This window comes from Pacificimonas flava, from assembly GCF_000342165.1.
GTDB classification, from domain to species: domain Bacteria; phylum Pseudomonadota; class Alphaproteobacteria; order Sphingomonadales; family Sphingomonadaceae; genus Pacificimonas; species Pacificimonas flava.
In genome coordinates this window covers 1-57,671 of the sequence record NZ_AMRV01000012.1, presented here as the reverse complement: position 1 = coordinate 57,671, position 57,671 = coordinate 1, and the positions used below count along the sequence as shown (strand labels likewise).

The window sequence follows — 57,671 nt, the reverse complement described above, 5'->3', positions numbered from 1 at the left end:
TCTTGTTTGCCCTGATCCGGCGCGGCTCGAAGACCTTCTCGCCGAAGGCAAGAAGGTCAGTGTGCAACCGCTGCCTGACCTGGGCGTTGGCGGGCGGGATGTGGAGTTGCACCGCGACCGCAGCCATACCGATCTGAAAGAAGAGCACGCCCGCGCGGGGCTGGAGAAGAACGAGGTATTTGTCGAGCTGGACAAGGCAAAGCTCGATGCCTAATCAAGCTCTACCGCCAAGCGCGCGCCGACCTCAACGAAGGCGGTTCGAACACGCTCTTCCTCGCTTTCGGGTTTCTCGAATGGAAAAAGAAGGAAACCGACCAGCGCAGTTACCGCGCGCCGCTGATCTTGCAGCCAGTGCGGCTCGAACGGCGAAACGCCCGATCGGGCATGAAGCTGGTCGCGCACGAGGACGAGCCACGCTTCAACATGACGCTGCTGGAACTGCTCAAGCAAGACTTCGGGCTAATCATCGGTGGACTCGACGGGGAACTGCCCAAGGACGAGAGTGGCACCGACGTGGCTGGCATATGGACGCAAATCAGGCGCGCTATCACCAATTCACCCGGCTTCGAAGTGCGCGAGCAGGTGACGCTGGGCATCTTCTCCTTTTCCAAATATCTCATGTGGAAGGATCTCGTCGACCGGCGCGAGTTGCTGAAAGAGAACCGCGTCGTTCGCCACCTTATCGAACGCGGCACCGAACCGTTTGAAAGTAAGGGTCCTTTGCCCGAACCTCGCAGCTTCGATCAGGATGTCGATCCGGTAGACCTGTACGCGCCATTGCCATCCGACAGTTCGCAGCTTGCAGCGATTGTCGCGTCAGGACAGGGGCACGACTTCGTGCTGGATGGCCCTCCTGGCACCGGCAAGTCGCAGACCATCGCCAACATGATCGCGCAGAACCTCGCATTGGGTCGCCGCGTGCTGTTTGTATCGGAAAAGCGCGCCGCTCTCGATGTGGTCTACCGGCGGCTGGAGCAAACCGGGTTGGGTGATTTCTGCCTCGAACTGCACTCCCACAAAAGCGCGAAGATCGAAGTCCTGCGCCAGTTGGAACGGGCCTGGAATGCACGAGGAGCGCTCTCGCAGCAGGAGTGGATCGACAAGACGAGCGAATTGAAGGCTCTGCGCGACGAGCTGAACGGCTTCGCCGCGGCGCTTCATCATCGCCATCCCTGCGGGCTAACCGTGCACGATGCGGTCTGGCGGGTTGTGCGCGACGACGACGGTGCATTGCCGGACTTCACCTGGCCCGAACGCACCGAGCACAGCGATGCAGAGATGAAGGCCATGCGCGAGGTAGTCCGCAGCCTCGAGTTGACCTTTGCCGGTCTCCGCACGCTGCCCGACCTGCTGATGACCCATGTCGAGGCGAGCAACTGGTCGAACGCATGGCAATCGCGCCTGCTGGCGGCGACGCGCAATTTGCGGGACGCATCGGAGAAGCTGGAGCGGGCGGCAAAAACTGCCGCGCGGGCAAGCGGATTAGGTGCAGATGTGCACGGTCCGGCAGATGCGAACAGGGTTCTCACGCTATGTCGGGCCATCTGTGAGACTGCTGGCCTCGACCTCGCCTTTGCCTTCCGGCCCGGGCAGACCGAAATCATCTCGGCACTGCGCCAACAGGCCGCCGCCGTTCGCGAATGGCGCGCCCGCCGCGCCCAGCTCTCAACTGAGTACTCCTCGCCGGCAGAAATCGAGAATGTGGCGGGGGCGCTAGCCAGAGAATGGGAAGAGGCGCAGGAGAAGTTCGTCCTGCTTCGCTTCTTTGCGATGCGTGGCTGCAAGCAGCGCATGGCTGAGCTGGGACGCGCCGCAGGTGAAATCGATCCATCTATCGACCTGCCGATTTTTGCCGAGATGGCACCGCTGCACGCGCGAGTGCGCGAGCTTGATGAAGCGATTGAGGGCGTTCCCGCGTCCAAGGGTCTCGATACCGATCCGGACCGACTGGAACGGCTAGCCGAAGCAGGAGAACGCATCCGCACCGTCGCCCGATCGCAGGCGCGTGATCCGGAAGAGTTCGATAGCCTGGTCGGTATTCTCCGCACTGCAGTCGTGGATGCAAACGAGATGGCGGCGCATGATGGCCCGGTAGGGGTAGCGTCACAGGCGCTGTCCGACTCGGTGGATGGTTTTCAGGAGGCGCAAGAGGCGTTCCTTGAAGCAAGCGCCGCCAACGTGCTGCCGGGCCAGTTCCAGCTTATCTCGCAATTGTGCGACGAGATCGAGGCTCACGGCGTGCAGTTGAACGCGCTGTGCCAGTGGAACGGTGCGAGAGACCAAGCAACGGCACTGGGCCTCTCCCCCATGGCCGCACGGGTGTGTAACGGTCTTCCCCAAGGCGAGGCGGTGCCCCTGTTCGAAGCCGCTTACGCAAAATGGTTCGCGCCCTGGGCGATCGATGCAGAGCCGCGTCTCGCTGGCTTCCATGCGCTCACGCACGAGAACAAGATCCAGCATTTTAGCGCAGAGGGGACCAATAAGTGGTCCTTCCCATGAGGAGGGGTTTTCTAGGGGTAGGCGAGCCTACCCCTAGAAAATTTCGGACATCTGCCATCGTCCCTTAGCGAAACTTACCCGATTTTTGACGGCACGCGACAACCGCGAGCCTACAGCCCGGCCCGTGTTGCCGTCTTCAAAGGAGACGGAATATGGGAAAATTTCTAATCGCTCTGGCTTGGTTGTTCTTCATCCAAGATCCAATCACCACCACGGCGAACCAGGTTGGCGCTAGCGGGCTGCCTTTCTTTAGCGAGATCCAAGCAGGAGCCTTCAATCTCGATCGTGTCCCCACTGACCTTATGCAGGAAGGTGGTGTGGGCTCCAGGCCCGAGCCTGTTCTGGACAAGCCGGGCTCGCCTCCCGTCAACTTTCACTCGGATGTTGCTGGCAGGCCCAGTTCCCACATTGCGAACGGTGATGGTGGTCCAGCCGGCATTCTTGACGCTCGCAGAGAAACTGAGACCCGGCATGAAACCATAGGCCATCATTCTCACAGCACGTCCAGCGGACAGGCTAGCCGTGCCAGCGAATACGACCCCAACGGACCCGAGAAATACGCCGAAGGCAGTCAGGAATCCTACGAGGGCATTCAATCGATAGGTCTCGGCAGCGATCATGTTGCCGAAGCGGACCGCCGCCGCGTTGGACCATTGCGCACAGAGATCGGATTCCTCGATAGTATACCCTACTTCGTAGCAATCGCGGCCATGTTGATTGGCACGTTCGAGGCTATTTTCGCCTTCGCTCTGCAGCAACCGATCTTCACGCGCAGGTGGTATTACGACGCCGTCCTTGGACAAGTCATAGCGGTCGCCGGGCTTATATGCCTGGTCAACATTTTCTACGCTGAGGACCCATGGAGACCGGACCATCCAGCTGAAGTTGTTCTCGGCCAAGCGAAGGCCCATGCCAGCTAACACCAGAAACAGTGCCGCGCATAACACGAAGACCGCTAGTCCGATGGCATTTTCGCGGAGGGTCGGAATAAGGTCGGAAGGAAGGAATCTCTTGAGCACGCGATCGCCATGCCAACAGAGGATGAGATTCGCGTTAACCCAAACGTCGGCGCTATGGGATGAAGGAAGGTAATCCACGCGGCTGCTGGAGTTCCGACCAGGGCTTGGGCCTGATATCCGGCTTCCTCGGGGCGAACGGCTTCCGCACCTTCCATTGTTTCCTGCCAGACTCCCGGCGCTGAGCAGGTAGGGCGTCGCGGCCGAACAGCGCGATGATGTCCTTCTGGCTCATGCCTTCGGTCTCATCATCGGCAAGGTTCTCTTCCTCGATCAGCAGCGTCGCTTCAAGGTTGGGTTCTTCCGAAGTGATTTCCAGATGGCGTTGCCAGTATCCCTTCATGGTGCGGGAGACCGGATTTCCGAGCAGACCGGTCAGGATCGACTGGAACCGCTCCCTCTGGGTGTCCCTGCGCTTGTCCTCGCGCCACACGGCGTCACAGGCGTAGCCCCAGAGGTAATCGCCGGCGATATGATGGTGCGTTCCCATCTCCATACGGTCCACGCGCGAAAAGTAGCTCTCCGCCTGGTTCGTGCAGATGCCCTTGTCGTAATAGCGCTGGGAATGGTTGACCTGGTCAATATCAAAAGCCGCCGCTAGCGCATCCCAATGGCTGCCGTCGTCCGCATAGACCTTGGCGAACCGATCGACGCTGTCCACGATGAATGGCCGTGAGTCGGCCTCGTGCGGCACCACGGTGCATACGCTCAGCCCAACCCGGTCCTTCGTGCTGCGTTCGCGGGCCACGACCACCGACATCTCCTTGCCGGTGATGTTCCCGAGCTTACGCCGGTCGATGCGCTCCGCCTTCTCGTTCACTTGGTGATAGTAGCCGCCATAGGTCGAGCCATCGATCTCGACGATGCCCGAAAGCTGGCGCCCCAGCTGGTTCTTGATCTGCGCCTCACGCATCTTGTGGGCAAGAACCCATGCGCTCTTGATCGTCATCTCGCCGTCAGCTGCCAGCTGGATCGACGAGATACCCTTGGCGCCCGAGATGAACAACCTGATGGCCATCAGGATCGTCACGAAATCTTTCTTCCGGCTGTGGAGCAGGGTCCCGCTGGTGACGGAGAACTTCTTCCTGCACGGATTGCTCTTGCACCGAAACTGGCGCTTGTCCCCGGGTCGGGAATGATCGCCCAGCGTCCATGCCTCTGAATCGCATTCAGGGCACTTGGGCACCCCGTCTTTCCATCGGGCCTGCAGAAAGATTTCATAGGCTTCCGCGTCACTCAGGCACGCGATCTTCCTGACCGGAAGGTCGCGATAGCGTGCCGAGAGGAGGAAGTGTTGAGCCAAATATCACCGTATGAGGATGTTCGCATCATCATATATGGTGTTGTCATGCCGTTGTCGAGTCTAGACGTCATCAGATTCGATGTTCTGGAAAATGGAAAATGATGACGTCCACTTGGCATTCGTGCCGATCCAATCCTACAAGGCAGCTTGCACGGAAAGGATCGACGCGATGCCCATCGAAGAGAAAGCCTGGGAAGAGATGGTCAAGAACATACTGCGCGCCGAGATGATGCGCCGAGGGGTATCCTATGCCGGTCTTGCTGATCGGCTCGGCGAATACGGCATCGAAGACAACGAGCTCAACCTGCGCAACAAGGTGAGCCGCGGTCGCTTCACAGCCGTCTTCTTCATGCAGTGCATGCAAGCCCTGGGCGTCGAAATCCTGCAGATCCCGCACGCCGTCGAAGAGGCCGGAAAGCGCGGCGGAGCTCAGGCTCTCGCGAAGAGCAGGCCTGAAAAAGCCAATTGATGACGGGAAACCTGACCTTCGAAATCATGACCGCGTCGGCCACCGCCTGCGCAGCAGGAAAATGTTGCCTGCTGGTGGGAGAGTGCGACCGTCGTGATCACGCTTTGCATACAGTGTCAGCAAGCGAAGGCTGCGAAGTCACCAACGTCAGCCGTCTCTTGGCCGACATCATGCTCGCAGGCGGCACCCCGACACCCCGCGCGTTCTCGAATGCTCTGCCTGGCGATGGTACGACACTGCTTTCACACATCGAATTGCTGTTCCTGCCGTCCTTACAGCTGGACCCGGTCGACTTTCTCGCGCGATTGGCGCGAACACGACCCGTCTGTGCCTCGTGGCCCGGCACCTATGCGTCGGGCCGACTCCGTTATGCCGGTGCCGAGCACCCCGAATGTTTCGATAGTGACGACCAGAAGGCGATCATCGTCGACCTGAACCAAAGGAAAGATGCATGAAATATCGTGAGCTCATCGAATTCGAGCCCATCGAATCCGTGATCCAGCTGCTCGATGCGAACGAGACCGACGAGGCGATCAAGCTCGTGTCCAGTTACGTCATTTCGGACGCGATGGCCGCCCGGATGGCCGACGTAATCATTCCCCAGCTGAGCTTCGATCCGGCCGTCGACCACAAGGGGGTCCTGATCGTCGGCAACTACGGCAGCGGCAAGTCGCACCTGATGTCGGTGCTCTCCGCGTTGGCGGAGAGCGAGGAGGCGGTAGCGCATCTACGCCACCAGGGAGTCCGCGATGCAGCGGCGAGCGTCGCCGGAAAGTTCGAAGTCCTGCGGATCGAGATCTCCAGCCGAATGACGCTGCGAAACATCATCGCGAAGGAGCTTGAAGATTTCCTCCAGGCGAGGGGTATCGACTTCACGTTCCCGGCCGAGGACGAGGTGACGCAGAACAAGAAGGCGCTCACCGACATGATGGACGTGTTTGACAGCGAGTTCCCCGGCAAGGGGCTGCTGATCGTTGTCGACGAGATGCTGGACTATCTGCGCTCGCGGAAGGACACCGAGCTCGTCCACGATCTTTCCTTCCTGCGCGAGATAGGCGAGATCACGAAGAACACTCGCTTCCGCTTCGTCGGGGGCGTCCAGGAGGCGATCTTCGACAGCGCGCGGTTCGCCTCCACCGCCGACAGCCTCCGCCGCGTCAAGGATCGCTTCAGCCAGGTCCTGATCGACCGGCAAGACATCGGCTTCGTGGTGTCCGAGCGCCTGCTGCGGAAGGACGAGAACCAGCGTGAGCAGATCAGCAAGCACCTCGAGCCTTTCGCCAAGTTCTACGGTACGATGGGCGACAAGCTGGACCAATACGTGCGGCTGTTCCCCGTCCATCCCGACTTCCTCAAGGTCTTCGAAGCGATTGACTTCGCCGAGAACCGGAACGCGCTGTCCGTGCTGTCGGAGGAGATCCGCAAGATCCTCGACGACGACGTGCCGAGCGACAGCGCCGGTCTCATCACCTACGACAGCTTCTGGGGAACGGTGCGCACCAATCCGGTCTTCCGCGCGCAGCCGGGGATCCGCGACGTGGTGCGCATCTCCGAATTGCTTCAGGAAAAGGTGGAATCCGCATTTCCGAAGGGCAAGAGCTACGCGTTGCCGACCGCCCATCGCATCATCGACGGTCTGGCCGTCCAGCGGCTCACAACACCTGAGATCGGTACGGAGATGGGGCCGACGCCTGCCGAGTTGCGCGACCAGTTGGCATTGATGAACCCGCTCGCCGCGGAATTCGAGACCGACGAACCCTCGGCCGATCTGCTCACCTTCATCGACGCCACAATCAACGACATCATGAAGGCGGTGAACGGACAGTTCATCACCCGATCTGCTTCCAGCGACCAAGTGTTCCTCGATGTCTCCAAGGACGTCGACTACGATGCCGAGATCCGCAAGCGTGGCGAGAGCCTCGATGACGAAGATCTCGACAACGCCTATTTCCAGGCCGTCGCCCACCTGATGGAACGACTGGACGACACCGAGCATGTCCCGGGTCACAAGATCTGGCAGCACGATCTCGAGTGGGTGGAGCACAAGGCGACCCGTAGCGGCTACCTGTTCTTCGGGACTCCCGTGGATCGGCCCACCGCATATCCCGCCCGCGACTTCTACCTCTACTTCGTGCAGCCGTTCGATCCGCCCAAGTTCAAGGACGAAGAGAAGGCGGACGAGGTGTTCTTGCGTCTCGCCGACAAGGATTCGGAAATCGCGGAAATCCTCCGCCGCTTTGCCGCGTCGACCGCCCTGGCGTCCATCAACACGGGTTCTGCCAAAGGCGTATACTCCGCCAAGGCCGAAGAAGCGCTCAAGGCAATGCGCAAGTGGTTGCGCGACAAGCAGACCAGCGCCATTTCGGCGACCTACAAGGGTAAGGCGCGCACGCTGGGAGAGCTGGCCAAGACGTTCTCGGTCCGTGACCGCGCTCATCTGAAGGGCGAGGACACCGTCAACTTCCGCGAGTTCGTCAACGTGACCGCCGGCTTCCTGCTCGCACCCCACTTCGAGGACGAGTATCCGCAGTATCCGGTGTTCGGTTCGATCGTCACGGACACGAACCGCCGGGGTCTGTGCACCACCGCCATCAAATCCCTCGCTGGGCCATCGCGGCCGAAGGACGCCGTCATGGTCCTGGATGCCCTGAAGCTCCTCGATGGCGACAAGCTGGACCCGCAGCAGTCGCCATACGCGAAGAAGATCATGGAACTGCTGGGTGGCAAGGATCACAATCAGGTCCTGAACCGAAATGATGTCATGGAGGGGACATCCATGGCCGAAGTGTTCGAGCGCGAGACTTTCGCGCTTGAGCCCGACCTCGTCGCCGTGGTTCTCGGTGCCCTCGTCTACACGGGTGACATCGTCGTCGCGGTCTCGGGGCGTAAGATCGATTCCTCAAACCTATTCGCGGAGACGGGGTCCCTCGTCGAGGATCTCGCCAACTTCAAGCACATCGAAGCCCCCAAGGACGTGAATGTCGGCGTGCTCAGGAGCGTTTTCGAACTCTTCGGCATCGCGCCCGGCCAGGCCCAAGCCGCAGCCAAGGGCGACGAAGGTGCGGTGCGCGACCTGCAGGCGGCCGTCAGCGCGAAGATACAAAACGCCCTGAGACTGTCGACCGGGCTGGAAAGTTCGCTCAGCTTCTGGGACGCGAGTGTCCTTTCGCAGGAGCAGATCGCCGACGCTCGAACAAAGATCGAAGGGGTGCGCAAGTTCGCCGAGACGCTGACCAGCTTCGATACGCCGGCCAAGCTTCGCAACCTGCGGCTCACGACCAAGGACGTCGACGACCAGAAGGAGGGGTTCTCCAGCGTCCAGCGGACATCACAGCTGGTCGAGCAGATCTCCTCCATCAGCCAGGATGCCGCCTACTTGGCGCAGGCCATTCTGGTCCTCGACGATGGCGATCCATGGGTCCAGAAGGCACAGGAACTGCGTGGTGAAGCCATGGGTAAGCTGTCGAGCACGCACGACACCAAGACCCTGATGAACCTGCGCCATCGCGTGGTCGAACTGAAGAAAGATTATGTCGACCACTACCTTTCGCTCCATGCGAAGGCGCGTCTCGGAACTAACGAGGCGAAGCAGAAAGGTGCGTTGATCACGAGCGATCGTCTACGGCAGGCGGAGCAGCTGGCCACCATCCCGATCATACCGTCGAACGAACTCGACAACTTCCGGGATGCGCTGGGCAACCTCAAGAGTTGCGAAGGGCTGGTGCGCAGCGAACTCAACAGTACCGCGCGTTGCCCCCATTGCCAGTTCTCTCCGCGCAACGAGCAACTATCGCTCACGCCGGCGAAGTCGCGACTGTCCGAGCTTGACGAACGACTCGACCAGATCCTCTCATCGTGGGTCGAGCAAATTCGCGACGAACTGGACGGCGATGGCCAGGAAAAGCTGCAGCTTCTCGGCGATGACGCGAAGGTTGCCGTGGACGAGTTCCTGTCGGCTAAGGACCTGCCGAGTCCGGTGCCCGACAATATGTTGCAAGGGCTCAGGGATGCGCTGTCGGATCTGGTGAAGATCGAAGTCACCTCGGCGGACCTGCGGTCGGCATTGACCGCAAAGGGCGCTCCGGTGTCGCTCGGCGACATGCGTCAGCGCTTCGACGAGATGCTCGCATCGCTCGTCAAGGGCAAGGACGTCGAGAAAGTCCGCTTCGTGGTTCTGGAGGAAGGTGAGTGATGGCGACACAATCACGAATGGATCTCGCCAAGGCGAAATCGGAAAAGGTGACCTGCCTGGGCCACGAGTTCGAAAACGACGAAGCGCGACGAGAGCACTTCACTCAGCGTCTGAGGGAGCATCTGGCGGACCCGTCATTCCGATCGACGCCTGGTTTCCCTCAAGGTAGCGACGAAGACATCATCAAGATGTCCGATCCGCCATACTACACAGCATGCCCGAATCCGTTCATCGCGGAGATCGTGGCGGAGCATGGAAAACCATACGACGGTTCTGTCGATATGGTCGAACCATTCGCGGCAGATGTCAGCGAAGGCAAGAACCACCCCATCTACAACCTCCATAGCTATCACACGAAAGTGCCTCACAAGGCCATAATGCGGTATATCCTGCATTATACGAAGCCAGGGGAACTCGTGTTCGATGGCTTCTGCGGAACAGGTATGACTGGCGTTGCTGCACAGCTCTGTGGCGATACCACGGCAGTAAGGGAGCTCGGTTACAAGGTCAGCACCGATGGCGAAGTCCTTCGCCCAGACGGGGAAGGCGGTTGGGAGGTGTTCTCTCAGCTCGGCGCCCGAAGAGCCATATTGAACGATCTTTCCCCATATGCTGCGTTCATAGCCTCCCAATACAATTCGTTCGATCCCGACGATTATCAAGAGAATGAGATAATCGATCGCTTTTCGCAATTTATCGAAGAGATGCACCCGTCCTATTTGACCGCAGGTCCAAACGGAATGAGCGACCCTACCACATTCAGCTATGTGATATGGTCTGAAGTATTTTCATGTCCAAGCTGCCAGTTCGAAGATTCGCTCTTCGGATTTTCAGTAAGCGATGGCGATATGAAGGATAAATTCGACTGCCCCAACTGTAAATCCACCCTAAAAAAGGGCGATCTCGAGAGGGTTTGGGAAACAGTCCTTGACCTTGATGGCACGACTACGCTCAAGGAGGCAAAAACCAAGCCGGTCGAAATCGTCGCCAGCCTAAATGGCAAGACGAAACGCTATCCTGCCACGCAGTACGACCTCGATGCATCGCAGCCTAAGAGAAACAGCGTGGAAATTCCCGATGCGGAATTCCCGCACGGGCGCCAGACCCGAAAAGTGCGTAATGGATCTGGAATTAGCAAGGTCCACCAGATGTTCACCCCGCGTGCTTTAACATTCGTTGGAGATGCTTGGTCAGCATGTCTCAGTGAAAGCGGGACGAGAGCAGGACGCAAGGCTCTCTTTCTGCTGTCGAGCGCAATCACGCTTCTATCGCGTCGCGAGCGCTATCGCGATGGCACCGGGAAAGGTGCTCAGTCTGGCACCCTCTATGTCCCCTCCCTTCAAGTGGAAAAGTTTCCTGAAGACGTTCTCGATCGAAAGCAGCGCCAATTCTCGCGAGCCCTTTTCAATAGCAGCGAAGAGCTTTCGACTGTCAACGTAGGATCGCACACGAACCTTGCGACGATTCCCGATAATTGCATGGATTACATATTCACCGACCCTCCGTTCGGTGAATCCCTTCAATATGGAGAGCTGAACTTTTTCCACGAAGCTTGGTTCAGGGTTGGAACGAGCATACCCGACGATTGTGTAATGAATTATGTCCATGAAAAAGATCTAGATTTTTATGGAGAGACTATTCGCAAAAGCTTCAACGAAGCCTATCGCATTCTAAAGCCAGGCAGGTGGATAACCGTCGAGTTTAGTAATACTCAGGCTAGCGTATGGAATGCCATTCAAGTTGCAATGCAGCAGTCTGGCTTTATCATTGCCAATGTTGCCGCTCTGGACAAAAAGCAGCGCAGCTTCAATTCTGTGACCACTACGACATCTGTTAAGCAGGACTTGGTCATATCAGCCTACAAGCCTAACGGTGGCTTGGAAGACCGATTCCTACAGGGACAATCAGTCGATGATACCGTGTGGGATTTTGCGCGAACCCACCTTAAGAAGTTGCCAGTCTCCAAGATCAGAAACGGTGTGGTCGAGAATGTGCCAGAGCGCGATGCGCGGCGCATCTTCGATCGGATGGTCGCATGGTTCGTGCGGCACAACACGCCTGTCCCGCTGTCGAGTGCCGAATTCCAAGCTGGACTGGCGGAACGCTTCCCCGAACGTGACGAAATGTTCTTCCTTCCGAGCCAAGTCGACGAGTACGACAAGAAACGTCTGCAGGCAGGAAGCCCGCCGCAGCGCGAATTGTTCGTCGACGACGAGCGGACGGCGATCGACTGGGTCGCGGAACACCTCAAGAGTAAGCCGTCGACCTACCAAGAGCTCCATCCCGAATTCACCCAGCGCATCGGGGCCGGCTGGCGCAAGCACGAGGAGAAGCCCGAACTTTCGCAGATCCTCGAAGAGAACTTCCTCAACTACGATGGAACGGGACCTGTCCCAGCCCAGATCCATCGTTATCTCTCTTCGAACTGGAAGGAGCTGCGCAACCTCGAAAAGGACGCGCCGGCACTCGTCGCCAAGGCAAGGAACCGTTGGTATGTGCCCGACCCCAACAAGCAGGCCGACGTCGAGAAGAGGAGGGAAAAGGCTCTCCTCAAGGAATTCGAGACGTATAGGGCGCACCGTGGACGCAAGCTGAAGGAAGTCAGGCTCGAGGTCCTGCGTGCCGGGTTCAAGGCGGCATGGACCGAACGCGACTACCAGACCATCGTCGACGTGGCGAACAAGATCCCCGAGGACGCCTGGCAGGAGGACGAACGCCTTCTGATGTATCACAGCATGGCCGAGACACGGCTCGAGGCCGCAGGCTGAGAGGGTGAAGGACTGGGTCGATCACGTCGCAGGGGGCTTCCAGGCGGAGTTCGCCAAGCTGTGGGCGGTCAGCGACCCCGACGACGTACTCTTCGGCGATACGGTGTCGCGCACCTTGGTGGAGCGCGGCATCGATGTCGTCGAATATGCCGAACCGATAGCCTTCCGTCTGCTCTACGAAAGGGACCTGCGGGAAAATACGGAAGCGGCTCCGACCATCATACACGTCCGGGGGGATGCCCGACAGGAACTCCCATGGGACGTGTTGCAGTCCTCCCGTCACGTCGATCTCCGGTTGGCCGAGATCTTCGACCAGTTCGATCCGACTATCTTGAGGGCCATAGGCGGCGCCAGACTGCCTGACCTGTGGCGCGTGGCACAGCGTCAGGTCGTCCCCGCCCGGATGGGTTCCGGGGCAACTGCCGACTTCATCCTCGCGAGCATTTTCAGGATCACGCCAGCCCTGCTCGACAAGAGCGAGGACTTCTGGGTGACCGCTCTCGCCCTGTTTTACGCCGACGTTGAATTGCCTGCCATCCTCGCCGGTCGGGTGGTCGAACTTGCCGAACTGCCGGAGGGCATGACGGATCAGGATGCATTCAATATGCTGACCGACCGATCCGCGCTCCTGGATCGCCTCCAGGTCGATTGGCGGCAGTTCGCAATCGCGCTCGTCAATTCCGATCGCCCAGCGGGGGCGTTGGTGCCATTCGGCGCTCCGCGGATCAGGGTGATGTTCGACAGCTTGGTGCTGGACGGTGCCATCAAGCCCATCGATGTCCCCGAGATTCCAAAGAAGCTGCCATCATGGGCCAAGATCGGCCTGCAGCACGATATGGCGGCCAAGGCTGATCTGATATGCAAGCAGATTGATCGCCTGAAGCAGGACATCCCCCAAGCCGACGCCAACTACAGGGACTGGCTGCGATACGGCGAGCGTCTCGCAGAATTGACATACGAGGTGAGGAATTACCCTAAGGAAATCCATCACGAGACGGTGGTGTCGGCACTCGAGGACCTGCGGCGGCAGATCGACCCCGTGTTCTTCGATTGGCTCGGCACGAACTTCGACAGCCTCTCGTTGAACAGCTGCTCCTCCCATCCTTCGCTCGTCCATCAGGTCGCGCCGCACATGGCGATGGCGCGCACGGACGTCGATCAGCGACAGGCTTTGCTCGTCGTCGACGGGCTGGCGCTCGAGCAGTGGCATCAGCTCGAACAGGACCTGCGTGACCGGCAGCTCATCGGCTCGATCGATGCGCGCTCCTGCTTCGCATGGATCCCGACCGTCACCAGCGTCTCGCGACAGTCAATCTTCGCAGGGAACCCGCCCAAGGCATTCGCAAACTCGATCAGCGGAACCAATGCGGAGAAGTCGCTGTGGGGAAGGTTCTGGGCAGCCAACGACATCCCCGACGCCAAGGTTGTCTATATGAAAGGACTGGGCGGCGAGGGTTCGACGAGCGAACTCGAACATCTGCTCGACAGATATGAGCCGCTCGTTGCCGGCCTGGTCATCGACACCGTCGACGAGCTCATGCACGGCGAGATCTTCGGCAAGAAGAGCTTGACCGAACGGATCGCCCATTGGCTGGAAATGGGCCAATGGGCCAATACCATCGAAATCCTGCTGACCCGCGGGTTCGACATCTACGTCACGGCGGATCATGGAAATGTCGAAGCAGTCGGCGTCGGTCGTCCCGCCGAAGGAGTCAGGGCGGAGAGCCGTGGCGAACGGATGCGCATCTATGACAGTCCGCAGCTGCTTAACGACGGCCTCGCAAAAATCCCAGGGGCTCGAGTGCTCGCGCCACGGGCGCTACCCGACAACTATCACCCCTTGTTCGCGGACTACGGGCAGGGGTTTTTCCCTGCAGGGCATTCACAGGTCGTGCACGGTGGGACCGACATCGAAGAGGTGATCGTCCCGTTCGTGAAAATCACGAGAAAGGAAAAGAAGTGAACGTCAAGCCCCCGATGATCGGCATCGACCGTTATATCGATGCCGAATGGATGCGCCTCGCATCCGCAGTCGTGCGCGGCGAAGTCGCAAGGGACGTGATACAGGAACGGCTCGAGATCGACGTTCCTTCACCTACGGTGCGGAGCAAGACCAACGGCATACTCAATCGTATGTGGTTCCCCCAATATCGCGATCGTCATGCGATCGTGGATGGCTGTGCGGTCGAAACGGGAAAGGATCCGTCCAGCGAGCCAGCCATGTTTCTCGCTGTCGGCATCATGGCCTACCCGTATATCCGTCAGGTCGCCGAACACCTCGGAAGGCTCATCCGGATCCAAGGCTCCTGCAAGCCGGGAGAAGTGCACAGACGCATGTTCGAGCTCCATGGCAAGCGCACGACCATCGATCAGGCGACAAGCTATGCCTTCAAGACGCTCGGCTCCTGGGGCATCATCACACGGGAAGAAGACGATCGCTTCAAATCGCTGGCCAATCCCCTCGACCAAGCCAGCCAGTTCCTGCTCAACAGGGCTTCCAACATTTCGCGCAACAGCGTGACTGCGATGACCGACAATGATCCGCTGAGGGTGTTCTTCCGGTAGCGGACCGGATTCAGGCCAACGCATCGGACAGCCACCGAATGGACGTCCAGCCAAGCGAGACGTATGCACCAAGGACCATCGCGCCTGCCGCGAGCGCCTCGAACCAGAACCAAGGCCCTGTCGACTCGTCCGGTTCATTATCCCAGTCACGCATTGCCGCTCCAGTCTGGCTCAACAACTATTGCCGGAGGCTTCTCAAACTCGATGCCAAGCAAACCCGCGTCATCGAAGCCCACGGCACCCGGACCGGCTATGGTGATGCGCGAGCCGTTCTGATGCGTTCCCGTCACGACGATCTGCATGTCGACACCACTCCAGTAGTCGGGTGGCGCCGCTCCCGAAGTCCGGATGGTGCAGCCATAGCATAGACGCGAAGGCGTCGGGCGCCCCTTCTCGTCGTCGGTCAGAACTTCGAAGCGGCCTTCCTGCACCGTCAGGGTAAGATCGTGCCTCACCAGGACCTGCCCGCTAGGCTGAATACCGGTCAGCTGGGCATCCGCGACCTCAAAGCTCGTTACATGCGCTGCCCACGGGTCGTCACTCATGCGCCGCCAGGAACCACATGGGCCACGAACGCGCCGGTCCCTTCGTCGAATTCATCCAGCTTCCACCAGACTCCCTCCTGCGGATGACAGGACGCGATGTCCCGAGGGTCCGCTTCCTTATCGACTGCACGGGCGATGACAGCACGGAACCGGCCATCAAGGTGATCGCGGCAATGTGCGAGGTGACGGATCCGTTCTCCATGGCCCGGGCGCGTCCTCCATTCGGCGTCGAGCTCGGAATCGTCATGATAGACCAGCTTGCCATCCCGGCCCTTGACCGCATCCTGCCACAGCACGAGGGCGACCACGGATCCGTCCTCCGAGATCGCCGACCAACTCCACCTTGTGTTAGTCAGCCTAGTCCCGAAATGCTCGAAAGCCTCGGTCTTCGTCCATCTGCGCGGCATCGTTATCTCCAAAAAATGCGTCACGTATTCAGTGTGTTTGGGAAGCCCGACAGTCCATCCTAAAATGAGAAAATCAATCACTCGGAGTGGACTGGTGCTCATAATCACGCTTGTTATCGCCCTAATTCTTGCGTGGCCTACTTTCGGACTTTCTATCGTAGGGTGGATAATTTTCGCCTTATTCAGCACACGGTCGCAGGCCGCTAATTTAGCGAGTGTCGACGGACGTATCGACTATCTCAAGAACAGGTATTTCGCTGGCGAAAATCAACATCTGCTTATGCTCAAGCTTGCTCAGGATGAAGATGAGGGTGACCCATTGACGGTACTGGATTCCAGCGAGTTGGGAATGTTAGGAAATATCTTCCTGCGCCACCTTGCCAACAACCCCGACCTCTTCGAACAGTTCGAGTTCATTATCCAGCGGTACGAGAAGCTGAAATCATTTCCTACAATTCCGCAATACGGCTCTGCAGTCCATGCGATTGATTATGAGCTCGAGCAGTCGAATGATGTCGGCGGAGCGCTTGCTATGCTTGTGTATTCTTCCCTACTCGTTTTATGCCAAAACAACCCGCATCACACCATTCTCAGCAAGATGGATAAGCGAGATTTTCAAGACCATATTGGTGTAGTCCGCATGATGATCGATAATGACAGAGATATGGGTGTTTCGCTATTTTAAGTTGTTAAAAGGGACCACACCAGCAGCCCCTTTTCGCCCTTATCCGACTTCACCAGCCTTCGATCTCGCATGTTCCTCAAGGCAGCTCCGACGCGCTTCTGGATCGTCTTCACCAGCTTCTTGTCGGACTGGTTCAGCTCGCGCTCTTCCATCAAGCGTAGCGTGATAGTCAGGCCATCCAGCGGCACCGACGATTTCCTCAGCATCGTCAAGATAGACCGGGTCACCTGCCCCTTGAACGCATGATGGCGTGGAGGCATCGGCTTCGTCTTGATTTCGTCCAGCTCTGCATCGGGATCGAAAAGAAGGATAGTGCAATCGACGTGGTCGAGGTCGATCAGGGCCTGGCGAAGTTGGTCCTGGAGTGCATCAACACGACCGGCGATCTCGCCTCGCTTGCTCTTCAAGGCCGATACGGCGTTGGGACTCTGCATGCTCCCATTGAAGCATCAATCTAGCAGAGAATCACGGGGTTCATTGGTCCCCTCTGCGCTAAAATGCTGACAAGATCCGCGCCTTCGGCGAGATGACCGAAGAGGTGCAGAAGCTCACCGCTGCGATCATCCGTGCGAGGCTATGCACCCATTTGCCCGATCCGGCGCAGGTCGCCCGTGCTTCGGGCTACGGCGTACTTAAGCACGAACTCGCCAAGCAGCGCGCGCACAAGCCGGTCCGTCGCCTGGCGGAAGAGATGGGGAAGGATTTCAGTGCGCTGGCACCGTGCATGCTGATGAGCCCGCTCTCGATCGCACAATACTTGCCGCCCGATCAGGACCTTTTCGATATCGTTATATTCGACGAGGCGAGCCAGATCACACCGTGGGATGCCGTCGGCTCCATCGGGCGCGGACGGCAATTGGTGCTCGCGGGCGACCAGAAGCAGATGCCGCCCACGAATTTCTTCAGTCGTGGTTCGGCGACTGTGGACGAGGATGCGATGGTCGATCTGGAGAGCATTCTCGATGAGTGCGTTTCCGCCTCAATCCCGCGCCGTAGCCTGGATTGGCATTATCGCAGCCGCCACGACTCCCTGATCGCGTTCTCCAACTCGCGCTATTATGACGGCAAACTGGTCACCTTTCCCGCGCCGGAAACGCGCGAGACGGCAGTAGAATGGCATCGCGTCGATGGCGTTTATGCCAAGGGCACGGAGCAGACCAACGCGATCGAGGCCAAAGCCATTGTCGCCGAGGCACGCCGGCGGCTAGCGGGCCAGGTGCCAAGTGAAACCTCTCTCGGCATCGTCACGCTCAACAGCAAGCAACAGGAGCTGATAGAGGATTTGCTAGAGCAGGCGCGCAAGGGTGATAGCGCCTTCGACGCGCATTTTTCTGACGATCTGGAAGAGCCTGTTTTCGTCAAGAATCTCGAAACCGTGCAGGGGGACGAGCGCGACACGATCATCCTCGGCATCACGTTCGGACCTGTCGAGGCAGGGGCACGCAAGATGTCAATGAACTTTGGGCCATTGAACAAGGACGGCGGTTGGCGCCGCCTCAATGTCGCCATCACTCGCGCGCGGAAGGCGATGCTGCTGTTCACCTCATTCGATGCCGGCATGATCGACCTGTCGAAAACCGCGTCGCAGGCAGTGCGTGACCTCAAGCACTATATCGAATTCGCTGACCGTGGCCCCCGTGCTCTGGCCGAAACGCACTCGGACAGCGTAGGTGTGACCGAGTCCCCGTTCGAGGATGCGGTCAAGGCGTTGCTGGAGCAGCGCGGCTGGTCTGTCCGGCCACAGATCGGCGTGTCCGGCTACCGAATCGATCTTGGCGTGGTAGACCCCGACAATTCGGGCGATTTTCTCGCCGGAATCGAATGCGATGGCGCCATGTATCACAGCGCGCAGACCGCCCGCGATCGCGACAAGGTGCGCCAAGCTGTGCTCGAAGGACTGGGCTGGACGATCATCCGCATCTGGTCGACCGACTTCTGGATCGACGCGAAAGGCGCTATGGAGAGAGTAGATGCGCGGCTCAACCAACTGTTGGAGGAGGCCCGCGAACGACGAGCATCAGCCGACGCTGAGGAGGAAAGCGATGCGCCGGCGGGTGACGACGAGGAGGATTTTGGTGGGGACATCAGCGCGCAGGCAAAGGATTCCTCTGCGCAAGATTTCGCAGATGACCCCGAAGACGAGGAACTGCCCCAGCCTTCGATGGAGCCTGCCCCTGAGGTCGAGCCGGTGCTCTTCAAGGCCCGCCCGCCCGATGCGCCTCGGGCGCGCGGTGTGCTCTACCGCAATACCGATTTCTCTGCAGTCGCGGACCGCATTGATGCGGACCAGTTCTATGACCCGGCCTATTACGACATCTTGTCCGAGATGGTTCGTATTGCCGTCGAAACCGAGTCACCCATTCGTGACGATCAGCTGGCCACCGTCGTAGCTCGCGCCCATGGTTTCGCTCGCACGGGCCGCCTAATCCGCGAGCGCGTCAACGAGATGGTCGAACATTCCTTCGTAACGATTCAGGACCAAGAGGGACACGCTTTCGTCTGGCGGGATGAGAGCCATCCCGAGCGTCTGTCCGAATATCGAGTACCGCGGAACGACGCCGCCGAACGTTCAATAGACCAGATCTCCTTGCAAGAACTCATGCTCGCAGCAGAGGCGGTCGAAGATGCAGAAGATCGCGCGGTAGCCGTGGCACGCACGTTCGCTATTTCGCGCCTGCGCCGCGATGCTAGGCGCCGCGTCGAGATGGCGCTTGAGGAACTCGCAAGGCGGTGACATCATCGTTAAATTCGACTGTTTCCTATACGTTAGTGCGATGCAAACGTCATTTGCTTTACATCGAAGACGGAGGCACTTCATGGACGAGCAGACATTAAACCGGTTGAACACCGACAGATTGCAATCCCGGCAGGTCGACGAGCTGGTCGGCTTAGCCCGAGGTCTCATTGCCGACGGTTCGATAAATCAGGCTGAAGTCGAGTTTCTCGAGAAATGGTTGGTGGCAAATCTCTCGGTCAGTCAGCAGCCACTCATCGCGACGCTCTACGATCGTGTCGGCACCATTTTATCTGATGGTGTCGCCGATCCAGAGGAATGCGACGATCTATTCGCTGCGCTGAGCGCGTTCACTGCGGGCGATGCCGTTTTGGGCGAAGCACCCAAGTCCGCGTCGCTCCCCCTTTGTCAGCCCGCGCCGCCAGTCAGATTTGAAGGAATGGCGTTTTGTTTCACTGGCACCTTCAGCTTCGGACAACGGAAGCATTGTGAGGAAGCGGTAGCATCAAGGGGCGGAACGGGTGGCAGCCTTACGAAGGCGACCAACTATCTGGTGATCGGCGCCTACGCCACGGAGTCGTGGAAGCATTCTTCATTCGGCAACAAAATCATCAAAGCGGCCGAGATGCGAAGCACCGGCATACCGATTTCGATCATCGCTGAAGAACACTGGGCAAGTCGTCTCTGACATTCGCCGATCTGCTGGTTCAGCAATGTCGCCGACCAGGTTAGAGCCACGGCCCCTAGAAATGACAAAGCCGGGGGTCCTTGCGGATGGTCGCTTCTGCAACAGCTGGCACGGCTATGCTGCAGCCGCCGTGTGATCCGAAAGTCTCACCACGTTTAGGCCACTGTCAAGATTGGCCCGCGCGAGTTCAACCAGATGCTGATGGTGGGTGAAAAAAAGCACCTGCGTTTTCCGGCTCAGTTCAGCAAGCAATGTAAATCCCGCTGCAGCGCGCTCGTCATCGAAGTTGATGAACAGATCGTCGGCGACGAAAGGAAGCGCGTCAGCGCGTTCCAAATAATCCTCTATCGCCGCAATGCGCAGCGCCAGATAGAGTTGATCGGCCGTTCCGGTGCTCATGCGGGAAACCGGCACGGCGGTGTCGCCGCCCCGGACGCCGGTCAGGTGCGCCGCGTCCTGTTCATCAAATGCCACCTGCAGGCCGGCAAACGAGCCACCGGTCATGATCTTGAACAGCTCGCCCGCGCGTTTGAGCAACGGCGTCTGTTTCTCGCGCCGGTAGCGGTCGATCGCCCACTGGAGAAGCACGGCCGAGGTCCGCACGCGCACATATCGCGCCGCAATCTCCTCCATATCGGCAAGAGCCTCCTGCCTGCTTGCAGCGGCCTGGGCCGCCTCATCGCCCCCGCCTATCGCCTGGAACGCGTCGCGTGCCTGCGATCGCACTTCGGCCGCCTGAGTCTGCTGATCCTGCAGATCATCGAACTCGGCTTGCAGCGAAGCCTCGCGCGCCGCGATCTCATCCATCGAGACGCCCTCGCATTCTTCCGCTAGTTCCTCGATCGACTTTCCATCGCCATCCTCCAGCAGTTTTTCGACGAGGTCCTGCAATTCGCGCTCATGCGCCCGTTTTCGGTCCGACTGCCCGATTGCTTTATTCAGCGCCTCGACGGTTTCGACACCGGCCGCCCTTTCAAGATGGGAGATTGAAGCGGCCAGTTCACGGCGCTCATCATCCAGATCATCGATCTGCGAGGTGAACCTCTCGATATCTGAAATCTTCTTGCTGCGCAGGTCGCGCTTGCGCTCAGCTGCATCGAGCCTGGCTTCCAGGGCGAGAATCGCATCTTCGGCTGCCTGACCTGAGAGGTCGCCAGCCACATCTTGAAGCAGTTTCGCGACGACCTGCTCGAAATCGGCAACATCCCGAGTGATCTTTTCGATGCGATCGTACCGAAGCGAACTGATCTTGTCCGCTGCTCCCCGCATATTGTCGATGATGTCAAGCTGCGTGCCGACGGCTTCCGCGGCGGTATTTTCAGCCAAGCCAAGCTCCTTGAGCGCCGCCATCCAGCTTTCCTGCCATTTTTCGAGCGCATCTTCGGCGTTCTTCAGATCACGTCCGCGCTTTCCGGCAAGCTTGGTGGCGGCGGCAAGCTCGTCTTCGACTTGCGATTTTTTCTGCGCCGCCGCCTCCTGCGCCCGCTGCGCCTGATCTGCACGCTGGAGAATAAGGCTGAGGCTTTCCTCCTTCAGATCGTTTGCGTCTATTCCAAGCGCGGTCAATTCGGCGAGCAGTCTTTCCCTTGCTTCGCCGACCCGGCTGCGCAGGTCGTCCAGATCGTCTTTCTGCTGCTCGCGATGCTGAATGGCCTCCAGCACGTCTTCGCAGGCAGGCAACCATTCCAGCATTGCCTCGGCCGACAGCGGCTCAAACGGGGCAGCCTTCCACATCAACCTCCACTCTGCGCCAAGCGCCTCGCCTTCTTCGACGAGCGCGGATTCGTTCGCCTGCGCCTGTTGAAGCAGGATTTCCTGCTCGCCGATCTTGCGCCTGATTTCCGCAAGCCGGCCGGCCGCTTCCGCGTGCTCAAAGCGCCGGTCGGCAAGATCATCGGCTCTGCCGAGGGCTGGCTCAAAAGCGCCGGGCAGGTCGTCCAGCTCGTCGGCAAAGGTTTTCTCCTGATCATCAGGAACCGGTCCGCCCTCGATGTGCCTGAGCTTCACCAGATGCCAAAGTGAGTCCCGGCGGCTACGCGCGTGCTGCAATTCTTCAGGAGTGACAAGCTGCTCGTCCCTCACGGTCCGATCAAACGCGGCAGTTGCGCGCTCCATTTCCTGCCGGGTCGATGACACCGACTGCTGCGCGTCACGCAAGCGCCGCTTCTGATCCTGTTCGCGGTCCCGGTAGACCTGAACATCGGCGCGCGCCGGAACGGCTAGCGCAGCCAGCGCGTCCTCATCGGCTCCGCCCGGTTTGAGGGCGTTGAGACGCCGTTCCACGAGCGCCGCCGCTTCCCGGAATGTCTTTTCTGCTGCCCGCGCCCCGCCTGCGAGATCGCCCTGTTCGCGCACCGTTTTGAGGACCAGGGCAAGCTTCGAGGTATCCGCCGGATCGGCAGCTTCATCCAGCCGGCCTTTCGCCTCGTCCGCCGCTTCCTGCGCTTCCCTCAGCAATTGCGCGTGGCTGATGAGCCCGGCGTCAATCTCGCCTCTTTTCGCGAGCAGCGAACGCACCACGCCGACACCGGTACGGGACGGAATGCGATCGATCAGCGCCGCGGATTCCGTCTCCGTCCACCCGAGCTCTTTTGCGTCGGCGCGCAGCTTTTCCTCGGCGGCAGTCAACTCCGCCTGCCGCTTGGGCAGGTCCGCCTTTTCTCCGCGAATTTCAATGCGCCGCTCGTGCAGCTGGCGAACGTCTTCGCCCCGCTGCACAAGGGTTTCGTCAAATGCCAAGCCGTCCAGCTCTTGAGCCGCGCGATCCAACTGCTCCCGAAGCGTTGCACGTCGGGCTTCCGACTTACTGTCGCTGCTCTGGGCATTTGCAACGGTCTGTGCCGCATCTTCGGGGAGCAATACGACGTGGCTCAGGTCCGAGAGCATGCAGTCAAGCTCCTGCTTCCGGCGCACGTCGCGAAAGACACGGCGAATGCGACTCAGGCGGTTGCGTTCGGCCGTAGCGTCCCTGATCTTTTCACCGATCGCAGCGCAGGCTTCCTCGGTATCATCGAAAGCCCTTTTGAGCTCTCGCCATTTGGTCGCTGTCAAAGTTTGATCACGCAGAGCCTTCTGGGCCTCGCTCAGCTTATCGTCGGCGATATAGAATTTGCGGTGTTTCGCCCGGCGCGCGCTCCATAGATCGTCTGCTTCGGCGGAAAGCTCCTTCAGCCTCTCCCGCAGCCCCGCTATGCCGGCGCCTGCGGAAAAGAGCATCTGCCCGACATCATCCTTGGCCTCGAGAATTTCGCGCCCCCCCGTTTCGAGGCGGATATGATCGAGGCTGAACATGCGCTCGAAGAACGGGCGGTCTCCGCCGGCGAGATAAGGGGCGAGGACACCATCGCCGCCGGGAAGCGGTGAACCTTCCGGCCCAAGCAGCGTATCCTTATTCCCTTTGCGGCGAACTACCTCTAGCGAACCATGTCCGTTTTCAAGCACGCCGCCGACCCTCATGCTCGCGTAGTCGTGCAGGAAATTATAGGGTGAGCGGGAGTCTATGCCGAACAGCAGGTCTTCGATTGCAGTAAGCGCGGTCGACTTGCCGGCTTCATTCGGTCCAAATATGATATGGAAGTCCGACTCTCCGGCTGGCAGGTTAAAAGACCTGTCGCTGAAATGCCCGTAACGGATCAGATCAAGCCGCCCCAGCCGCATAGCCTAAGCCTCACCTGCGATCAGGCGTGCCGAGAGGTAGGGCGCAACGTCTCTAATGAGAGTATCGTAATCCCCGGCGATTGCCGATTTCAGGACATCGTCCTCAATTTCTGTCCTGACCTCGTGCGGTAGCCGCCGGACCAGCTCGCCAATATCGCCCTCGATCTGCGCAAGAAGATCGGCATCGCTTTTCGCGTCCTGAAGCATGCGCTGCAGTTCGCCGATCGCGTCTTCCCGCTGCGCCAGCGCCTCGGGGTTAAGCGTAGCCTCTGTTGCCATTGTAACTTTCTCGACCCAGGCGACCTCGTCACCAAGACCAAGCGCACTCGCGCGCGCGTCGGCTAGCAGTTGCTCCCCGGATGAAACTAGCTGGGCATGAACTTCGGTGCGTCCTTCGAGTACGATGCGGCACGCGAGCAGTCTCCCCTCCGATCCGTTCGCGACAGCAGTTTCGAGTGCGTCCCGCACCCGGTCGATGACCTCTCCCATGGCGGATGCGCCGGCCAGCGACACCGGCAGCACGGCCCACCGAACCACGTCGCACGGCATGGCTTCGAACTCCACTACTTCCCTGTCGCTCACCGTCACCAGACACGCGCCCTTAGCGCCGGTTTCCCTCACATGACGACCCTGTAGGTTACCCGGAAAGACCACGTGCGGCCGCTCATGCAGCACTGTCGCTTGGTGCACGTGACCCAGCGCCCAATAGTCGTATCCTTTATTCACGAGATCATTGAGGGAGCACGGGGCGTAGTTCTCATGCCCGCCCAAGCCACACGCGGTATGCAGCACGCCGATATTGAAAGCGCCGTTCACCGGCCCCGGATAGTGGGGCACGAGATTGTCCGTGACATCGCGCTGCCGAAAGCTGTGGCCATGAAGCGCGACGCCGAGCTCGCCCAGCCGGAACGTCTCTGGGGCATGCGTGCCGAAGACGTGGACGTTGCCCGGAAGGTCAAGACGCTTCGTGATCTGACTTTCGGCGTCGTGGTTGCCGTGCAGCAGGTACACAGGGATGTTCGCCGCATTGAGCCGGCCCATTTGCGCAGCAAAGAACAGACCCGTTTTGTAGTCGCGCCAGTCGCCGTCATACAAATCGCCGGCTATTATCAGAAAGCTGACCTTCTCCTCGATCGCGACACTGACAAGCCGATCGAAGGCTTCCCTTGTCGCGCAGCGCACGCGCTCGGCCGCTATGCCATCTTGGCCCGTCAGACCCTTGAGAGGACTGTCGAGATGAATGTCGGCGGCATGCAGAAAACGGAATGAAGCCATTACTTCCTCTATTCGGCCATTGTCATTTGCTAACACCTTTGGCTCCGCAGGAGCAATTGGCTTCCAATCCAGCAGTTCGACGCACCACCGGAGGCCCCGAACGACCGCATGATCTGGCAGGCCATTCGACGACATACATATGTGCGCTGGCGGCGAACATTTCGCCGCGAAAGAGGTAATCACCGTGCGATTTGGGCCGCGGCAAGCAGTGTTCGAATGACCCCATGAGGGCGGGAGGTTACCATCCCCCATCTCTGAACGAACGGCAGCTTTCAGGCGCAGTCAACGAGTTCTCGAATGACCGATATGAGGGCGCCTTGCAGACCGACCGCTTTGCGCCCCAATTTCGGTCATTAGCATGGTTCGCCTCGCGACTTGAAAGCTGCCGTTTGCTCAACACGCCACTGTGGCGACACTGCTCGGGCTCGCAAAATGGCCCTGCCCCTGCCAATGGACCTCCACAAGCGCTCGATGCGTATGGCTTTGTCATGCCGTTCCAAAGTCATTCTGTATTCGCTAAGCGCGCATCGTATGACCCGAGCCGACTTCCAGCGCCTGATCGACGACAAGACTAAGCCGATAGGGTCATTGGGAAGGTTCGAGAGCCTTGCAGTTCAGGCTGCTGCGATCCTTGGCGACATGACTCCGTCGAATGCTTCGGCATCGTTGACCATTTTCGCAGCTGATCATGGGATAGCCGCACAGCGTGTGTCCGCGTTCCCGCAGGAGGTTACCGGCCAAATGGTCGCCAACTTCCTTGCAGGCGGAGCCGCGGCTAATGTCATCGCGGCGCAGTTCGACATACCGATGACCGTCGTTGACTGCGGAATCGCGCATCCGCCGCGCCGACGCGATGCGCTTGTCGATCTGTCGTTAGGAGGGGGAACGGCCGACAGTTCGACAGGGCCTGCGATGTCGCCCGAGACGGCAAGGAAGGCGATTGCGCAAGGGCGACAGTTCGCAAGCGGTATTGAAAGCAAGATCGTCTGTTTCGGCGAGATGGGCATCGCGAACACTTCCGCTGCAGCCCTGCTTGCGCACAAGCTGAGCGGCATTTCCGTGGCCGAACTCGTAGGGCGAGGGACGGGCCTCGACGATACCGCTCTCTCCCACAAGCAAGAGGTTCTCGAACACGCAGCTGCGCGAACGGGAGCGCTTGCGCCGATTGAAGCGCTGGCCGAGGTTGGCGGCTTCGAGATCGGCACGATGGCGGGTGCGATGGTTGGCGCCGGGACATCGAATAAACTTGTGGTGGTCGATGGCTTTATCGCGACCGCTGCCGCCGCGCTTGCGCGGGCGATCGAGCCAGACTGTGAACGGACCTTTGTCTATGCGCATCGCTCGGCAGAACACGGCCATCGGACGCTGCTCGACTGGCTAGAAGCCGAACCACTGCTCGACCTCGACATGCGGCTGGGCGAAGGGACCGGCGCGTTGTTGGCCGTGCCGATTATTCACGCCGCGCTCTCGCTTTTCGGCATGGCAAGCTTTTCTCAGGCAGGGGTGTCCGGCGCTCCCCCGATTTCATGAAGCGTCCATTCGCCGCCGCTTTGGCCGCGTGGGTGTTCCTAACGCGACTTCCTTTGCCCGCGGCGCAGCTCGACGAGAGCGATTTCGAGGCCGCGCCCGGCTTCTATCCGCTGGTCGGCGTGTTGATCGGCGTAATCGGCGCTGCCGCTTTCGCGCTCGGCTGGGCGATCGGCGGGGCCTTCATCGCAGCGATCTTCGGCACTGCGGCTACCTTGCTGGCAACCGGTGCATTTCACGAGGATGGCCTAGCGGACCTGTTTGATGGGCAAGGCGCGACAACGTCTGAGCGGATGATGGAGATCATGCGCGACAGCCGGCTCGGCACATTCGGAGCCGCAGCGCTGTTCATAGTTCTGCTGCTCAAGATCGCGGCACTGGCGCAACTCCCTTTCATGGTCGCACTCGCCGCCCTGCCCGTGGCGCACGGAGCCTCGCGCCTGTCGGCAGTGATCGTGATCGCGACAAGTCGTTACGCACGTGCCGAGGGGATCGCCAAGCCGGTTGCGAAGGGGATCGGAGCAGCGCCGCTGGTGGTGGCAACGCTCACGGGAATTGCTGCGGTCGCAATCGGTGCGACCATTCTTGGGCCCGGCGCAGCGCTATGCGGCTTGGCCGGCCTTGCTATCGGCCATATCTCGACGCGACTGCTCTTCGAGCGCAAGCTTGGCGGCTATACTGGCGATTGCCTCGGCGCGGTGCAGCAGATCAGCGAAGTCGGCTTCTATCTTGGCACCCTCGCATGGCTCTGATCCTGCTCCGCCATATGAAGCCACAGATCGAAGCGGGCGTTTGCTACGGTCAGTCGGACGTGCCCGCCAAAGCCGTTGACCAGAAAGACCTTCATGCACTGGTGGCCGCATTGCCCAGCCGCTTTGCACGGATCGACAGCAGCCCACTGATCCGATGCACTGCGGTGGCGGAGCAGTTGTCCGCGCATTTCGACCTTCCCGTCCACGCCGACCCGAGACTGATGGAGATCGATTTCGGGAACTGGGAAATGCAGGTGTGGGACGATATTCCTCGTCACGAGATCGATGAGTGGGCAGAAGATATCGAAGGCGCTCGCCCGCACGGAGGGGAGAGTGTCGCGCAAATGGCTGAGCGGGTTCGCACATATCTGCTCGATTCCGCGAGGATCGAGGGACATATCCTTGCCATCACGCATCTCGGCGTCGTCCGTTGCGTCGCCGCGGCCCTCGGCCGACCTAACCCATTTGAACTCGAACTCGGCTTCGGCCAGTTCCTCACCGTTGAACCAAGAGGGGGCGTATGAGCGAGACCGACAGCGATACACACAAGGAGAAGATGAAGGAGCTGCAGGCCGCGCAAGCGAAGCGGCGCCGGGAGCTCAAGGATCCAGAACGCGGCCTCGTGCTGGTCCACACCGGCGATGGGAAGGGCAAGTCGAGCTCGGCCTTCGGGGTCATCGCCCGCGCGCTGGGCTGGGGACAGAAGGTTGCCGTGGTGCAATTCATCAAGGGCAAGTGGAAGACGGGCGAGAAGAAGTTTTTCTCGCGCTTCCCGGATTTGGTGGACTGGCACGTCATGGGCGACGGTTTCACATGGGATACGCAGGACAGGGATCGCGATATCGAAGCCGCGGAAACGGCATTGGCCAAGGCCGGTGAGTTGATCGCGAGCGGCGACTACGCCTTGGTCGTGCTCGACGAAATCAATATCGCGTTGCGCTACGAATACCTGACGCCCGCGGCAGTGATCGAGGCGCTGGAACGCAGGGGTGATACCCGGATCATCCTTACCGGGCGGGACGCTAAGCCCGAACTGATCGATTATGCCGACACCGTCACCGAGATGGCCGAAATCAAGCACGCCTACCACGCCGGTATCCGCGCGCAGCAGGGCATCGACTTCTAGCAGGCAAGGATTGACAGCAACGGACGAGGCGAGCATTGGCGCGGACAGACGGTGCTGCAGATGCGAAATCGCCTGGAGCTAAGAGGGAAGCCGGTGCGATACCGGCGCTGTGCCCGCAACTGTGAGCCAGGAGCCCCGAACCAACACGTCACTGGCCAAGCCCTGCACTGGGTGGCGCCGGGAAGACGGTTCGAAGGCGTTGATCGGCAAGCCAGGAGACCTGCCGTCGCGTCGTTCGTCCGGGGCCGGGTCCAGCCCAGTGGGACAGGAAAGTTCTTTTCCGAAGTAACGACAGCCAGGCCGGTTTCCGGTGTCGCGGCTCACTTCGAGCGGCGGCGGGCCATCTGTCGAGTTGACCATGCGGGCACCGGGGCCTCCGCATGGGCTGGCTTTGGATATTGCAATGAAAACCGCATTCTATTTGTCCGTCGCGGCATTGGCCGTGGCTCTGTGTTCGACCGGCGCGTTCGCGCAAGGCGTCGATCTTCCTGAAGACGAGGAAGTGATCTCCGAAACGATCGTGGTCACGGCCAACCGCACCGAACGTGCGATCAGCCAAGTCGGCGAGTCGGTAACGCTGGTCGAGGAAGAGGAGATCGTGAACCGCCAGCCGAGCGAAGTGCTCGACATCTTGCGCACGGTCCCCGGCGTCACCTTCAACCGCAATGGCGGGATCGGAACCAACACCGGTGTTTCTATCCGCGGTGCGGAGAGCGACCAGACCGTCGTGCTGATCGACGGCGTCAAGCTCAACGACCCCTCTTCGACCGGGGGCGGCTTCAACTTCGGTCCTGCCCTGACAGGCAACATCGCGCGGGTCGAAGTGGTGCGTGGTTCGCAGAGCGTTCTTTACGGCAGCCAAGCAATCGGCGGCGTGGTGAACCTGATCACCCGCGAACCGACCGAGGACCTTGGTGTGTTCGCACGCGCCGAATACGGTGAACGCGATACTGCGGAACTCGTCGGCAACGTGTCAGGCAAGTTTGGCCCAGTCGGCCTAAGCGTCGGCGGCAATTACTACCGCACGGATGGCATCTCTGCCTTCAGCGAGGCGCGCGGCGGCACCGAGCCGGACGGGTTTGAAAGCCTGGGCGCCAACGCCAAGCTCGATATTGCGTTGGGTGAGAATTTCTCGATCGATCTGCGAGGTTTCTATGCCGACAGCGAGGTCGAGATCGACGGCTTCACCGCTACCGGCCTGGGGGACACCAACGAGGTTTCCTATCGGGAAGATCTGGTCGGCTATGCGGGCATCAACGCGAACTTCCTGGACGGGCGTGTGCGCAATCGGCTGGGTATCGCCTACACCCGGATCGACCGCAGCAATTTCAGCTTCGACACGGATTCCGAGACCTTCGACGCCTTCGGCGAGAACGTGCGTTACGAGTATCAGGGCGTGTTCGACGCAGCCGAGATTGCAGAGCTGGTCTTCGGTGCCGAGCGCGAGGAATCGGAATATCTCAGCTCCAGCTTCGGCGCGCCCGCTATCGGCGACAAGGTGTGGATCAACTCTGCCTACGGACAGCTCAACCTAACCCCGTTCCAGGGGCTCTCGCTGACTGGCGGCGTGCGCTACGACGATCATGAAACCTACGGCAACAACACGACCTTCGCTGCCAGCGGTGCCTATTCGCCCAACGGCGGCGATACCGTGCTGCGCGGTAGCTACGGCGAAGGTTTCAAGGCACCTGCGCTGTTTCAGCTGTTCAGCGACTTCGGGAACACCGCGCTCGAACCCGAAGAATCGGAAAGCTGGGACGTTGGCATCACGCACAGTTTCCTCGATGGGCGGGCGCAGGTGGGCGTCACCTATTTCGAACGCGATGCCGAGAACCTCATCGCCTTCGTCGGCTGCACTGGCAACCCCATCCCTGCCTGTCAGGATCCCGCCAATCCACGCCCTTTCGGGACATACGACAATATCGCGCTTGCAAGCGCCGAAGGGTGGGAGTTCGGGCTCGCAGTCCGTCCGGTCGATGGCTTCGATGTCGCGCTTAACTACACCACGATCGACGCACGCAATGACGTGAACGGAAATCACCTACCGCGCCGCGCCGAAGATACGATCAGTCTGGTCGCGGACTACCGCATGGAGAACGGCATCGGCATCGGTGCCACCGTGTTCGTGGCGGGCGACAGCTTCGACAATGCCACGAACACCACTCGCCTCGATGGCTATGTGGTGACCGATATCCGGGCGAGCTTTGGCATTACCGAGCAGATCGAAATTTTCGGTCGGATCGAGAACCTGTTCGACGAGCAGTATGAAACGATCTTCCGCTACGGCCAACCTGGTCGTGCGGTGTTCGGCGGCGTGCGCTACCGGATGTAACCGATGGTTCGGACGATCCTCGCGGCGCTGGCGTGCCTTTTGCTCTGTGCCTGTTCGCAGGTGGCGGAGCGGGGAGCGGACGCACCGCGACGGATCGTCAGCCTCGACTACTGCGCCGATCAGTATGTCCTGAAATTCGCGGATCCCGAAGATATCCTCGCGCTGTCGCCCGATGCGAGGAAGCGCTTCTCCTACATGCGGGCGGAGGCGGCAGGGATTCCCACGGTCCGTCCGCGCGCTGCGGATGTTCTGGCGCTGCAGCCCGACATGGTTGTGCGAACCTATGGTGGCGGACACGATATCGCTGACTTCATGCAGGAGCCGGGCGTGCCGGTCGTGCAGATCGGCTTCCCCCAATCGATCACAGAAGTGCGGGGTGAAGTGCTGCGGGTGGGAACCGAACTCGGCAAGCCGGATGAGGCCGTAGCGCTCGTCGCCGAGATGGAACGGCGACTGAAGGTGCTCGCCGATCGGCCCGGCCCTCCTCGCGAAGTCCTCTACATGACACCCGCTGGTGTGACGGCTGGAGAAGGAACACTCGTGCACGAACTGTTCGTCGCGGCTGGCCTCAGGAATTTCCAGGATCGTCCCGGCTGGAATCCGCTTCCGCTCGAACGCCTCGCCTACGAGCGGCCCGACCTGATCGCGGCAGCCTTTTTCGAAAGCAAGACCAACCACGTCGATAACTGGAGCGCGGCGCGTCATCCGGTGGCGCGGGCGCAACTGCGCGAATTGCCGGTGGTTGCGCTCGAAGGTTCGTGGACCTCGTGCGGCGGTTGGTTCTTGCTAGACGCGGTCGAAGCGCTGGCGACAGCGGGGGAGAACACGCGATGAATCGGGTGGTGTCCATCCTGCTTGTAGGTCTGGCGGGTGCGTTGGTCCTTTCGGTGGCGCTTGGATCGGTGCCCTTGCCGCTCGACCGCGTGCTGGCTGCTCTCGCATTTCAATCGAGTCAGGGTGACGAGCTGGTGGTCTGGCAAATACGCCTGCCTCGTGCGCTCGCTGCCGCATTCGTCGGCGCGGCGCTGGGGATGAGCGGGGCGGCTCTTCAGGGCCTGCTGCGCAATCCGCTGGCAGAGCCTGGCATCCTCGGCGTTTCGGCTACCGCCGCGCTCTTCGCGACTTTCGTGCTTTATTTCGGTCTCGCGACTGCCGGTCCGCTCGTCTTGCCATTGGCTGCGGTCGCGGGGGCGCTGATCGCCACCCTGCTGGTGGCGCTGGCCGCGATCCGCACCCGCTCCGTGGTCACGCTGATCCTGATTGGCGTCGGCCTTTCGAGTTTCTCGGCGGCGATCATGGCGCTGCTGATGAATCTTGCGCCCAACCCGTTCAGCCTTGCCGACATGGTCAACTGGATGCTCGGCACGGTGGACAATCGGAGCTTCGACGACCTGATCTTCGCGCTGCCCTTCATGGCCATCGGGGTGGTGGTGCTTCTTGCATCGCGCCGAGGCCTGTCCGCGCTCGCCTTGGGAGACGAGGCGGCCGAAGGAATGGGACTGGACCTCAGGCGGCAACGGCTGGCGGTCATCATCGGCGCCGGCCTGGCGACAGGTGCTGCTGTGGCGCTTGCTGGTGCGATCGGCTTTGTCGGGATCGTGGCGCCGCATCTGGTGCGGCCTTTCCTGCGCTACGATCCGGCACGGCTGCTGGTGCCATCGGCTATGCTCGGCGCTCTGATCCTTATGCTGGCGGACATCGGCGTGCGGGTTCTGCCGACCGATAGCGAGCTCAAGCTGGGCGTGGTCGCGTCACTGCTCGGTGCACCGGTATTCATCTGGATCGCTGCGCGACGGAGGCTGGCATGAGCATTCTGCAAGCGAGCGGTCTGAGCTACGCGGTGGACGGCAAGCCGCTGGTCGTCGATGCTGGCTTTTCGCTGGAACCAGGGGAACTCACCGCGCTGATCGGCCCCAACGGGTCGGGTAAGACGACTCTGCTGCGCCTCGCGCTCGGCCTTCTCCAAGCAGAAGCCGGTTCGGCGTCAATCGATGGCGAGCCGGTCGCTCGGCTTTCGCCGGTCGAGCGGGCGCGCAAGATCGCCTACCTGCCGCAGGCCCGACCGCTGGTCTGGCCGCAACCGGTTCGCGACGTCGTTTCGCTCGGGCGGTTCGCCTATGGCGCAGCTTTGGGGCGGCTGTCAGCGGGCGATGAGGCGGCGGTTTCTCACGCGATCGGGGCCTGCCAGCTGGACGGTTTCGAAGAGCGGGCAGCCGATACCCTATCGGGCGGTGAATTGGCCCGTGTGCATCTCGCGCGTGCGCTCGCTGCCGAGACTCCGCTGGTCATTGCCGACGAGCCGGTCGCCGCGCTCGATCCGCGTTACCAGCACCAGACCATGCGGTTGTTTGCCTCGATGGCGCAGGGCGGGCACGGAGTGCTTACGGTCGTCCATGATCTCGATCTCGCGCTGCGTTACGCCAACCGCGTCCTTTGGATGCACGAAGGGCGGATTGTGGCGGATGGGACGCCAGAAGACACCTTTACCAGCGAGCGTCTGCGGCGCGTGTTCGGAATCCAAGCGGAGATTTCCCGCAATGGCGCAAGTTTCCGGCTCGACATCCTGGGCCCCGCGTAACGCAGGATGACCGGTCGCGCGATCATGCTGCAGGGCACCGGCTCGGACGTTGGCAAATCGCTGCTGGTTGCGGGGCTTTGCCGGATCGCTCGGCGACGCGGGATCGACGCGGCCCCCTTCAAGCCGCAGAATATGTCGAACAATGCTGCCGCCTGTCCGGGTGGAGGCGAAATCGGTCGAGCGCAGGCGCTCCAGGCTCGCGCTGCGGGGCTGCAGCCGTCGACCGACATGAACCCCTTGCTCCTCAAGCCCGAAGGCAACCGGCGCGCGCAGGTCGTCCTGAACGGTAAGGCGCTGCGCAGTGAAGAAGCAGCAGCGTATATGGCAAATCGGGGAAGTCTGCTTCCCATCGTGATCGAGGCATTCGATCGGCTGAGATCGGCGCACGATCTCGTTATCGTCGAGGGCGCCGGCAGCCCGGCGGAGGTAAACCTGCGCAAGGGCGACATCGCCAATATGGGCTTTGCGCGCGCGACCGATGTTCCCGTAGTGCTCGTTGGTGACATCGATCGCGGCGGGATTATCGCATCGCTCGTCGGCACCCGAGCCGTAATCGACACCGAGGATGCCGAGATGATCGCAGGCTTCGCCATCAACCGCTTCCGAGGCGACCAGGCCCTGTTCGAAGATGGCGTGCGTTTCATCGAAGACAGCACCGGCTGGCGTAATTTCGGCATCGTGCCGTGGCTGGCCTGTGCTGCGCGGCTGCCCGCTGAAGACGCTGTGGTGCTGGGACAAGCGAAACCGAAAGACGGGGCCATTTTGATTGCCGTGCCAATGCTTTCGCGGATCAGCAATTTCGACGATCTCGATCCGCTTCGTGCCGAGCCGGATGTAGAGGTCCGCTTCATTCCTCCCGGCCAGCCCATTCCGCGCGAGGCCGATGCAGTCATCCTCGCAGGCACCAAATCGACCTTGGCCGACTTGGCAATGCTGCGGAACGAGGGGTGGGACTACGACATCATCGCCGCCTGGCGCACAGGCGCGCACATCGTCGGCCTGTGCGGTGGCTTCCAGATGCTGGGCAATCGGATCGAGGATGCTGACGCCGCGGATGGATTGGCAGGGACTGCGGATGGTCTGGGCCTGTTCGACATGACGACGGTGATGACCCGCAAGAAAGTGGTCCGCCCCATCAGCGGGACTACAATTGCCGATGATGACGCGGTAACAGGTTACGAGATTCATACCGGTCTTTCGCAGGGGCCTGCGCTGGAGAAGCCCTTCTCTCGCTTGGAAGACGGCGTCCTTGATGGCGCGGTCGCAGCGGGCGGACGTCTGATCGGCACCTATCTTCACGGTGTGTTTGCGAGCGACGCATTCCGTTCGCGCTGGCTTGAGAAATTGCGTAGCGGCCGGAGCAGCACGCTCAATTACGAAGATGGTGTCGACACAGCGCTGGACGAACTAGCCGAAGGGCTCGAGGAGGCCCTCGACGTTGACGCTTTGCTGGCGCTTGCGCGGTGACCGCGGCATGGATCATGGTGGCAGGGCTCGCGATCGAAGCCGTGGTCGGCTGGCCCGAAGCGGTGGATAAGCGGATCGGGCATCCTGTCCGCTGGTTCGGCTGGCTGGTCGAGCGGACAGAGCGTCTGGGCAATCGCCAATCACGGAGCAGATCGGCGCGGATCGCGACGGGCGGTCTTGTTACTCTGTTTCTAGTGGCGCTTGCGGGCTTGATCGGTCTGTCCATCCAGCTGCTTCTGCCAGCCGGATTTCTAGGCCTTGCCCTGATTGCCCTCGTCGCCTCCAGTCTGATCGCTGCGCGCTCACTGCGCGAACACGTTGCGGCGGTCGCCGAGGCGTTCGACACTGCAGGGATCGAGGCTGCGCGGCATTCGCTCAGCCGCATCGTTGGACGTGCGACCGCTGAGCTGGATGAGCTCGCCATCGCCCGTGCCGCCATCGAGAGCTTGGCAGAGAACACTTCGGATGGCGTCACTGCACCCTTGTTCTGGGGTGCGCTGTTCGGCCTGCCGGGTCTGTTTGCCTACAAGGCAATCAACACGCTCGATTCGATGATCGGCCATCGCAATGCGCGCTACGAAGCTTTCGGTAAGATTGCCGCCCGGCTCGACGATCTCGCCAACCTGATCCCTGCACGCCTGACGGGTATTCTTTTCGCGCTATGTGCCGGTTCGGGCCGGGCTATACTAGTCATGTTTCGGGACGCCGGCAGGCACCGTTCTCCCAATGCAGGGTGGCCGGAGTCCGCGATGGCGGGCGCGCTCGGCATCAAACTGTCGGGGCCGCGGACTTATGGCGAAACGACGAGCAACGACCCTTGGCTCAATTCGGGAGCAAGAGACCCATCTGGAGCCGATATCCGCCGCGCCTTGGCTCTTTATCGGTGGGTAGTCATCGCCAAGGCGATCATCCTGGCGCTCCTGGGCTGGATCAACGTGTCATGACCGATCTCGACCTCGTGTCAGGCCATGGCGGACGGATCGACGCGATGGCACGCGCGTTTCCCGGCGCGCCACTGCCATGGATCGACCTGTCGACCGGCATCAATCCGTATCCTTATCCGTTGCCGCCGATCGCACCCGATGCATGGGAGCGCTTACCGGGCGAGGTGGCCCGCGCATTCTGCGAAAGCACCATGGCGGAGTTGTTCCGATGCGATCCGTCTTTTTGCCGCGCGGTCGCCGGGACGGAAGTCGTCATCCGCCAGCTGCCGTCGATCCTGCGTGCTCAAAGAGTCGCCGTGCGCGCTCGAAGCTATGCCGATCATGCGGAAAGCTGGCGACTGGCGGGGGCGAAGGTGGTCACGCATTCCGATCCCTTGGCATTGGCCGGGGGGGCTGATGTCGTAGTAATCGTGAACCCCAACAACCCTGATGGGCATCGTTGGTCTATCGAAGCCATCGAGACAGCGCGCGCTACACTCGCCCATCGTGGCGGCTGGCTGATCGTCGACGAGGCCTATGCCGACCTCAATCCCTCGCTAAGTGCGGCTCCGCTTGCGGGACGCAAGGGGCTGATCATCTTGCGATCCTTCGGCAAGTTTTTCGGGCTTGCGGGCGTGAGGTTGGGTGCCGTGCTTGCTACGCAAGAGATCTTGAGCAGCATCGAAGATCGCCTCGGCGGATGGGACGTGTCGGGCCCTGCGCTGGATATCGGTGCGGCAGCCTATGCTGATCATGACTGGCAGGCCGCTACGCGCGGACACCTTGCCGTGCGAATGCAGGAGATGCACGCCCTTATCGCGACCTCCGCGTTGGAAGACCGTGGCGGAACCGATCTTTTCCGGTTCGTCCGTGGATCTGACGCAAATGCGCTCTGGCGGCGACTTGCTGAGCAAGGCATCGCCGTGCGCCGGTTCGTCGGGGATGCGCATCACCTCCGCATCGGCTTGCCCGCCGACAAGCTCGCGTTTTCACGACTTGCGCGAGGGCTCAACCCTTGAGACGAAGGGGCAGCCCAGCGACCACGAGTTCGACCGTGTCGGAAATCTCGGCCAGCCGCTGGTTCAGCCGTCCCTGTTCGTCGCGAAAATCGCGGCCGAGGCGATTTTCCGGGACAATGCCCGAGCCGACCTCGTTACTGACCAGCACGACATTTGCATTAGCCCGCGCAATACTCTCCGCCAGCACGTCGGCTTCCCTGCCGATGTCGAGTTCGGCCAGCATCACGTTCGAGAGCCACAAGGTGCAGCAATCGACGAGCACCGTGCCTTCGTTGACCGATGTAATCGCACGAGCGAGTTCGATCGGTGCCTCGATTGTGTGCCAGAAATCGGCACGTTCTTCACGGTGCTGACGGATTCGCTCGGTCATTTCATCGTCATACGCCTGCGCGGTGGCGATGAACTTGTGCGGTCCCCGCATGCGGCAGCATATCGAAAGAGCGTGGCGGCTCTTGCCCGATCGAGCACCGCCGAGGATCAAATGAACCAAGCTCATAGAGTGAAGCCCTCGACTCTTCGCCTCTCAGCAGCCTGGATTACGGCTCGCCTTTGGTCAGGCGACATTTCGGACCACTCTGCAATCTCAACGAGCGTTCGGCCACAGCCCGTGCAGACATTTCCATTTGCCGACAATCGACATATCTTCTGGCATGGCGATTGCGGGTCATCAATGGTCGTTGCAGGCATGAGAATGGCTCTAACTCGTGCTGGCGGGGCTGGCAAAGTGCACGGACCTTTGCGGTAAGCGAATGATGAAGCGACTTGTCAGCTACGAAAACCTTCGCTCCTGCATCACGCGAGATGAGAGCCATCATGTTGCCGCGCTTGACTGGAAGGCGTTTCTGCACCTCTCTCCTATTCTCTGGCTGCGGCGTAGAGAAGCACGTGCGGCGCTGCGGAAATACCTGAGCGGGCTTCAGGGCGCCAAATGGGAAGTCGATACCGTTCGTTTTCCAATCGGAAGTCAGATCGACGAACAGGCACTGAACTCGATCACTGGCGATATCGCTGGCGCTCTAGACGCGATTGCAACGAAGGCCATGACACCGAAAGAGATCTCCAAGGCGCTCAACATTACGAACCAGGAAAGATTGCGGTGGACCAAGGATGGTCGCCTCAAGACATCCGGGGTCGTGAGCTTCAGGAGGGCCAACACCGTAAGCATCTCGACTTACTCTCCACACGCAATTCACGAATTGATGAAAGACCACAGCGTAATTGAAGGTTGGCGACCGAAAGACCTCGATAGTCGAAAATCCTAGCCTCGAAGCTACAGCCATTGTGGTTCACAGGGGTGTAGTTTGGTCAAAAACCGTGACCGACAGGGATGACGCAGATTTGCACTACAACGAGGACGGCCGCTTTCACATGTAAGCCAATCAAAAGCGGACCGACGGCTAGCGGCCCATTTTCTGCCCAACCAAACGCACAATCCGCTCGTTGACACATTATCATATTCCGCACAGTTTTCGCGCTTTAGGATTTAGTACGAGTTTATGGACTCCACCCCAGACCCGGCCGAAGTTTCTGACGGTAGCGACGTTTGTGCTGATCGTTTTGCTGCCACGTTGCGCATTACAAAATCCGAGCTTGCCATGGTCGCCGGTTTAAGCAGCGATGTCATACCCAGCAGTTTGCGGCCCGGTAACATACCGGCCCAGATCCGGCTGCGCGAGATGCACGATATCATCGCCCGCGTGACCCCATGGGCGGGGAACGAGCGCGCTGCCTATGCGTGGTATTGCTCGCAGCCTTTGCCGTCGCTCGGTAATGTTACTGCGGCAAAGCTGGTCCGCGCGGGAAAAGCGGAGCTCGTGTGCGATTATCTGCAAAGGATTTCCCTGGGCGGGTTCGCCTGACCTACCTCTGGCGAGGTTCGAAGCAGCATCGCGGTCCTTCTGATACAAGTTCATAGCCGGCTTGGCGGCTTCAGATGGTTGCTCGACGCGGCAACGACGTGGTCGGTAACTCGGCATCGCAGACGCACTGGGCGGCGATTTAGACAGCCTTCTTTCCGCTCGATTTCGAAAGCGGCGCGGCCGTATACTAATCAGGCTGACTGGCAGTCGGCACGGACCGACCACTGGTTAGTGAGATGGAGACCATCCCGCGAAGGCTTCCGCCGGCCAGTCGTCAGCTCAGTCTCTCGAAAAGCCTGTTCGAAATTTGTCCCTCGATAGACGGTCTACCAGTTTGTTAGAGGGCCAAGCGTTCCCGCTCCCGGGGACTGCGTAGCCGTAAGAGAACGGGTGGGCACTCAAAGATCTGCCCCCAACGGGCATCTCGCGCAGTGCCGCACCCGGACGCTTCAGGATACCTTTAGGCTCTTGTCCCATGCCTCCCACGCCGCGCTGTGCCCCAAGTCAGAGCAAAGCTCGTAGTTCGTCTTTCCAAACCCGTTGATTGAGAGCGACCGGCTCAGCACGATGGCGTGGACATGGCTCGCGTTCCGCGAGCCCGCAGCGCCCGGCACGTGCGCGGCGAGGACGACCGGATGGCCCTCCGTCACGAAGTGACCGCGTGCATATGCCCGCACCTGTTCGTAGCCAGCGGTCCACGTTCCTGCGGCGCCTAGCGTGATCTTCACCTGGATGAACGCATGGCGTTCGAACGCCGGCAGCTTCGCATCGAACTGACCGAGGAGGAACTCGGCGTCGGCATAGTCGGGCGCTGCCGTGTCCGGGATCAGGACCTCGGACCTGGCAGCCTTTCCGAACACCGGGTCGTTGCCCGGCGCCAGCTTCTTCAACACCAAGGCTTTAATCCCTGCTCGCGGCCCGTCGCCGTTCCACCAGTAGCGGGTAAAGGAGAAGTTCGGGTATGTGCCGGCGCCGTTCATGAAGCTCTTCAGTTCCGCCGCGCCGTCCTGGCTCGCGGCCTGCGTCTGCTGTATCGCCACGGCTCAGAACCCTTCCTTGAACGTCGGGAAGGTCGCGGCGCGTACCATGCCCTTCTCGCGTTCATCGGAGGAGGCGAACGGGGCGGGAAGACAGGTCTCGAGCCCAAACTGCGTGACCTTGATGCAAGCTTCCTCGCCGGCTTCGGGCACGAGCCACATCTCGCCGCGGCCGCGCCAGAGGGCGAAGTTCGTGAGCCAGGCCCCATTTGCGTCGAGGCGGATATCGAAAGTCGTCCCGCAAGGCTGCACGTCGAAGCGCATGAGGAGAAGGTCGAGGCCCGTACGGCGGCCGAGTGCCTCTCCCTCCGCGAACAGCAGCGGGCGCCGGCATGCCGTGCCGGTCACGATGAGCCCCGCATACTGCATCACCGCGCAGCCGCCGAGGATGGCATGATCGCGGCTGACATCGAGGTCGACAAGATCGTCGACCTCGGCAGCGCACGCGTGCACGCGTGCGGTCACCGCGCGGCGCATGCGCGGCAGGAAGGGTTCGCCCGTTTCGGGGCGATCTAACAGGATGATCGTCATTGGTTTTGCTTTCGAGGTTCGTCGAGGTGCGCGGGGCGGCGGAGCAGGGCTGCGTTCCGCACCCCCCTTTTTTTCATTCATGGTGCCCGGCCACCGGCCAGACACCGTTCCTTCATCGGTTCAGCCGCGCCGTAGGCGCACAGCCTCCGGCTGCCCGGTCAGGAGCACCGTCTCAGCGCGGACGAGGCCGTGGTCCTGCGCGCGTGCATCCGCATAGGGTGCGGCAGCCGGCTCGATCCTGTAGCGGGAGAGCGCGTAGCAGGGGCTATCCGGCTCCGTGCCGTCGGGATCGGGAACGAGGAACAGCTCGCCCTCCTCAGATGCCCAGATGCGGAGCTCCGTATGCGCATGTTCCTTGCCCTGCAGACAGCGGATGAGGACGCAGTAGAGCGTCGGCCCGCCGTCAACCCGGCTGCCCCGCTCCAGTACGAGACCGGTGCAGCGGAACTGGCGGATACCGCCTAGAAGGCGCGGGATGCTCGCGGCCGCCGACGGCATGAGGAGGAGATGCGCAGACGGTTCGTACCGGTATGTGCGCAGCACGGGCGGCAACAGCTCGGGAATGGGAACCGGCTTCCAGTTCAAATGGTCAGCCAAACGCTCGGCGCAGGCTTCTACGCGCGCCTGCTCGGCGCAGTAACGGGGGACGTGAACATTCATGTGAGGGAACCTCCGATAAGAGGCGCCGGGCGGCCGCTGCCCGGCGCAGGGTAAACTTTCGTCTTTCGACGTTCAGCCACCCTCTTCCTCCTCACCTTCTCCAGGCGCGCAGTAGCGCGGTTCTCTTCCGCCCCCGGGAGGGTGCAGCCCGCGCGTCCGGCCTGCAGATCCTCGACTTGTCGCGGTATGTAGGCGCGGTTGATCTGAGTTAAAAGATTACTCCAGCCTCTCAGGTAGTTATGCGAGTTTGGTCCGCTCTTTTGTTGGAACGGAACAAGACCTTTCGACTGCCTCCGGGCGCGCCTGCCACCCTCCCAACGCTATTCAGTCATGTGCGGAAAGGTTTGCTTTACTGGCGCGTGCAACAAGGGCCGAGCTGTTCGGAGGAGATTGCAGCGGTGTCGGAATGGATATCATGTTTCGCGGTGCTGATGGCGTTTGCATCGACGGCTTTATTGATATCTGAGGTGGTCCCGCATCTTTGGACAGGTTGGCGGCTAAGTTAAGCTAATCCCGGCTGTCGTTTATGCCGCCTGTTTGATCATCAGATCATGGGGGCATGCCTCCCATGATCTGATTGCCCGATCCGCCGATAAGCCTCGGCCGGGGTTCTCCCGCCCAGGCCCGAGTGCGGACGCTGGGTGTTATAGTAGGTGATCCACCGGCTAAGGCCAGTCTTCAGCTTCGAGCCGGTCTCGGAGGCATGGAGGTAGGCGCACTCGTACTTCAATGACCGCCCGAGGCGTTCGATGAAGACGTTGTCCATCTATCGCCCCGACCATCCATGCTGATGCGCACCTCGGCGTCGCGCAGCAAGCCGGTAAAGCCGTGCGACGTAAATTGGCTGCTATGATCGAGGTTGAAGATTTCGGGCCTGCCGTCGCGGGCCAAGTCTTCCTCCAGCGCCGCGACGCAGAAGCCAGCATCCATGGTGTTCGACAGGCGCCAGGCAAGCACCTTGCGGGTGGCCCAGTCCATGACCGCCACCAGGTAGAGGGGGAGTAGCTTAGCACCGTGCCCAAAAAACCGAGACCACCTCAGCAAGACCTGGCATCACCTCAGCGAGCTGCTCCTAGGATTGAGCCTGGCAATTGGGCTAATGATTGGCAGAACCGATCCGGGGGTCAGCGAGGAGAATATTCGCTGGAGCACGCTTCAAGAACACTGCGAACGGGATGTGCTTTTCACCGCAGTTGCTCCGACAGCCCCCTTGGGCTGGAAGGACAGGTGCCTGCCACCGGTGCGGCCCTCATCCCTGCGTCCTTGGCGGCGTAAGTCGATGGTGCCGCTGCACTGGTAGCGGCACCATCAGCCGTCGGCTGCGATCTCTGCCCGCAAGTCGCTATAAAGGTCGAGGTTGTTCAACAGCAAATTTTTCAGCCCCGCTCTGACGCGAGCCGAATTGATAACCTGCACACCCATTGACTCGTGCGCCTCCATCGCTGCGATCGCAGCTTCAAGCATCTCAGGATCGATCGTGGGCGATGCTTTGAATTGCGCCTCGCTGTTCGCGCGCGCCTGCGCACGAAGCGTCTCTGATTCCATCAGCTTGTCCTTCACGCTGCGGACAAAGCTCAGCTGATCTCCATCGGTCAAATCGCCTTCAAACAAAGCGTTCACCCTCGCAATGATCTGTGAAAGTGCTGTCTTGTCCTTGTCCTGCACTGCGCCAGAACCTGCCGCAGTGATCGGCTTCAAGGGCTCGGTCTCACCCTCTCCAAGATCCATCACGGCCTGCTTGAGTGCGCGGACCGCATGGTGAGTAAGCATGACCTGCGACAGGTCGACCTCAGCGTTCTCCCGTTCGAAATCAAGAAGTGGCACCAGATGGCGGTAAAACCAGTAGCGTTTCTCCACCCCTGTATGGCCGTAATCGATCATCTGGCTGAGATAGGAATACAACCGCATATACTGTTGCATGTCGCTCTTCATGAGCGTCAGCGCGTCGATACGGTCTTTTGCTTCGGCTGCTGCCTGGTCCTGCTCTCCCTCCTTCGCAAACCGCAATGCTTCTCTGGCCTGCGCGAAGCGCTTCACCAATCTTTGCGCCACGGGCTGCAAGGCGGCCGATAGCTTCCCCTGCGATGCGCCCGGCGAGGTAATGACCTCAATCACTCGCTCGACCTCGGGCGTGTCATACCAGCCGCCGTGGTCCAGCTTGTCCTTCAAGGTAAAGATCATTTCCGGATCGGTCGTCCCGTCGAGTTCGGCAGACTCGTAGTATGTCCGGAAGGCTTCCAGCACCGCATCGGCGCTGTTCACGAAGTCGAGGACGTAGGTCGTGTCCTTTCCTGGATGCGAACGATTCAACCGCGACAGGGTCTGGACCGCCTGCACCCCGGCCAACTTACGGTCGACATACATCCCGCATAGCTTGGGTTCGTCAAAGCCGGTCTGGAATTTGTTCGCGACCAAGAGCAGGCGCGCGTTGTCGTCGTCGAATGCGTCACGAATATCGCGACCGTGCAGAGTCGGATTTAGATCCGTGCTCGTCTCCATGACCGGTTCGGCAAAACTCTCGGGATCGCTCACCTCCCCGGAGAACGCCACCAGCGCCTTGAGCTTCGTGTAGCCATTGTCGGCGAGGTATTTGTCCAACGCGACCTTCCAGCGCACCGCTTCCTTCCGGCTGCCAAGAACCACCATCGCCTTCGCTTGTCCTTCGAGAAGCGGTGCAACATTCTCGCGGAAATGCTCGACCGTGATCTGGACCTTCTGCGCGATATTGTGCGGATGAAGCCGAACCCATCGCATGATCTTCTTTGTGGCAGCGGAGCGTTCCACCTCCTTGTCGTCAATTTCCTTCAGGCCATCCTTGCCTTGCTGGGCGAGCTTGAAGGCCGTTGCATAGGGCGTGTAATTGCGCAGCACGTCGAGGATGAAGCCCTCTTCGATCGCTTGGCGCATCGAATAGACGTGGAATGCCTCGTATCCATTCGCGTCGGAAGGTGGCGCAGACGGATCCTTCAGCCTGCCGAACAGCTCAAGCGTCTTGTTCTTCGGTGTCGCCGTGAAAGCGATGTAGGTAATGCCCCGGTCATCGGCGCGCGCCTTCATTTGCGCGGCCAGCAGATCCTCGATGTCCACCTCGCCTCCATCCTGCAGGCTCGCAGCTGCATCGCTCGCCAATAGCTGGCGCAACGTTGCCGCTGCCATACCTGCCTGGCTGCTGTGCGCCTCGTCCGCGATTACCGCAAAGGTTTTCCCGTCGGTGGCCGCCTTCTCTCGCACCGCCTCAAGCGCATAGGGAAACGTCTGGATGGTGCAGACGATGATCTTCTTGCCCGCTGCCAGCGCCTCGGCCAACTGTCCGCTTTTCGCGCCACCGCTGTTCTTGATCGTTTCGACCACGCCAGCCGTCCGCTCGAAATCGAACAGCGCATCCTGAAGCTGCCCGTCGATTACGCGCCGATCCGACACGACAATGACCGTTGAGAAGATCTTGTTGTCGTCTGCATCGTGCAGTTCGGAAAGGAAGTGCGCGGTCCAGGCAATCGACGCAGTCTTGCCGCTGCCTGCCGAGTGCTGGATCAGGTAGGCACCGCCTGCGCCCTCATCGCGCACTTGGTTTACCAGTTTCCTGGTCGCATCGAGCTGATGGTAGCGCGGGAAGAAGAGGGCCGACAGGTTCCCCTTCTTATCGCGTTTGGCGACCATGTAACGCCCCAGAATATCGAGCAAGCTGTCGCGCCCCAGCACGTCCATCCAGAGGTATGAGGTCGCTGAACCGTACGAGTACGGTTCATTGCCGGCACCGCCCTTATTGCCCCGGTCAAAGGGCAGAAACCGAGTGGAGTTACCCGCCAGCTTCGTCGTCATGCGGACGAGACTGCTGGATACCGCGAAATGCACCAGCGCGCCGCCTGGGAATGAGAGCAAAGGTTCCAGCCGTCCGCCCTTGGGATGGGGCTGCCGGTCTTTGCGATACTGCTCGACCGCATCCTCTACGCTCTGCGTGAAATCCGCTTTCAGTTCGATAGTTGCAGTCGGAATGCCATTCAGGAAGAGAACCAGGTCGATCGAATGCTCGCTGTCGAGGCGATAGCGGACCTGCTGGACCACTCGCAGACGATTAGCATCATAGCGGTCTGTGATTTCGGGATTGAGCCCACTGGCCGGACGGAACTGCGCCAGACGAATGGTGCGCCGGATGCCGACCATCTCCATGCCAGAGCGCAGCGTCGCGAGAGTGCCCTTCTCGTCCAGCACCTTGCGCACGCGATCGAGAAGCTTTTCCCTGGCTCCATCTTCACCGTGCCGCTTCGCCAGCGTCTGCCACACTTCCGGCTGGGTTTGCCGGACCCAGGCTATCAGATCCGGCGGATAGAGTGCGCGCTGGCGGTCGTAGTTAACGTCGGCTCCGTAATCGTAGAGCCAGCCCTTGGTCTGCAGGGTGTCGCAGATCTCGCCTTCCATGGTGGCTTCTTCGTGGAGCTTGGGCATCAGTTTGTATCCGCGATCGCTGCCAGACGGCGCGACTCCCATTCCTTGTAGGTCAAGCTGCTTTCGATCTCGTGCCAGTCCAATTGGCCATTAGCGCTACGCGCCTGCACCACAGAGGCTGCCGCGCTTACGCTAGCAAAAACGTAGTTTTCACCGAACTCTAACAGGTCGCCATTCTCGACCAGAACATTGGAGCGGCGCAGCTCTGTATGAAGATCATAGTAGCTGTGCCATGTCGAAGCTTCGCTAAATTCCTTCTTTGCCTGTGATCCGGCGAGAACAATAAATTCCCCGTCTACCAGCGTCGCTTTTGCTGACAGCCCTTGCCGGCTGTTCTCCAATACAAATGTGGCAAGCGGTTCCGGAGGCGAAGGGGCAGCCTCAGAAGTTGCTTCTTTCAATACGGGAATGGCCTGCCTTTTGCGTTCCACAAACATATCGACGCGGAGCGCCGGAAAGACAATCAAGAGGTAGCCAAGAAACGCTTCCATCTTGGAGATATCAGCTGCGCTCAAGCTGGGCGACGAAGGCCTCGTTCCGTTTGCCAATGGAACACGACCGATATCATGCGCTCGCTCTATCAGCCGCGACTCCAGATAACTGATGTGCGCCCTGTTGAGCCTGTTTTCCGCGGCGGTGACGATCGCAACTTGGGTCCACCAGTCTTTATTGACATCATGGTTCCGAATGCGGACCGCAATGTCCTCGGCCTGGCCGATGTAGGCTAGCGGTGCGCCATCGCTGTCATCGCCAGTCAGCAGGTAGATACCGGAATGCCTCGCTTGTTCGTGGCTCTCGATAAGGCGCGACAGCTCGGTGCGCGGAGCCAGAAGAACGCTGCCCGTCCAATTGAACATTTCCGCCGTGACAATGCCATCAGGGCGGCCATCGACGTAGAACAGCTCAAGCGATTGGCCGGTCATATCCGCTTCGCCTTGATACCGATCCGTTCCAACCCTGCGACCACTTCGGGCTTCATGGTAAAACCGGAGGTTGCTTCGTCGAAGTCGGCGAGGATACCGGCCTTGAACGGTTCATTCCGAACCTTCGACCAAGGCGCTGGCCACAGGTAGTCCTGTCGGTCCCAGCCGATCTTGCCGAAATGCAGCTGCCAGGCCTTGTCCTGCCAGCCGATCGCTTCAGTCAGCGCGGTAGAGGTAGCGCCCGGGTTATCGAGCAACACCTGCATCAGCGAAACTCCAAGATCGCTCGGAGGCATGCGGGCGAAGGCATTCTCGACCTTACTGACAGGATCGGAGGCGGCTTCGCGCTCTTGAAGCTTGGAAAAGGCATCGAGCACCTTGCGGCCCGCTTCCTGCTGTTCGGGCGAGCCGTCGGCCACCCAATCCTCGGCGCGGGCGAGGATGGTGCGGCGATCCTTATCGGACTTGGCGGGCAGGCTGGCGATGAGCGTATCGACGTTCATGCGGCCTCCTGTTCCTCGGGCTCGACCTCGCCGCGGACGTCGATCTTCCCAGTAACAGCGGCAGAGATGAGGGCGGCACGGCGTTCGCGCAAAAGAGTGATCTGCTCTCCGGCACGCTCTACAATTTTAGAGTGTGAGCTCAATTTGGCTAGCACCGCGTCCGCGATCGTCCTTTGCTCGGCCAATGGTGGGAAGCACATCGCAGTTGCCTCTACCTGCTCAGAGCTAATGTTATACTGCGCAGTTCCGGTCACAGCTAACTCTACCTGCCGATAGAATTCATCGGACTGTATCCAGAGCTTCAGGAAGTTAGGATCTACTTTTCTACTTCGAATATAGAATCGCCCAACTCGCTGGTTGAGCTGACAAGGAAGGTCGCCCTCTTCAACGACTGCAAAATTTCCCAAACTTCCCGTCGCACCAATACTACCTGACATCCCCCAAACTATATCGCCTGCTGCCAGTGCAAAGGCCTCGACGGCTACCGCTTCATCAACCCTAACGGCATTGTGCAACTTGAGGCTGCCGCGCGAAAGGTTGTTCATTTTTACCACCGGGATGCCCTCGGACTGAAAGTCGCCCGAAGCAAACGCAAATCCGCCCTGAAGCCTTGCCCCATATCCCAGCTTTCCAGCGCCCCACTGCGCCGGGATCTGGCCGACCCATTCGATGCCGCTGTCTTTCATCGGGGCATCAGGGTCGAGGCCCTTGGTGACGGCGTGGGAGATGGTCGCGGCGCGCTTCTCGGCGAGCAGCGCGATCAACCGCTCCTGCGCCACCACCGCCGCATCGATCTTCGCCGTCTCGCGGTCGAGGAATTTCGTAATGGCGAACTGATCGGCTTGAGGCGGCACCAGAATTGGAAGCCACTTCACGTCACTGAACTTCATGGACTGACGCAGTCCACCGCCCATCGAGTAGAAGACTTTGGTGAGGTCGTAGGCCCGCAGAAGATAGGCAAAGTAGATCGGATCAATCGAACGCGGACGCGTGCCGAGATATGCCGAGGTGATTATGCCCCGCTCGCCCGCCAATCCAGTCCGCAAACTACGCTTGTCGTTCTGCAGATCAGTTAACCGCCAAACGACGTCATATTTCTCGAGTATCTGGTAGGTTTCGAACGAGGCTGGCAGGAGGCCATCGGCCCCCTCGATGTCCTTGCGAATTATGCTGCCATAGCTAAGCGACAACAAATTGTTCTCGATCAGGCCGACGTTCTTTTCATCGATCTCGTCGGCAACACTGAAAAGCGGCCGCGCATTCCAAGCGGATGGGATTGGCCCCACCCACTCGACCCCGCTGTCCTTGTATTCTGGATAAGCAGGGAAGCTCACAGGCCATCACCAGCGACTTCGGAAAGAACCTGCACAGCTTGCCATAGCGAATTGGCCTGAAAGCGGATCAAGTCGGCGTCCTTGAAGCCCGGCTCGCGAAACAGGTTGTGGTTCGGCTTGCTAACATCGAAGGTGCGGTGGTCGAAGAACTCACTCTCGATTTCCGCCAGCCGGTGCTGCCGGACACTATCAGCTCGCACCCAGATATTCGCGACGCGTTTGCGCTCAGGTTCGGTGGCAACCGGGAGGCCAGCGGCCGTCGAATAGAGGTTGCAGTGGGCAGGATGACGATCGCCGCTTTGCCGGATGTGCGGATGCGCTTCGACCAAGGCTGTCACCGCCGCGACGAATTCCTCACCCTTCACGCTGCCATCTCCCGCAGCATGGTTTGGATATCGGCGGTCACGTCGGCCAGTTCTGCATCGATTTCGGACAACTGGCGCGGCGGTTCGAAGACGTAGAAGTGCCGGTTGAAGGGGATTTCGTAACCGAGCTTGGTCTTGCTTTCATCGATCCAGGCGTCGGGCACGTGCGGCAGAACCTCACGCTCGACGTATTCGGAGATATCGTTGGTCAGCGGCACGGTCTCCGTGTCGCGCAGGGCCGTGTCTGGCTGCGGTTCACCCTTGTTCTTGCCTCGCGTGACTAGAACGCGTTCACCGTACTCGTTCAGTAGCGGTCGCTCGACCGTGATCTGGTGGTATCCGAAAGCCTCGTTCGTAAGCACGAGCGATACCGGCGCGCGCTTAGCCTTGCCGCCTTCGGGAGCCTCAGGCGTGGGCGCATCGGGGGCGATGATGCTGCGATCGATCTCCTTGTCGTCCGCGTTCAGCAGTGTGACTATGTCCATCGGTTCGCCATCGCCGAAAAGTTTGACCAGCGCCTCACGGTCTTTCTCGCCGATCTCGCGCCGCTTCGATCCCAGCGATTTGCGCATCTTGCGGAAGAATGTGCTGCCGTCGATCAGCTGAGTCTTGCCCTTGCGCGCCTTCGGCTTGCGGTTGGAGACGACCCAGACATAGGTCGCGATGCCGGTGTTGAAGAACATATCGGTCGGCAGGGCGACGATCGCCTCTACCAGATCGTTCTCCAGCAGGTAGCGACGGATCTCGCTCTCCCCGCCACCAGCACCGCCGGTGAAAAGCGGCGAGCCGTTGAGAACGATGCCGAAGCGGCAACCGCCATCAGCTTCGGGCTGCATTTTGGAGAGCATGTGCAGCAGGAACAGCAGCGATCCATCGGACACGCGCGGCGTGCCGGGACCGAAGCGGCCAGCATAGCCTTGTTCCTTGTGCTCCTTCTCTACCGAGCGGCGGATGCCCTTCCAGTCCACACCGAACGGGGGATTGGCGAGCATGTAGTCGAAGGTCTGGCCCTCATGTCCGTCGTCCGACAGCGTGTTGCCGTAAACGATGTTGTTCACGTCCTGCCCCTTGATGAGCATGTCCGCCTTGCAGATGGCGTAGGATTCCGCGTTCAGTTCCTGTCCGCTCATCACCAGCTGGACGCCGTAATTTCCATCGCGCAGGAATTCATCGGCGACGGACAGCATCCCACCCGTGCCAACAGTCGGATCGTATATGCGACGGATCAGGCCTTCCTTCCCGCCGAGCACCGCGTCATCCTCGATGAACACGAGCTCCGCCATCAGGCGGATGACATCGCGCGGGGTGAAATGCTCACCTGCCGTCTCGTTCGAATCCTCGGCGAATTTTCGAATCAGCTCCTCAAAGGCGTCGCCCATCTGGGCGGAAGTAAGATTATCGGGGTGCAGATCGACGCGCGGGTCGAGGAACCGTTCGAGCACCTGGAAGATCAGGTCCTTCTCTTCCAGCTTGTCGACTTGGGCGTGGAATTCGAACTTCTCAAAGATATCCCGCACTTCGGGGCTGAAGGCATCGATGTAGCTGTGCAGGTTGCTGGCAATGTTGGAGGGGTCGCCCAGGATACCCTGTAAGTCCAGCTTTGACGCGTTGTAGAAGCCGAACCTGGAAGCCCGGCGCATGAATGCGTCGGCATCCATATTTTTGCCCTCCCACGTCGCCTTCTCGGCCAGTACGTCTTCGCGCGTGTCGGCGAGCACTAGGTCGAGGCGGCGAAGGACCGTGAACGGCAGGATGACCTTGCCGAAATCTGCGCGCTTATACGCCCCGCGCAATAGGTCTGCTATCGACCAGATGAAGGACGACAAAGATTGCTGATTCATAAATTCCCTCTTTGCGCGCGGCTAACAAGGAGTTGTCAATTTCGCTAGCAAGAACGGCGGCCAGCTACCCTAAAGCCCTTATTACTGTCGGAACTCGCGCTGCGCATCGCGGCCCGGAGCAGACTTGACGCCCGACCGCATTGCCGAGACGACAGAGATGTCTCGCCATCTGACGGCTGCCGTACCAAGGATGATTTAGGAACGAGGCGTCGATCACCGAACCGCCTGGATCTCGCGATCGAATCGATCGTACAGCGAGAGCCATGGCGGGCACTTCTTACAGACGATGAACTACGGCGCGCAGCGCGCAAGCTTCGGTAGGCGATGGTGACCAACGAATGGTAGCTTTCGGGATAACCGGTCGGAAGATCCAATGGCTGCTGTTGGGCCGCATTGCTGCCGACCAACTGAGCCCAGCGGAGGACCGCTTACGTTCTTCTGGCGCTCCAAACCGGGCAGGCCGGTTCGCTATCGGCGTCGTCTCGAAAAAAGGATCTTCGCACACGCCTTGCTTATCAAGATGATCGGTCAGTAGATCGATAACGGCGAATCTGTTCGAGGTAGTGAAGTTTCTCGAGGTCGGACGGCGATCCTTGGGATGACGCTTCGTGATCATGCCCCTGGCGGTCGATCGAGGTCGCCGCCTTTTCGCTATCCAGCCCTGAAACCGGCTCGTCGAACTTCGTGTCGCGGTCGGTTTCCGCATTGCCCTGCACATTCTCGCGCTTCATCCTCTCCCGTCGGAGGGCGACGCGCTCTAACATCGCCTGAAAGTCGGCATCCTCGAAGGCGAGGAAAGCCGCGTGTCGCAGGCCATCCGGATGATCGAGCACCTCGAGGACGTCTTTCCTGTTCAGCGGAACAGGGTGCTGAAGCAAGCAGCGATTGACGGTCGACAGCATTCCAGCCCGACGCTTCGCGAGATAATCCTGGATCTCGGGGTCCTCCTCGAAGAATGCCGCCGTTTGGAGGTTCGGTCCGGGGTTGGACCGGTCGGCATCGAAGACGATCTCTAGCGGTGCCGGACCAGCCGCACTGGCCGGTCCTCGCCGCCGCGTTGGCAGCACAGCCATGCGCCCGAGACTGGCGAGCGTTCGGTCCAACGCAGCCCTCCGTGCGGGGTCGGCACGATAATCAGGGCGCGGGGACGCCGGAGTTGCTACTGATTCCGGAAGTTTGGACGCTGCCTTGACAACAAGCGACCTGTTGTCGGCATCGACGACCTGGATCCCTAACGCCCGCGCACGTTCGGAGCAGCGCTCCTGGAAAGCTTTCGATCCATTGACTCGGACGGTACCCCAACGCTCAGCCGCTATTGTTAGCGCCGCATCAAGCCCGTCGGTGCTGGTGGGACGGTGGACGATGATGACGATGCGGTGATCCGTGAACACAAGGCGATCCGCCTCGTCGTAATATCGGGTCGACCATTCGTGAGGTTCGGCCCGAAGCCCGGCAGGTGGCGCCCATCCTTTTTCGCCGTTACCCGATGGAAGGAGCAGGGACGGTGATGGGATCACCGGCGGCAAGATGGGGGATCCAGCGTCTCGCCATTCCTCAAGCTTGGTATGCCGTGCATTTGTGCAGGTTTTTATCGCGGCGGCGAAGGCTGCGTTCAATTCCTTTTGCGCGGCGTCGCGCTCGGCGCGAACAGCCCGTTCGGCGAAGCGGTTGCCTGCCGTGGCGATCGCCGACGATTGGTCCTTGGCCCAGGCATCGAGGGTGGCCTGCGCTTTTGCCCGCTCGGCCCTCAACCGCTTAAGCTGAGCCTTGTGTGCTTCGCGATACTCGTCGAACCCAGGTATCCGGTCGCCTGGATTCGGGACGAACGGACCGAACCGCTTTTCCATCTGCTTCAACGCCAGATCCGGATCGACAGTCGACGCCTTGTTTGATGTGTCACCGACGTGGATCCGTGCGCCGCTGCCCTTGGCACGATAGGCGATCTGGTGAATCTCCAGGTGGGCATGAAAGTCATCCCAGTCTTTTGCTTCGTTGCGTGCTCGAATGATGTCCGCGTGCAAGTTCACGATCTCGGCCGCAACGCCCTTACGATCGCGGGGCTTGAGGAACTTGCCCGCCGCATCGCGAACCATGACCTCGCTAATCGGATCGACGATCTCCTCGCCTCGCGAGCCGCCACCAAAGCGTCGGACCTTGGCATCGAACACCGCGCCGTCCCGGGCATAGTAAAGAGCGTTCGGCTCGGCGGCCCATCCGTGACGCTCTTCCAGTATAGCGATGGCCTGATGGAGGTCTTCAATCAGCCACTCGCTTCCGGCTGCCCGTCCATTCGCCGGATCGGCGCGCACCACCGCGATATGGAGATGTGGATGCTCGGTGTTGGTATGCTGGGCGAAGAGCGTGGGGCAAACCGACAGGCCGGTCACCGCCAACATCGTGTCGACCGTGTCCTTGAGCTGCGAAGGATCGGGCTGCTCCCTGCCCTGCCAGCTGACAATGATGTGGACGACCGGGTATTCGATCCGCGGAGAACCATTCGCCACCGCCAGCATTTCGACCTGCTGATCGCCAAGTTCGGTTGTCAGCAGGTTCCGCTGGCCGACATGCCCAGCCTTTTCGCCAGGCTCGATGCCATGGGCTCGCGCGTCAATCAGATACTCCGTGAGCGACCGGACCCGCTCCCTGTCGATCATTGCCATGGCCCAAGGGTCCGCATCCACGACGTAGCGGGTCAGCGCATACACGTTGTCGCGAAGCTCTGCGAGCCTGCCCTTCCGGCTTGTCATGCGGATGAGCTTGACGATCATTTTGCGACCTCGGCCCGGGCTGCGGCGGTCAGATTTCGCACTGCTGACAGAATGTCGGTGCGTGTTTGATCGTCGAGCTCGTCCATGCCTTCGAGGCGATGGTGAAGACCGAGAAGACTTGTCAAACATGCGAGTAGCGGCGTGTCCTCTGACGCCCTGCCGAGCAGGCGATCGCGTGCCAAGTCATGCCGGGTCTTGCCTGCGCGGGCCGCCGCCGCTTTGAGCAGCGCAGCCTCGTCAGGCTGCAGATGCACGGTGATCGAGATCCTGCTGTCGCCGCTCTTCCTTCCCTTCTTAGTCACCTTTCCCCCTTCCGAGCGAGAAGGTTCCCCGCCGAGCGACTAGGGGGCTGGTTACAGACCCCATCCTGCTTTGAATTTCATTCCCCAACACGAGCGAGCAGGACGCGAGCGGAACAGCGACAGACATGTGACGAATTGAACAGACGTCGCAATGTTCAGCCCAAGGGAATGCTTGGAACTTCTCCCGGGCGCACATAGCACGTCGGACCGGGCGGTCGGCAAGAATCCGACAACCTGTGCGGTGCGCCCCGAATCTGGGCGAATGAGCGGCCCAACCTCACCCGGGCAGCCTGACGGTTGGCGGCTCGAACTGGAGCCGATCTGCACCGAACCTTTTGCCAACTTTCGGCGGGAGGGAGATCGACGTCGTTTGTCGCACTGGCAGTATGACAGGCGGACAGGAGCCAGGAAGCACCCGCGTGTCTTATCGGCCTTCCGCTCGCCAACAGATAATTGCTGGGATGCAGGGATGAACACCGAACTCATCTGGCTGATGCATTCGGCAAACAGCACGAACATGCATCGAACAACTGCACTTACTTAAAAGACCGGAGGCCGAATAGGTAATGGGTCCGATTTGTCCCAATCGCGAGGCATAACCGATGACAGCCTGAACATTCACGTTGATCGGCGCGAATACCGAACGGTTCCGCCTGTTGGACGACGGACAGTCATGCACGGCATGTGGCAGACCGCGATGCGGTACGAAAAGGATTGGCGCCGAGCGAAGCCAAACCGGTGCACACGATCCGTTCCGACGAGTACATGCTCGCACATCACATGCATCGAGCATGGAAACGAATTTTGGACACTTTGGAGAACTCGGGAAGCTCAACCAGTTCCGCCTTTGATGGCGGCAGCATAGCTCATTCGGTGCGCCGTAAAGGAGGGCGCATGGATGACGAAGAAGACTAGGTCTGATCACAACCGGCGCATGCGGATGAGGCAGCGGCTCGCCGCACCGACCACGGGGCGCAACCGCGAGGACAGCATTGCGGGCGACGTTCGCGCGCTTGACAGCGATATCGCCCAGCAGCGTGCCCTGGGCAAGACGTGGCGCGAGATCGCGAACAACATGTATGAGGATTCGAAAAAGGCTGATGCCATCCGGACGGCCTTTGCGCGCCTGCATAACACGGAACGTAAAAGCGGCTTCCTGGCCCGCGCGAGCGATCCGGGCACGCTGGCAGCCCAAACGGGGATCGCTTCCAGTGGTCCGTCGAATAGCCGGCGCGTGGACGTGAAGGACCAAGCCAACTTCTTCGCGCCGGTCCACGACCCTGTCGACGAGGAACTGGAATCATGATCGACTGGAAACTCAAACTCCTCATCGTCGTACTGACAAATGCAGGCGGCACCGGAAAAACACACGTGACCGAGATCCTCGACTGCCTCGCGCGGTTAGCTGGCTTGTCGGTTTGCGTGGTGGATGCCGATCAGGGGTGCCGCGGCTACATCAACCGCAACGGGAAAGCGAACGCCACCGTCCTAAACTGGAACGCCGGAGAAATGCTGCAACCAGCGGAATGGTCCGCGCGTCACCTAGCCCAGGTAGACGTCGGAATTTTCGATCTCGGCGCGAATTTTCTGTCGATGGACACGCCCGCAGCCGGGTTCCTCAACGACGTTGTCGAGACCGCGCAGGACCAAAACATCCGCACCGTGTTCGCGCCGATCGACGCTCCGGACAAAGTGGGAGCACGGCTGCTGGCGGAACGCCTCTATACGCAGTTCAGCACCCTCTTCGAGGTGTTCATCGTCAAGAACGACAATCGCGGCACCGGCAACTTCGGTCCGGCTCGGCTGATCGACCCTCAGACGTTGTCCATCCCCTTCCTTGACGCTGGCTATGAATCCGTCCGGCTTCGCCAGCAGCGGCGCCTCGACGAGGTCATCGAAGCGCCAGAGGACGGTTACGCGATGGCCAGCGCGGCGATCGCTTCACGTCTGCTTGAGATCGCCAACAACCCGATCGTCGAGGATCTGTTCGGAACAGCGATGCGCAAGCCTCTCGAGGCGGCCGCGCAGGGCCGTCCGGGACCGCTTCGGTTCGTGGTGGCGACGCCCGCCGACGCCCGGGATGAAAAACTGCGCGCGAACATGGCTGTTCGAGCTGCACACACCATCCTCGCCAGATCCGCGAGTGCCGACCCGCAGGCGCTGCAGGCAGCGTTCGAAGCCGAGCGTGAAGCACTGCTTCGGTTCCAGAAGTGTTGACGGCCGCCGTCGGCTGATTTCGGCCGCGCGTAAGCACAGCCGTATCGGCCGGCAAAAGCCCCATGAACACCCGAAATTAAACCCAATGCACCATGTATTCATCGAGGAAAAAAATTATGACCGAGAAGATTGACGACGAGACAAGGATTGAAGCTGACCGGACCGCAAAAAGCGTGGTTCGGCGCGCGCCAAGATGGTTCAAGGAGGGGATTGCGGAACGCCTCTCGCCTGAGGCTCTCGCCCGCACGGCCAATGCGTGGGCCGATCGCAAGTATCACGGCGATATTCCTCTCAAGAGTCGAGACGGATATGTGCTTCGGAAGCGCGAAACCGCCACCGCCGCGACCGGGCTGCTCGCTGCGGCACATAGCCGCCTCACACCCGGCGATGTCCCTAAAAGTCGAGACGAACTCTACAGGCTGCTCGACTTTCTCATTGTTACGCCATTCGTTCCCGCAGCTAAGAAGGACGCGAAGACTGTACGTCGCATCGCACTTCAGCCGCTTACCGCGCTTGTCCAAAGTGATGCACTCGACTTGCATTGTGATGACCTCTTCTCGCTGCGCGGAGGGCACCCTGAGCTCTACAACGCCTACGTGCGTGGCGACTTCACCGCTGCAAAGAAGTTCGTAAAAAAGATTGCCGGCGGAGACGAGCGTAAGCGCGTTATCGTCATTGGTGCCCGGCAGCGCATTTTGTGGGGCTTATGGGATATACACCGCGCGAGCGCCGCCTCCCGCGACGTTTCGCGGCGGCTCGTCCCCTGGTTCCTGCGCCCCCTGGTCGGAGGCAAGACCACCGCGTCCGCGATGATTAACGCCATGCTTAGCCTAAGTAGTGCGGCAGATCGGGTCTTCACCGCCCACGATACGGCGCAGCGGCACGGCAGGGATAAGACCAACCTATCCGGACCGTCCGGCATCGTTCTTGGCCCATTAGTTTCTGCGGCATCGCCTATCGAGCACATGCTGCCCGGTCCTCAGAAGGCCGAAGTGCTATCTGTCACGGCCGACGTCCGCCAGCGCATACAATCCAAACACGACCAGTTGGAACTCATGCTGAAGGACCCTGAGCGGTCGCCCCACCAGACCATCCATGAGCATCATTTCGGTGGCTTGGACGAGCTCGCGGCGTTGTTCATGGTTAGCTACCGCTTTGCCGAGGATGAGAAGGCGATGCTTGCCGTCATCACCGGTAAGGCCGATCCGGATAGATTGTTCAACGTCGCGCCTCGCGCATGGCCGCGGGAGATCGACGACAAACTGGTTGCACGGGTGCTGCACCTTTTGGCCGCCTATCGCGAGGCCACGCTCGGTAATTGTGCAAACGGATATGATTCCGACAAGATCTGGAACAACACGCGGGCGCGCGATCGGGCTGCGGCGTTTATGACTATGTTAGCAACATCGGATGTCCTCACTTCCGGGGTGCAGCGCGCGGCAAGCATGTTCGACCTTTCTCACCAAGCTCGGAAGTAGCCGTAATTCCTCTTCCAGATCAGCGACGAAGGCGAGCAGTGCGTCCGTGCCATGAGCAAGACCGATGGCTGGTTCGCCGGATAGACAGTCGCGATCTGCGAACGCAGGGGCTCCAACTTGCGCTCGACACCGCTGGCGCGCTCGTTACGTGCGATACCCGCGAAATGAAAGGTGAAGCGCGGCCGGGTTCGATGAAGAGCGGGCCCCCCGGTAGTGTTCGCGCACCAGCTCGCGCCGGACCGGCGGCGCGAGCACATCCACGGCCTCCCCAAGAAGCAGGGTGCCATGACATCTCGAGTTGGCCGGTGAAACGCACGATTAGGGAGCTCTCCGAGCCGTCTTCGTGCCCGGATGAAATGAAGCCCGTAACTGCGGGCCCTGCGCGGTACAGCAAGGCTTGACCTCCAAACCTCGAGACCGTTCTCGAATTTCCGGCGTAATCCGTCGTTGCCTAGCCGGCACGTATGGTCCATATGTGTGGTCCACGAGGTCTTCGCAACAAGATTGGCCGGTTGTAATAAGCCATTGCTTTTGGCTAATGTTTTAATTCACCACCCCCTCCCGTAGGGGTCACCAAAAGCGCATTTTCGAGAGTTTTTGTCTCGAGCCGGCGCATATCCGCACTTTGTTAACCGCCTCCTGGTACAGAAAGGTGGTACAAAGTGAGGTTCCGTATGCCAGGTCCTTGGCCTCATCCCAGATCGGGAATGTTCTACTTTCGAAAAGCCATTCCGAAAGATCTCAGGCCGTGGTTCGAAGGTCGGCACGAGGTCAAGATATCGCTTCAAACGTCCGATCTGGAGCTTGCCCGGGCTCGGTATGCCGAGCTGGACGCCGAGTGCAGACAGAAATTAATTCTCGCAAAATCGGCTAGCAGCCACAC

At 60.3% G+C, this 57,671-nt stretch carries 48 protein-coding genes, 2 pseudogenes and 1 riboswitch (1 of these 51 running past the window's edge); of the genes and pseudogenes, 28 read left to right on the top strand and 22 right to left on the bottom strand.

The features are described from left to right. Together C725_RS15495 and C725_RS15485 are read left to right on the top strand one after the other, a co-directional pair. Positions 1 to 384, top strand: a pseudogene (locus tag C725_RS15495) (DUF4011 domain-containing protein); its annotated part reaches 1,238 nt to the left of the window's first position; the annotation flags it as partial. Further along, positions 385 to 2,499 carry an AAA domain-containing protein gene (locus tag C725_RS15485; RefSeq protein ID WP_008603689.1) on the top strand — a complete coding sequence of 705 codons (2,115 nt, stop codon included), beginning with the start codon at positions 385 to 387 and terminating at the stop codon, positions 2,497 to 2,499. A 164-nt stretch (positions 2,500 to 2,663) separates the two neighbouring features. On the opposite strand, the gene C725_RS16570 is transcribed toward C725_RS15485, so the two are convergent. Further along, complete coding sequence (locus C725_RS16570; protein ID WP_207790064.1) at positions 2,664 to 3,518, bottom strand: hypothetical protein; 855 nt, start codon at positions 3,516 to 3,518, stop codon at positions 2,664 to 2,666. A 52-nt stretch (positions 3,519 to 3,570) separates the two neighbouring features. Further along, on the bottom strand, positions 3,571 to 4,818 hold the full coding sequence (locus C725_RS13265) for an IS1595 family transposase (RefSeq protein ID WP_078056297.1): 1,248 nt from the start codon (positions 4,816 to 4,818) through the stop codon (positions 3,571 to 3,573). Positions 4,819 to 4,897: 79 nt separating this feature from the next. On the opposite strand from C725_RS13265, the gene C725_RS16535 reads away from it, so the two are divergent. The 6 genes from C725_RS16535 to C725_RS13235 are packed head-to-tail and all read left to right on the top strand — an operon-like array spanning position 4,898 to position 14,812. Next, positions 4,898 to 5,287, top strand: coding sequence for a DUF6471 domain-containing protein (locus C725_RS16535; RefSeq protein WP_008603687.1), 390 nt, complete (start codon positions 4,898 to 4,900; stop codon positions 5,285 to 5,287). Continuing rightward, positions 5,287 to 5,742, top strand: a complete 456-nt coding sequence (gene brxF, locus C725_RS15480; protein ID WP_008603686.1) for a BREX-3 system P-loop-containing protein BrxF — start codon at positions 5,287 to 5,289, stop codon at positions 5,740 to 5,742. The genes C725_RS16535 and brxF overlap by 1 nt, the downstream gene beginning before the upstream one ends. After that, the gene (locus tag C725_RS13250; RefSeq protein WP_008603685.1) at positions 5,739 to 9,479 is read left to right on the top strand and encodes a DUF6079 family protein; all 3,741 of its coding nucleotides are present in this window, start codon (positions 5,739 to 5,741) and stop codon (positions 9,477 to 9,479) included. Before brxF ends, C725_RS13250 begins: the two co-directional genes overlap by 4 nt. A gap of 17 nt (positions 9,480 to 9,496) precedes the next feature. Beyond that, positions 9,497 to 12,247, top strand: coding sequence for a DNA methyltransferase (locus C725_RS13245; RefSeq protein WP_200858613.1), 2,751 nt, complete (start codon positions 9,497 to 9,499; stop codon positions 12,245 to 12,247). A gap of 4 nt (positions 12,248 to 12,251) precedes the next feature. Then, positions 12,252 to 14,210 (top strand): BREX-3 system phosphatase PglZ, encoded by a 1,959-nt coding sequence (gene pglZ, locus C725_RS13240; RefSeq protein WP_008603683.1) that lies wholly within the window; start codon positions 12,252 to 12,254, stop codon positions 14,208 to 14,210. After that, positions 14,207 to 14,812, top strand: a complete 606-nt coding sequence (locus C725_RS13235) for a hypothetical protein (RefSeq protein WP_008603682.1) — start codon at positions 14,207 to 14,209, stop codon at positions 14,810 to 14,812. Before pglZ ends, C725_RS13235 begins: the two co-directional genes overlap by 4 nt. Positions 14,813 to 14,822: 10 nt before the next feature. Here the strand turns inward: C725_RS13235 and C725_RS16445 are convergent, their stop codons facing one another. The 3 genes from C725_RS16445 to C725_RS13225 are packed head-to-tail and all read right to left on the bottom strand — an operon-like array spanning position 14,823 to position 15,665. Next, positions 14,823 to 14,966, bottom strand: coding sequence for a hypothetical protein (locus tag C725_RS16445; RefSeq protein WP_008603681.1), 144 nt, complete (start codon positions 14,964 to 14,966; stop codon positions 14,823 to 14,825). Continuing rightward, on the bottom strand, positions 14,959 to 15,357 hold the full coding sequence (locus tag C725_RS13230) for a hypothetical protein (RefSeq protein ID WP_038283360.1): 399 nt from the start codon (positions 15,355 to 15,357) through the stop codon (positions 14,959 to 14,961). The genes C725_RS16445 and C725_RS13230 overlap by 8 nt, the downstream gene beginning before the upstream one ends. Next, positions 15,354 to 15,665, bottom strand: a complete 312-nt coding sequence (locus C725_RS13225) for a hypothetical protein (RefSeq protein WP_008603679.1) — start codon at positions 15,663 to 15,665, stop codon at positions 15,354 to 15,356. Before C725_RS13225 ends, C725_RS13230 begins: the two co-directional genes overlap by 4 nt. A gap of 193 nt (positions 15,666 to 15,858) precedes the next feature. Between C725_RS13225 and C725_RS13220 the strand changes: the two genes are divergently transcribed. Further along, positions 15,859 to 16,449 (top strand): hypothetical protein, encoded by a 591-nt coding sequence (locus C725_RS13220; RefSeq protein ID WP_038283358.1) that lies wholly within the window; start codon positions 15,859 to 15,861, stop codon positions 16,447 to 16,449. Here C725_RS13220 and C725_RS13215 read toward each other — a convergent pair. Beyond that, positions 16,446 to 16,883: a hypothetical protein gene (locus C725_RS13215; RefSeq protein WP_038283356.1), complete on the bottom strand. Its 438-nt coding sequence runs from the start codon at positions 16,881 to 16,883 to the stop codon at positions 16,446 to 16,448. The genes C725_RS13220 and C725_RS13215 overlap by 4 nt on opposite strands. 92 nt (positions 16,884 to 16,975) lie before the next feature. Between C725_RS13215 and C725_RS13210 the strand changes: the two genes are divergently transcribed. Together C725_RS13210 and C725_RS13205 are read left to right on the top strand one after the other, a co-directional pair. Further along, a complete protein-coding gene (locus tag C725_RS13210; RefSeq protein ID WP_008603676.1) occupies positions 16,976 to 19,183 on the top strand; it encodes a DUF3320 domain-containing protein in 2,208 nt (735 codons plus the stop codon). Between the two features lie 82 nt (positions 19,184 to 19,265). After that, complete coding sequence (locus C725_RS13205) at positions 19,266 to 19,871, top strand: BRCT domain-containing protein (RefSeq protein WP_008603675.1); 606 nt, start codon at positions 19,266 to 19,268, stop codon at positions 19,869 to 19,871. A gap of 114 nt (positions 19,872 to 19,985) precedes the next feature. On the opposite strand, the gene C725_RS13200 is transcribed toward C725_RS13205, so the two are convergent. Continuing rightward, positions 19,986 to 23,528: an ATP-binding protein gene (locus C725_RS13200; protein WP_008603674.1), complete on the bottom strand. Its 3,543-nt coding sequence runs from the start codon at positions 23,526 to 23,528 to the stop codon at positions 19,986 to 19,988. 3 nt (positions 23,529 to 23,531) lie between these two features. Continuing rightward, positions 23,532 to 24,803, bottom strand: coding sequence for a metallophosphoesterase family protein (locus C725_RS13195; RefSeq protein ID WP_008603673.1), 1,272 nt, complete (start codon positions 24,801 to 24,803; stop codon positions 23,532 to 23,534). Between the two features lie 432 nt (positions 24,804 to 25,235). Between C725_RS13195 and cobT the strand changes: the two genes are divergently transcribed. The 11 genes from cobT to cobD all read left to right on the top strand — a co-directional run bounded on the left by cobT (position 25,236) and on the right by cobD (position 36,527). Beyond that, a complete protein-coding gene (gene cobT, locus C725_RS13190; protein WP_243442754.1) occupies positions 25,236 to 26,333 on the top strand; it encodes a nicotinate-nucleotide--dimethylbenzimidazole phosphoribosyltransferase in 1,098 nt (365 codons plus the stop codon). Next, positions 26,330 to 27,082: an adenosylcobinamide-GDP ribazoletransferase gene (gene cobS / locus C725_RS13185; protein WP_038283353.1), complete on the top strand. Its 753-nt coding sequence runs from the start codon at positions 26,330 to 26,332 to the stop codon at positions 27,080 to 27,082. The genes cobT and cobS overlap by 4 nt, the downstream gene beginning before the upstream one ends. Then, positions 27,073 to 27,606: a histidine phosphatase family protein gene (locus C725_RS13180; protein WP_008603670.1), complete on the top strand. Its 534-nt coding sequence runs from the start codon at positions 27,073 to 27,075 to the stop codon at positions 27,604 to 27,606. The genes cobS and C725_RS13180 overlap by 10 nt, the downstream gene beginning before the upstream one ends. Beyond that, on the top strand, positions 27,603 to 28,208 hold the full coding sequence (gene cobO / locus C725_RS13175; protein ID WP_008603669.1) for a cob(I)yrinic acid a,c-diamide adenosyltransferase: 606 nt from the start codon (positions 27,603 to 27,605) through the stop codon (positions 28,206 to 28,208). The genes C725_RS13180 and cobO overlap by 4 nt, the downstream gene beginning before the upstream one ends. Before the next feature lie 32 nt (positions 28,209 to 28,240). Then, positions 28,241 to 28,450: riboswitch (cobalamin riboswitch) on the top strand. A gap of 161 nt (positions 28,451 to 28,611) precedes the next feature. After that, positions 28,612 to 30,540 (top strand): TonB-dependent receptor plug domain-containing protein, encoded by a 1,929-nt coding sequence (locus C725_RS13170; protein WP_008603668.1) that lies wholly within the window; start codon positions 28,612 to 28,614, stop codon positions 30,538 to 30,540. Positions 30,541 to 30,543: 3 nt separating this feature from the next. Beyond that, positions 30,544 to 31,374, top strand: coding sequence for an ABC transporter substrate-binding protein (locus tag C725_RS13165; protein WP_008603667.1), 831 nt, complete (start codon positions 30,544 to 30,546; stop codon positions 31,372 to 31,374). Beyond that, on the top strand, positions 31,371 to 32,348 hold the full coding sequence (locus C725_RS13160) for a FecCD family ABC transporter permease (RefSeq protein ID WP_008603666.1): 978 nt from the start codon (positions 31,371 to 31,373) through the stop codon (positions 32,346 to 32,348). Before C725_RS13165 ends, C725_RS13160 begins: the two co-directional genes overlap by 4 nt. Next, positions 32,345 to 33,118: an ABC transporter ATP-binding protein gene (locus C725_RS13155; protein ID WP_008603665.1), complete on the top strand. Its 774-nt coding sequence runs from the start codon at positions 32,345 to 32,347 to the stop codon at positions 33,116 to 33,118. The genes C725_RS13160 and C725_RS13155 overlap by 4 nt, the downstream gene beginning before the upstream one ends. Before the next feature lie 6 nt (positions 33,119 to 33,124). Continuing rightward, positions 33,125 to 34,585 (top strand): cobyric acid synthase, encoded by a 1,461-nt coding sequence (locus C725_RS13150; RefSeq protein ID WP_008603664.1) that lies wholly within the window; start codon positions 33,125 to 33,127, stop codon positions 34,583 to 34,585. Next, positions 34,582 to 35,529: an adenosylcobinamide-phosphate synthase CbiB gene (cbiB, locus tag C725_RS13145; protein ID WP_008603663.1), complete on the top strand. Its 948-nt coding sequence runs from the start codon at positions 34,582 to 34,584 to the stop codon at positions 35,527 to 35,529. The genes C725_RS13150 and cbiB overlap by 4 nt, the downstream gene beginning before the upstream one ends. Then, positions 35,526 to 36,527, top strand: coding sequence for a threonine-phosphate decarboxylase CobD (gene cobD / locus C725_RS13140; RefSeq protein WP_008603662.1), 1,002 nt, complete (start codon positions 35,526 to 35,528; stop codon positions 36,525 to 36,527). The genes cbiB and cobD overlap by 4 nt, the downstream gene beginning before the upstream one ends. Here the strand turns inward: cobD and cobU are convergent. Next, positions 36,517 to 37,023 carry a bifunctional adenosylcobinamide kinase/adenosylcobinamide-phosphate guanylyltransferase gene (cobU, locus tag C725_RS13135; protein WP_008603661.1) on the bottom strand — a complete coding sequence of 169 codons (507 nt, stop codon included), beginning with the start codon at positions 37,021 to 37,023 and terminating at the stop codon, positions 36,517 to 36,519. The genes cobD and cobU overlap by 11 nt on opposite strands. Next, complete coding sequence (locus tag C725_RS15910; RefSeq protein ID WP_078056296.1) at positions 37,020 to 37,214, bottom strand: DUF1289 domain-containing protein; 195 nt, start codon at positions 37,212 to 37,214, stop codon at positions 37,020 to 37,022. Before C725_RS15910 ends, cobU begins: the two co-directional genes overlap by 4 nt. A 62-nt stretch (positions 37,215 to 37,276) precedes the next feature. Here C725_RS15910 and C725_RS13130 point away from each other — a divergent pair, with 62 nt between their 5' ends. Both C725_RS13130 and C725_RS13125 read left to right on the top strand, forming a co-directional pair. Further along, positions 37,277 to 37,789 carry a hypothetical protein gene (locus C725_RS13130; RefSeq protein WP_038283350.1) on the top strand — a complete coding sequence of 171 codons (513 nt, stop codon included), beginning with the start codon at positions 37,277 to 37,279 and terminating at the stop codon, positions 37,787 to 37,789. Positions 37,790 to 38,023: 234 nt separating this feature from the next. Next, positions 38,024 to 38,386 carry an antitoxin Xre/MbcA/ParS toxin-binding domain-containing protein gene (locus C725_RS13125; RefSeq protein WP_038283348.1) on the top strand — a complete coding sequence of 121 codons (363 nt, stop codon included), beginning with the start codon at positions 38,024 to 38,026 and terminating at the stop codon, positions 38,384 to 38,386. A 449-nt stretch (positions 38,387 to 38,835) separates the two neighbouring features. Here the strand turns inward: C725_RS13125 and C725_RS13120 are convergent, their stop codons facing one another. From C725_RS13120 to C725_RS16255, 12 genes and pseudogenes are all read right to left on the bottom strand, one after another. Then, complete coding sequence (locus C725_RS13120; RefSeq protein ID WP_008603659.1) at positions 38,836 to 39,426, bottom strand: hypothetical protein; 591 nt, start codon at positions 39,424 to 39,426, stop codon at positions 38,836 to 38,838. A 3-nt stretch (positions 39,427 to 39,429) separates the two neighbouring features. Next, entirely contained in the window at positions 39,430 to 39,954 is a 525-nt protein-coding gene (locus C725_RS13115) for a hypothetical protein (protein WP_008603658.1), read from the bottom strand. Positions 39,955 to 40,074: 120 nt separating this feature from the next. Next, a complete protein-coding gene (locus C725_RS13110; RefSeq protein WP_008603657.1) occupies positions 40,075 to 40,614 on the bottom strand; it encodes a hypothetical protein in 540 nt (179 codons plus the stop codon). Positions 40,615 to 41,158: 544 nt separating this feature from the next. Then, positions 41,159 to 41,610: pseudogene (locus C725_RS16265) on the bottom strand (transposase); the annotation flags it as partial. Positions 41,611 to 41,922: 312 nt separating this feature from the next. Further along, positions 41,923 to 45,057 carry a type I restriction endonuclease subunit R gene (locus tag C725_RS13100; RefSeq protein WP_038283345.1) on the bottom strand — a complete coding sequence of 1,045 codons (3,135 nt, stop codon included), beginning with the start codon at positions 45,055 to 45,057 and terminating at the stop codon, positions 41,923 to 41,925. Further along, positions 45,057 to 45,980 (bottom strand): GIY-YIG nuclease family protein, encoded by a 924-nt coding sequence (locus C725_RS13095; RefSeq protein ID WP_008603654.1) that lies wholly within the window; start codon positions 45,978 to 45,980, stop codon positions 45,057 to 45,059. The genes C725_RS13100 and C725_RS13095 overlap by 1 nt, the downstream gene beginning before the upstream one ends. Next, entirely contained in the window at positions 45,977 to 46,483 is a 507-nt protein-coding gene (locus tag C725_RS13090; RefSeq protein ID WP_008603653.1) for a hypothetical protein, read from the bottom strand. Before C725_RS13090 ends, C725_RS13095 begins: the two co-directional genes overlap by 4 nt. Then, on the bottom strand, positions 46,480 to 47,817 hold the full coding sequence (locus C725_RS13085; RefSeq protein ID WP_051051431.1) for a restriction endonuclease subunit S: 1,338 nt from the start codon (positions 47,815 to 47,817) through the stop codon (positions 46,480 to 46,482). The genes C725_RS13090 and C725_RS13085 overlap by 4 nt, the downstream gene beginning before the upstream one ends. Then, positions 47,814 to 48,182, bottom strand: coding sequence for a hypothetical protein (locus C725_RS13080; RefSeq protein ID WP_008603651.1), 369 nt, complete (start codon positions 48,180 to 48,182; stop codon positions 47,814 to 47,816). The genes C725_RS13085 and C725_RS13080 overlap by 4 nt, the downstream gene beginning before the upstream one ends. Continuing rightward, positions 48,179 to 50,023, bottom strand: coding sequence for a type I restriction-modification system subunit M (locus C725_RS13075; RefSeq protein WP_008603650.1), 1,845 nt, complete (start codon positions 50,021 to 50,023; stop codon positions 48,179 to 48,181). The genes C725_RS13080 and C725_RS13075 overlap by 4 nt, the downstream gene beginning before the upstream one ends. Before the next feature lie 515 nt (positions 50,024 to 50,538). Continuing rightward, positions 50,539 to 52,791 carry a relaxase/mobilization nuclease domain-containing protein gene (locus tag C725_RS13070; RefSeq protein WP_008603649.1) on the bottom strand — a complete coding sequence of 751 codons (2,253 nt, stop codon included), beginning with the start codon at positions 52,789 to 52,791 and terminating at the stop codon, positions 50,539 to 50,541. Further along, positions 52,788 to 53,093 carry a ribbon-helix-helix protein, CopG family gene (locus tag C725_RS16255; RefSeq protein ID WP_038283342.1) on the bottom strand — a complete coding sequence of 102 codons (306 nt, stop codon included), beginning with the start codon at positions 53,091 to 53,093 and terminating at the stop codon, positions 52,788 to 52,790. The genes C725_RS13070 and C725_RS16255 overlap by 4 nt, the downstream gene beginning before the upstream one ends. Positions 53,094 to 53,991: 898 nt before the next feature. On the opposite strand from C725_RS16255, the gene C725_RS13060 reads away from it, so the two are divergent. The 4 genes from C725_RS13060 to C725_RS16960 form a co-directional block, all read left to right on the top strand. Beyond that, the gene (locus tag C725_RS13060; protein ID WP_008603647.1) at positions 53,992 to 54,399 is read left to right on the top strand and encodes a hypothetical protein; all 408 of its coding nucleotides are present in this window, start codon (positions 53,992 to 53,994) and stop codon (positions 54,397 to 54,399) included. Further along, positions 54,396 to 55,310: a P-loop NTPase family protein gene (locus tag C725_RS15475; protein ID WP_008603646.1), complete on the top strand. Its 915-nt coding sequence runs from the start codon at positions 54,396 to 54,398 to the stop codon at positions 55,308 to 55,310. Before C725_RS13060 ends, C725_RS15475 begins: the two co-directional genes overlap by 4 nt. A gap of 116 nt (positions 55,311 to 55,426) precedes the next feature. Continuing rightward, a complete protein-coding gene (locus tag C725_RS13050; protein ID WP_008603645.1) occupies positions 55,427 to 56,788 on the top strand; it encodes a hypothetical protein in 1,362 nt (453 codons plus the stop codon). Between the two features lie 674 nt (positions 56,789 to 57,462). Continuing rightward, positions 57,463 to 57,671 (top strand): DUF6538 domain-containing protein (locus C725_RS16960; RefSeq protein WP_420804926.1); only part of this gene is annotated, 209 nt, incomplete at its 3' end.

Bases quoted from the DNA above. Each gene is read 5' to 3' on its own strand.
- C725_RS15485 (WP_008603689.1), top strand. From the start codon at position 385: ATGAAGCTGGTCGCGCACGAGGACGAGCCACGCTTCAACATGACGCTG.
- C725_RS16535 (WP_008603687.1), top strand. From the start codon at position 4,898: ATGTTCTGGAAAATGGAAAATGATGACGTCCACTTGGCATTCGTGCCG.
- brxF (WP_008603686.1), top strand. From the start codon at position 5,287: ATGACGGGAAACCTGACCTTCGAAATCATGACCGCGTCGGCCACCGCC.
- C725_RS13250 (WP_008603685.1), top strand. From the start codon at position 5,739: ATGAAATATCGTGAGCTCATCGAATTCGAGCCCATCGAATCCGTGATC.
- C725_RS13245 (WP_200858613.1), top strand. From the start codon at position 9,497: ATGGATCTCGCCAAGGCGAAATCGGAAAAGGTGACCTGCCTGGGCCAC.
- C725_RS16445 (WP_008603681.1), bottom strand. From the start codon at position 14,966: ATGCGTGACTGGGATAATGAACCGGACGAGTCGACAGGGCCTTGGTTC.
- C725_RS13230 (WP_038283360.1), bottom strand. From the start codon at position 15,357: ATGAGTGACGACCCGTGGGCAGCGCATGTAACGAGCTTTGAGGTCGCG.
- C725_RS13215 (WP_038283356.1), bottom strand. From the start codon at position 16,883: ATGCAGAGTCCCAACGCCGTATCGGCCTTGAAGAGCAAGCGAGGCGAG.
- C725_RS13210 (WP_008603676.1), top strand. From the start codon at position 16,976: ATGACCGAAGAGGTGCAGAAGCTCACCGCTGCGATCATCCGTGCGAGG.
- C725_RS13205 (WP_008603675.1), top strand. From the start codon at position 19,266: ATGGACGAGCAGACATTAAACCGGTTGAACACCGACAGATTGCAATCC.
- C725_RS13200 (WP_008603674.1), bottom strand. From the start codon at position 23,528: ATGCGGCTGGGGCGGCTTGATCTGATCCGTTACGGGCATTTCAGCGAC.
- C725_RS13195 (WP_008603673.1), bottom strand. From the start codon at position 24,803: ATGGCTTCATTCCGTTTTCTGCATGCCGCCGACATTCATCTCGACAGT.
- cobT (WP_243442754.1), top strand. From the start codon at position 25,236: ATGGCCCTGCCCCTGCCAATGGACCTCCACAAGCGCTCGATGCGTATG.
- cobS (WP_038283353.1), top strand. From the start codon at position 26,330: ATGAAGCGTCCATTCGCCGCCGCTTTGGCCGCGTGGGTGTTCCTAACG.
- C725_RS13180 (WP_008603670.1), top strand. From the start codon at position 27,073: ATGGCTCTGATCCTGCTCCGCCATATGAAGCCACAGATCGAAGCGGGC.
- cobO (WP_008603669.1), top strand. From the start codon at position 27,603: ATGAGCGAGACCGACAGCGATACACACAAGGAGAAGATGAAGGAGCTG.
- C725_RS13170 (WP_008603668.1), top strand. From the start codon at position 28,612: ATGAAAACCGCATTCTATTTGTCCGTCGCGGCATTGGCCGTGGCTCTG.
- C725_RS13165 (WP_008603667.1), top strand. From the start codon at position 30,544: ATGGTTCGGACGATCCTCGCGGCGCTGGCGTGCCTTTTGCTCTGTGCC.
- C725_RS13160 (WP_008603666.1), top strand. From the start codon at position 31,371: ATGAATCGGGTGGTGTCCATCCTGCTTGTAGGTCTGGCGGGTGCGTTG.
- C725_RS13155 (WP_008603665.1), top strand. From the start codon at position 32,345: ATGAGCATTCTGCAAGCGAGCGGTCTGAGCTACGCGGTGGACGGCAAG.
- C725_RS13150 (WP_008603664.1), top strand. From the start codon at position 33,125: ATGACCGGTCGCGCGATCATGCTGCAGGGCACCGGCTCGGACGTTGGC.
- cobD (WP_008603662.1), top strand. From the start codon at position 35,526: ATGACCGATCTCGACCTCGTGTCAGGCCATGGCGGACGGATCGACGCG.
- cobU (WP_008603661.1), bottom strand. From the start codon at position 37,023: ATGAGCTTGGTTCATTTGATCCTCGGCGGTGCTCGATCGGGCAAGAGC.
- C725_RS15910 (WP_078056296.1), bottom strand. From the start codon at position 37,214: ATGCCTGCAACGACCATTGATGACCCGCAATCGCCATGCCAGAAGATA.
- C725_RS13130 (WP_038283350.1), top strand. From the start codon at position 37,277: ATGATGAAGCGACTTGTCAGCTACGAAAACCTTCGCTCCTGCATCACG.
- C725_RS13125 (WP_038283348.1), top strand. From the start codon at position 38,024: ATGGACTCCACCCCAGACCCGGCCGAAGTTTCTGACGGTAGCGACGTT.
- C725_RS13115 (WP_008603658.1), bottom strand. From the start codon at position 39,954: ATGACGATCATCCTGTTAGATCGCCCCGAAACGGGCGAACCCTTCCTG.
- C725_RS13110 (WP_008603657.1), bottom strand. From the start codon at position 40,614: ATGAATGTTCACGTCCCCCGTTACTGCGCCGAGCAGGCGCGCGTAGAA.
- C725_RS13100 (WP_038283345.1), bottom strand. From the start codon at position 45,057: ATGCCCAAGCTCCACGAAGAAGCCACCATGGAAGGCGAGATCTGCGAC.
- C725_RS13095 (WP_008603654.1), bottom strand. From the start codon at position 45,980: ATGACCGGCCAATCGCTTGAGCTGTTCTACGTCGATGGCCGCCCTGAT.
- C725_RS13090 (WP_008603653.1), bottom strand. From the start codon at position 46,483: ATGAACGTCGATACGCTCATCGCCAGCCTGCCCGCCAAGTCCGATAAG.
- C725_RS13075 (WP_008603650.1), bottom strand. From the start codon at position 50,023: ATGAATCAGCAATCTTTGTCGTCCTTCATCTGGTCGATAGCAGACCTA.
- C725_RS13070 (WP_008603649.1), bottom strand. From the start codon at position 52,791: ATGATCGTCAAGCTCATCCGCATGACAAGCCGGAAGGGCAGGCTCGCA.
- C725_RS13060 (WP_008603647.1), top strand. From the start codon at position 53,992: ATGACGAAGAAGACTAGGTCTGATCACAACCGGCGCATGCGGATGAGG.
- C725_RS15475 (WP_008603646.1), top strand. From the start codon at position 54,396: ATGATCGACTGGAAACTCAAACTCCTCATCGTCGTACTGACAAATGCA.
- C725_RS13050 (WP_008603645.1), top strand. From the start codon at position 55,427: ATGACCGAGAAGATTGACGACGAGACAAGGATTGAAGCTGACCGGACC.